At 72.1% G+C, this 40,716-nt stretch carries 36 protein-coding genes; 15 read left to right on the top strand and 21 right to left on the bottom strand.

Annotated elements, in window-relative coordinates:
• The 5 genes from cobJ to TR46_RS17720 form a co-directional block, all read left to right on the top strand.
• Nucleotides 1-922, top strand: a 922-nt coding sequence (gene cobJ, locus TR46_RS17740; RefSeq protein ID WP_063770607.1) for a precorrin-3B C(17)-methyltransferase, incomplete at its 5' end; no start/stop codon positions are given.
• On the top strand, nt 919-1,515 hold the full coding sequence (locus TR46_RS17735; RefSeq protein WP_042401770.1) for a precorrin-8X methylmutase: 597 nt from the start codon (nt 919-921) through the stop codon (nt 1,513-1,515). The genes cobJ and TR46_RS17735, both read left to right, overlap by 4 nt.
• Nucleotides 1,512-2,411, top strand: a complete 900-nt coding sequence (locus TR46_RS17730) for a sirohydrochlorin chelatase (protein ID WP_042401768.1) — start codon at nt 1,512-1,514, stop codon at nt 2,409-2,411. The genes TR46_RS17735 and TR46_RS17730 overlap by 4 nt, the downstream gene beginning before the upstream one ends.
• Nucleotides 2,401-3,486, top strand: coding sequence for an Rv2231c family histidinol phosphate aminotransferase CobC (gene cobC, locus TR46_RS17725; protein ID WP_042401765.1), 1,086 nt, complete (start codon nt 2,401-2,403; stop codon nt 3,484-3,486). Before TR46_RS17730 ends, cobC begins: the two co-directional genes overlap by 11 nt.
• A 114-nt stretch (nt 3,487-3,600) precedes the next feature.
• On the top strand, nt 3,601-6,069 hold the full coding sequence (locus tag TR46_RS17720; RefSeq protein WP_042401763.1) for a polysaccharide lyase 8 family protein: 2,469 nt from the start codon (nt 3,601-3,603) through the stop codon (nt 6,067-6,069).
• Nucleotides 6,070-6,095: 26 nt separating this feature from the next.
• On the opposite strand, the gene TR46_RS17715 is transcribed toward TR46_RS17720, so the two are convergent.
• Both TR46_RS17715 and TR46_RS17710 read right to left on the bottom strand, forming a co-directional pair.
• Entirely contained in the window at nt 6,096-7,076 is a 981-nt protein-coding gene (locus TR46_RS17715) for an SCO1860 family LAETG-anchored protein (RefSeq protein ID WP_052432894.1), read from the bottom strand.
• Between the two features lie 237 nt (nt 7,077-7,313).
• Nucleotides 7,314-7,991: a uracil-DNA glycosylase gene (locus tag TR46_RS17710; RefSeq protein WP_042401760.1), complete on the bottom strand. Its 678-nt coding sequence runs from the start codon at nt 7,989-7,991 to the stop codon at nt 7,314-7,316.
• A 78-nt stretch (nt 7,992-8,069) separates the two neighbouring features.
• Here TR46_RS17710 and TR46_RS17705 point away from each other — a divergent pair, with 78 nt between their 5' ends.
• Nucleotides 8,070-8,783: a rhomboid-like protein gene (locus tag TR46_RS17705; RefSeq protein ID WP_201776413.1), complete on the top strand. Its 714-nt coding sequence runs from the start codon at nt 8,070-8,072 to the stop codon at nt 8,781-8,783.
• On the opposite strand, the gene TR46_RS17700 is transcribed toward TR46_RS17705, so the two are convergent.
• The 3 genes from TR46_RS17700 to TR46_RS17690 form a co-directional block, all read right to left on the bottom strand.
• Nucleotides 8,769-9,935 (bottom strand): amidohydrolase family protein, encoded by a 1,167-nt coding sequence (locus TR46_RS17700; RefSeq protein WP_236655369.1) that lies wholly within the window; start codon nt 9,933-9,935, stop codon nt 8,769-8,771. The two genes, TR46_RS17705 and TR46_RS17700, sit on opposite strands and share 15 nt — an antisense overlap.
• A complete protein-coding gene (gene pepN, locus TR46_RS17695; protein WP_042401755.1) occupies nt 9,932-12,523 on the bottom strand; it encodes an aminopeptidase N in 2,592 nt (863 codons plus the stop codon). The genes TR46_RS17700 and pepN overlap by 4 nt, the downstream gene beginning before the upstream one ends.
• 87 nt (nt 12,524-12,610) lie before the next feature.
• Complete coding sequence (locus TR46_RS17690; protein ID WP_042401754.1) at nt 12,611-14,122, bottom strand: aldehyde dehydrogenase (NADP(+)); 1,512 nt, start codon at nt 14,120-14,122, stop codon at nt 12,611-12,613.
• A 112-nt stretch (nt 14,123-14,234) separates the two neighbouring features.
• On the opposite strand from TR46_RS17690, the gene TR46_RS17685 reads away from it, so the two are divergent.
• Nucleotides 14,235-15,011 (top strand): IclR family transcriptional regulator, encoded by a 777-nt coding sequence (locus tag TR46_RS17685; RefSeq protein WP_042401752.1) that lies wholly within the window; start codon nt 14,235-14,237, stop codon nt 15,009-15,011.
• A 129-nt stretch (nt 15,012-15,140) separates the two neighbouring features.
• Here TR46_RS17685 and TR46_RS17680 read toward each other — a convergent pair whose 3' ends face one another.
• On the bottom strand, nt 15,141-16,286 hold the full coding sequence (locus tag TR46_RS17680; RefSeq protein ID WP_042401749.1) for a hypothetical protein: 1,146 nt from the start codon (nt 16,284-16,286) through the stop codon (nt 15,141-15,143).
• A 23-nt stretch (nt 16,287-16,309) separates the two neighbouring features.
• Entirely contained in the window at nt 16,310-17,251 is a 942-nt protein-coding gene (locus tag TR46_RS17675) for a 5-dehydro-4-deoxyglucarate dehydratase (RefSeq protein ID WP_042401745.1), read from the bottom strand.
• A gap of 115 nt (nt 17,252-17,366) precedes the next feature.
• Here TR46_RS17675 and TR46_RS17670 point away from each other — a divergent pair, with 115 nt between their 5' ends.
• Together TR46_RS17670 and TR46_RS17665 are read left to right on the top strand one after the other, a co-directional pair.
• A complete protein-coding gene (locus TR46_RS17670) occupies nt 17,367-18,203 on the top strand; it encodes an NAD-dependent epimerase/dehydratase family protein (RefSeq protein ID WP_042401742.1) in 837 nt (278 codons plus the stop codon).
• Between the two features lie 74 nt (nt 18,204-18,277).
• Entirely contained in the window at nt 18,278-19,486 is a 1,209-nt protein-coding gene (locus TR46_RS17665; RefSeq protein WP_042401739.1) for a TerD family protein, read from the top strand.
• Between the two features lie 17 nt (nt 19,487-19,503).
• Here the strand turns inward: TR46_RS17665 and TR46_RS17660 are convergent, their stop codons facing one another.
• Nucleotides 19,504-20,433 carry a proline dehydrogenase family protein gene (locus TR46_RS17660; RefSeq protein ID WP_042401736.1) on the bottom strand — a complete coding sequence of 310 codons (930 nt, stop codon included), beginning with the start codon at nt 20,431-20,433 and terminating at the stop codon, nt 19,504-19,506.
• Between the two features lie 50 nt (nt 20,434-20,483).
• A complete protein-coding gene (gene pruA, locus TR46_RS17655) occupies nt 20,484-22,112 on the bottom strand; it encodes an L-glutamate gamma-semialdehyde dehydrogenase (RefSeq protein ID WP_042402022.1) in 1,629 nt (542 codons plus the stop codon).
• 147 nt (nt 22,113-22,259) lie between these two features.
• Here pruA and TR46_RS17650 point away from each other — a divergent pair, with 147 nt between their 5' ends.
• The gene (locus TR46_RS17650) at nt 22,260-23,873 is read left to right on the top strand and encodes a PucR family transcriptional regulator (protein WP_042401734.1); all 1,614 of its coding nucleotides are present in this window, start codon (nt 22,260-22,262) and stop codon (nt 23,871-23,873) included.
• Nucleotides 23,874-23,895: 22 nt separating this feature from the next.
• On the opposite strand, the gene TR46_RS17645 is transcribed toward TR46_RS17650, so the two are convergent.
• Nucleotides 23,896-25,041 carry a hypothetical protein gene (locus TR46_RS17645; RefSeq protein ID WP_152626548.1) on the bottom strand — a complete coding sequence of 382 codons (1,146 nt, stop codon included), beginning with the start codon at nt 25,039-25,041 and terminating at the stop codon, nt 23,896-23,898.
• A gap of 184 nt (nt 25,042-25,225) precedes the next feature.
• Here TR46_RS17645 and TR46_RS17640 point away from each other — a divergent pair, with 184 nt between their 5' ends.
• Complete coding sequence (locus tag TR46_RS17640) at nt 25,226-26,143, top strand: hypothetical protein (protein WP_042401728.1); 918 nt, start codon at nt 25,226-25,228, stop codon at nt 26,141-26,143.
• 15 nt (nt 26,144-26,158) lie between these two features.
• Here the strand turns inward: TR46_RS17640 and TR46_RS17635 are convergent, their stop codons facing one another.
• The 9 genes from TR46_RS17635 to TR46_RS17595 all read right to left on the bottom strand — a co-directional run bounded on the left by TR46_RS17635 (nt 26,159) and on the right by TR46_RS17595 (nt 34,708).
• Nucleotides 26,159-27,811 (bottom strand): hypothetical protein, encoded by a 1,653-nt coding sequence (locus TR46_RS17635; RefSeq protein ID WP_052432893.1) that lies wholly within the window; start codon nt 27,809-27,811, stop codon nt 26,159-26,161.
• A gap of 170 nt (nt 27,812-27,981) precedes the next feature.
• The gene (locus TR46_RS17630; protein WP_042402008.1) at nt 27,982-28,269 is read right to left on the bottom strand and encodes a metal-sulfur cluster assembly factor; all 288 of its coding nucleotides are present in this window, start codon (nt 28,267-28,269) and stop codon (nt 27,982-27,984) included.
• A gap of 89 nt (nt 28,270-28,358) precedes the next feature.
• Nucleotides 28,359-28,814 carry a Fe-S cluster assembly sulfur transfer protein SufU gene (gene sufU / locus TR46_RS17625; protein WP_042401725.1) on the bottom strand — a complete coding sequence of 152 codons (456 nt, stop codon included), beginning with the start codon at nt 28,812-28,814 and terminating at the stop codon, nt 28,359-28,361.
• A gap of 19 nt (nt 28,815-28,833) precedes the next feature.
• On the bottom strand, nt 28,834-30,108 hold the full coding sequence (locus TR46_RS17620) for a cysteine desulfurase (protein WP_042402005.1): 1,275 nt from the start codon (nt 30,106-30,108) through the stop codon (nt 28,834-28,836).
• Nucleotides 30,108-30,872 carry a Fe-S cluster assembly ATPase SufC gene (gene sufC / locus TR46_RS17615; RefSeq protein ID WP_042401721.1) on the bottom strand — a complete coding sequence of 255 codons (765 nt, stop codon included), beginning with the start codon at nt 30,870-30,872 and terminating at the stop codon, nt 30,108-30,110. The genes TR46_RS17620 and sufC overlap by 1 nt, the downstream gene beginning before the upstream one ends.
• Before the next feature lie 5 nt (nt 30,873-30,877).
• Nucleotides 30,878-31,195, bottom strand: coding sequence for a non-heme iron oxygenase ferredoxin subunit (locus TR46_RS17610; RefSeq protein WP_042401718.1), 318 nt, complete (start codon nt 31,193-31,195; stop codon nt 30,878-30,880).
• Nucleotides 31,192-32,433, bottom strand: a complete 1,242-nt coding sequence (gene sufD, locus TR46_RS17605) for a Fe-S cluster assembly protein SufD (RefSeq protein WP_042401715.1) — start codon at nt 32,431-32,433, stop codon at nt 31,192-31,194. The genes TR46_RS17610 and sufD overlap by 4 nt, the downstream gene beginning before the upstream one ends.
• 59 nt (nt 32,434-32,492) lie before the next feature.
• Nucleotides 32,493-33,905, bottom strand: coding sequence for a Fe-S cluster assembly protein SufB (sufB, locus tag TR46_RS17600; protein WP_042401712.1), 1,413 nt, complete (start codon nt 33,903-33,905; stop codon nt 32,493-32,495).
• Nucleotides 33,902-34,708, bottom strand: coding sequence for a helix-turn-helix transcriptional regulator (locus TR46_RS17595; RefSeq protein ID WP_084718643.1), 807 nt, complete (start codon nt 34,706-34,708; stop codon nt 33,902-33,904). Before TR46_RS17595 ends, sufB begins: the two co-directional genes overlap by 4 nt.
• Nucleotides 34,709-34,864: 156 nt before the next feature.
• On the opposite strand from TR46_RS17595, the gene TR46_RS17590 reads away from it, so the two are divergent.
• The 4 genes from TR46_RS17590 to TR46_RS17575 all read left to right on the top strand — a co-directional run bounded on the left by TR46_RS17590 (nt 34,865) and on the right by TR46_RS17575 (nt 38,825).
• Nucleotides 34,865-35,794 carry an ABC transporter ATP-binding protein gene (locus TR46_RS17590; RefSeq protein ID WP_042401709.1) on the top strand — a complete coding sequence of 310 codons (930 nt, stop codon included), beginning with the start codon at nt 34,865-34,867 and terminating at the stop codon, nt 35,792-35,794.
• Nucleotides 35,791-36,561, top strand: coding sequence for an ABC transporter permease (locus tag TR46_RS17585; protein ID WP_042401706.1), 771 nt, complete (start codon nt 35,791-35,793; stop codon nt 36,559-36,561). Before TR46_RS17590 ends, TR46_RS17585 begins: the two co-directional genes overlap by 4 nt.
• 238 nt (nt 36,562-36,799) lie before the next feature.
• On the top strand, nt 36,800-37,708 hold the full coding sequence (locus tag TR46_RS42375; protein WP_042401703.1) for an LAETG motif-containing sortase-dependent surface protein: 909 nt from the start codon (nt 36,800-36,802) through the stop codon (nt 37,706-37,708).
• A 136-nt stretch (nt 37,709-37,844) separates the two neighbouring features.
• Nucleotides 37,845-38,825, top strand: a complete 981-nt coding sequence (locus TR46_RS17575; RefSeq protein ID WP_042401700.1) for a COX15/CtaA family protein — start codon at nt 37,845-37,847, stop codon at nt 38,823-38,825.
• 103 nt (nt 38,826-38,928) lie between these two features.
• Here TR46_RS17575 and TR46_RS17570 read toward each other — a convergent pair whose 3' ends face one another.
• Together TR46_RS17570 and TR46_RS17565 are read right to left on the bottom strand one after the other, a co-directional pair.
• Nucleotides 38,929-39,270 carry a hypothetical protein gene (locus tag TR46_RS17570; protein WP_042401697.1) on the bottom strand — a complete coding sequence of 114 codons (342 nt, stop codon included), beginning with the start codon at nt 39,268-39,270 and terminating at the stop codon, nt 38,929-38,931.
• Nucleotides 39,271-39,400: 130 nt separating this feature from the next.
• A complete protein-coding gene (locus TR46_RS17565) occupies nt 39,401-40,342 on the bottom strand; it encodes a heme o synthase (protein WP_042402000.1) in 942 nt (313 codons plus the stop codon).
• Nucleotides 40,343-40,716: the final 374 nt, after the last annotated feature.

Genomic DNA, 40,716 nt, shown 5'->3' with positions numbered 1-40,716 from the left:
GGCGCTCGCCGCGGTCCCCGTGCCCAACCCCTCCCCCGCCCCGCAGGCTGCTGTGGGCACCCCCAGCGTCGCCGAGGCGGCCGCGCTGCTCAGCGGCGGCCAGGGCGCCGAACTGCTGGTGCCCAAGCGGAAGTCCGCCCCCGAGGGACGGGCCGCCATGGCCACCGTCGCCATCGCCAGGAAGCGCCCGCGCGGACGGCTGGCGCTGGTCGGTCTGGGGCCGGGGGCGCGCGATCTGCTGACCCCGCGGGCGCGCGAGGAACTGCGCCGGGCGTCGATCGTCGTCGGGCTGGACCAGTACCTGGACCAGATCCGCGACCTGCTGCGGCCCGGCACCCGGATCGAGGAGACCGGGCTCGGCGCCGAGGAGGAGCGCGCGCGCAGCGCCGTACGCCTCGCCGAGCAGGGACACGCCGTCGCCCTGATCGGCAGCGGCGACGCCGGCGTCTACGCCATGGCCTCCCCCGCGCTCGCCGAGGCCGGTGCGGACATCGACGTGGTCGGCGTCCCCGGCGTGACCGCCGCGCTGGCCGCCTCCTCGCTGCTGGGCGCACCGCTGGGCCACGACCATGCGTCGATCAGCCTCTCCGACCTGCACACGCCCTGGGAGGTGATCGAGCGCCGGGTGCGCGCGGCGGCCGAGGCGGACCTCGTGGTCACCTTCTACAACCCCCGCAGCCGCGGCCGCGACTGGCAGCTGCCCAAGGCTCTGTCGCTCCTCGCCGAGCATCGAACCCCGGACACCCCGGTCGGGGTCGCCCATGCGATCTCCCGCGCCGACGAGTGGCACACCGTCACCACCCTGGCCGAACTGGATGTCACCACCGTCGACATGACGACCGTCGTGGTGGTCGGCAACACCGCTTCCCGCACGGTAGCGAACCGGATGGTCACCCCGCGCGGATACCGGTGGCAGTCATGACGGCGCGCCAGGTGCACCCCATCGAGCGTGAGTCCTACCGGCGTCTCCGGGCCCGCGCCGACACCAGTCAGCTCCCGCCGCTCACCCGTGCCGTGGCCGAACGGGTGGTGCACTCGAGCGCCGACCTCGACTACCTCGCCGACCTGGTGATCGCCGAGGAGTCGGTGCTGCGGGCCGCCGCCGACGCGCTCGCGGCAGGGGCGCCGCTGGTGGCCGATGTGGAGATGGTCGCCGCAGGCATCACCACCCGCCGGGCGCTGTGCCGGCTCCGCGACGCCAAGGGCGACCCGGCCACCGGGCTGACCCGCTCCGCCGCCGCCGTCAGGCTGGCGCTGGAGGAGGTCGGCCACGGTGCGGTGTGGGTGATCGGCTGCGCCCCGACCGCGCTGGAGGAGCTGCTGCTGCTGGACGCCCGCCCCGCGCTGGTCATCGGCCTGCCGGTGGGGTTCGTCGGCGCGGCCGAGTCCAAGGCGGCGCTGCGCGCCTCCGGACTTCCGGCCGTCAGCAACGTCTCCGAGAAGGGCGGCTCGGCGGTCGCCGCCGCTGCCGCCAACGCGCTGCTCTACCCCGATCTCTACGAGGAGACAAAGTGACACCTCCCGCGCTGCTCATCGTCGGCCACGGCACCCGCGACGAGGCCGGCGCCGAGGCGTTCCGCTCCTTCGTCGAGGGGCTGCGCGACCGGCTGCCGGACACCCCGGTCGGCGGCGGCTTCATCGAACTGTCCCCGCCGCCGCTGGCCGACTCCGTCGCCGACCTGGTCGCCGCCGGCGCCCGCCGCTTCGCCGCCGTCCCGCTGGTGCTGGTCTCCGCCGGCCACGCCAAGGGCGACATCCCGGCCGCCCTGGTCCGCGAGCGCGAGCGTCACCCCGGCACCTCCTTCTCCTACGGGCGGCCGCTCGGCCCGCACCCCGCCCTGCTGACCGTGCTGGAGCGGCGGCTCGACGAGGTGCTGGCGCCCGAGGACCGCGCCGACACCACCGTGCTGCTGGTCGGCCGGGGCTCCACCGACCCCGATGCCAACGCCGAGGTGGTCAAGGTCGCCCGGCTGCTGTGGGAGGGGCGGGGCCTGGCCGGGGTGGAGACCGCGTTCGTCTCGCTCGCGGCGCCCGACGTGCCGACCGGGCTGACCCGCTGCCGGCTGCTCGGCGCCCGTCGGATCGTGGTGCTGCCCTACTTCCTGTTCACCGGCGTCCTCCCCGAACGGGTGGAACGGCAGGCCGCCGACTGGGCCGCCGGCCACCCGGACACCGACCTGCGCCGAGCTGCGGTGATGGGTCCCACCGAGGAGCTGGCCGAGCTGGTCCTGGCCCGCTACCGCGAGGCCCTCGCGGGGGATCTTCGGATGAATTGCGACACCTGCGTCTATCGTGTGGCCATGCCAGGTTTCGAGGACCGCGTCGGCGCGGCCCAGCGCCCGCACCACCACCCTGACGACCCTTCACACGACCACGGTCACGGTCACGGCTCGCACACGCATGTCCACTGATCGGGGCGGCAGTTCCGACCGCCACGACCGGAGCGGCCACGGCCGGGCCGACCGCCACGACCTGCGCCACCACGGCGACACCGAGGTCGGCGGCGGCCTGGTCGACCTGGCGGTGAACGTACGGGCCGGGACGCCGCCGCCGTGGCTGCGGGAGCTGCTGGCGGACACCCTGGGCGGCCTGGCCGCCTACCCCGACGGCGGCTCCGCCCGCGCCGCCGTCGCCCGCCGGCACCGGCGCCCCGACAGCGAGGTGCTGCTGACCTCCGGTGCCGCCGAGGCGTTCGTGCTGCTGGCCCGATGCCTCGAGCCGCGCAAGGCGGTTGTGGTGCACCCCCAGTTCACCGAGCCGGAGGCGGCGCTTCGGGAGGCCGGGCACCCGGTGCAGCGGCTGCTGCTCCGGCCCCGGGACGGCTTCCGGCTCGACCCGGCGGCCGTTCCCGACGACGCCGATCTGGTGGTCGTCGGCAACCCCACCAATCCGACCTCGATCCTGCACCCGGCCGCGGATCTCGCAGCACTGGCCCGTCCCGGCCGGACCCTGGTGGTGGACGAGGCGTTCGCGGACACCGTGCCGGGCGAGGCGGAGAGCCTGGCCGGGCGGCGCGACCTGCCGGGCGTGGTGGTGCTGCGTAGCCTCACCAAGACCTGGGGGCTGGCCGGGCTGCGCATCGGCTACGTCCTCTCCGACCCGGGCACCGTCGCCGCCCTGGAGTCCGCCCAACCGCTGTGGCCGGTGTCCACGCCCGCTCTGGCCGCCGCCGAGGCGTGCAGCACCCCCGCCGCGCTCGCCGAGGCCGAGGCGGCCGCCCGGGCCACCGCCGAGGACCGTGACTACCTGCTCTCCCGACTGGCCGAGCTGCCCAGCATCCGGACCTACGGTCAGCCGGCTGCATCGTTCGTCCTGATCCGGACGCCCGGTGCGGCCGGCATCAGGCAGCGGCTGCGCGGAACCGGCTTCGCCGTCAGACGCGGGGACACCTTCCCAGGTCTGGGGCCCGACTGGCTGCGCATCGCGGTCCGCGACAAGGCCACCCTGGACGCCTTCTGCGAGGCGTTGACGGCGCTCCAGCTGTGATGCGGCTTTGCTTCAGTAGCGTTCATATCCTTGAACTTTGTCCAGCATCTTGACTCGGGTCGGCAGCGGGTCTGTCATGTCTTCACCTGACCCCACGTCACCGAGGACGCACGCATGGACGACAGCACGCCCCTCGCCGCACCACTGCGCCGCCGCCACCTCCTCGGCGCCGGCGCCGCCGTGACCGGAGCCGCACTCATCGGCGTCGGCGGCACGAGCCCCGCGCACGCCGCGACCCCGACCGCCGCTGCCGCGACCCCTACTGCGGCGGCGGCCTCCCCTGCCGGCGCCGCCCCGGACGCCACCGCGGACGCTTTCGACCAACTCCGCGGCGTCTGGTCGGACATCCTCACCGGCGGCAGCGCGGTCGACCCGACCGACCCCGACTATGCGGCGGCCATCGCCACCATCGACGCCATCGCGGCCGCCGCCATCGCGCTCTACGACGACTCCGCCACCCCGACCGCCGTCTACACCGACCTGCCGTTCACCCATGTCGAGAACGCCAGCGGCACCTACTACCGGATCCGCGACACCGCCATCGCCTGGGGGACCCCGGGCTCGGCCCACTACCAGGACGCCGCCGTCGCCGCCCGCCTGGTCGCCGCGCTCCGACTGATCGGCGCGGACTACTACAACCCCTCCTCCGCCGAGGTGGGCAACTGGTACCACTGGGAGATCGGCGCCCCGCAGGCCCTGGTCAACACCTGTGCGGTGCTGGGCAGCCAGGTCCCCGCCGCCGACCTGGCCAGCTACCTGGCCACCGTCGCCCACTTCGTCCCCGACCCCACCCACCAGCAGTCCGGCACCGTGCTCACCACCGGGGCCAACCGCTCCGACATGTGCCAGATCACCATCCTGCGCGGCATCCTGGCCAAGGACGGCACCCTGATCGCGCTCGGCCGCGACAAGCTCTCCGACATCTACCCCTACGTCACCGCCTCGGACGGCTACTACCGCGACGGCGGCTACATCCAGCACGGCACCATCCCCTACAACGGCCACTACTCCTACGTCCTGCTGAACGACCTCAGCCAGCTCTCACTGCTGCTCAACGGCTCCGCCTGGCCCATCGACGACCCCCGGTTCTCGGTCATCCTGGACTCGGTGGACCTCACCTACGCGCCGTTCATGTACGACGGCCTGGTGATGGACGTGGTCCGCGGCCGCTTCCTGTCCCGACAGGGCGAGACCGACCACGACGCCGGGCACGCCATCACCGAAGCGGTGCTCCGGCTGATCCCGGTCGGCTCGCGGGACCAGCAGAGGCGTTGGAAAGCGCTCGCCAAGGGCTGGATCGAACGCGAGACCTTCACCACCATCAGGGCCACGGCCACGCCCGCGCGGATGGCCCTGGTGAAGTCCGTCCTGGACGACACCAAGGTGCACGCGGTGGGCCAGGGGCCGAACCACGTCCAGCAGCCCTCGATCGAACGTGCCGTGCACCGCCGCCCCGGCTGGGCCTGGACGGTGGGCCTCTCCAGCAGCCGGATCGCCCGGCTGGAGGCCATCAACGGCGAGAACCAGCGCGGCTGGCACACCGGCGACGGCGCGACCTACCTCTACAACGACGACAACGGCCACTACACGGACGCCTACTGGCCCACCGTGGACTGCACCAGGCTGCCCGGGGTCACCGCCGACACCCTGCCGCTGGCCCCCAGCGCCGGCAACGGCACCCTGCCGCCCACCACCTGGTCCGGCGGGGCCGTACTGGCCGGCAGTTGGGGCGCGGTCGGCCTGGACCTGGTCCCCTACGGCTCGCCGCTGCGGGCCAAGAAGTCCTGGTTCTGCCTGGACGACTGCGTGGTCGCGCTCGGCGCGGGGATAACCGGGAGCTCCGGCCACCCGGTGGAGACCACCATCGAGAACCGCAACCTGCGTGCGACGGGCCGCAACAGACTGACCGTCAACGGCCGTCCTACACCCACTACTCCGGGCTGGTCCGGCAGCTTCGCCGCCTCGGGCTGGGCCCATCTTGAGGGCGTCGGCGGCTACATCCTCCCGTCCGGGGCCGCCTCCGGGGCAACCCTGCGCGCCCTGCGCGAGCAGCGCACCGGCGCCTGGGCCGACATCGACAACGGCCCCAGCACCGGCGGTACCACCACGCCCTGCACCAACACCTACGCCACCCTGTGGCTCGACCACGGCGTCGACCCCGGCGGCAGCGGGTACGTCTATCTGCTGCTGCCGGGGGCGAGCGCGGCGGAGACCGCCCGCAGGGCGGGGCGACCGGACCTCACCGTCCTGTCCAACACCCGGGCCCTGCAAGCGATCCGCTCCGCGCGTCTCGACCTCACCGCTGCCAACTTCTTCACCGCCGGCGCCCTCCCCTCCGTGGGCGTCGGCGGTCCGGCATCGGTGCTGCTGCAGAGCCACGGCGGCCGGCTGACGCTGGCGGTCAGCGACCCCACCTGCGCGCAGACCTCACTGACCGTCACCCTCGGCGGCCGGGCCCGCTACCGTCGCGGCTTCAGCGACGACCCGGGCGTCACCGTCGACCTCAAGGGCACCGCCCCGGTGGTCACCCTCGACCTCACCCAGGGCCTCCCCGGCACCACCAGGACGGTGCACTTCTCCTGAACCCCTGCTCTCCTGCTCACCGGCTCTCAGTGCCGGCGCCGCCGCCTGCGGGTCGTCCCCATGGCCGCGGCGCCCGCACCGACCAGCACCAGCGCGACCCCGGCGATCACCGGGGTGTTGCTGCCGCCACCGGTCTCCGCGAGGTCGGTGGTGGCAGCGGCAGGCGAGGCCGGCACGGCGGAGTCCGAGGCCGACACCTGCGATGGCGGGGGCAGCGCCGCCCCGCCCGTCGAGGCGGAACCGCTCGGCGCACCCGGACCGGAGGCCGGACCCGACGGCGCGGACGACCCGGTCGCCCCGCCGCCCCCGCCGCCCTTCCCCTTGGCACAGTGCACCGCCGCCAGCTCGATCCTCCCGCTCACCTCGGCGACATTCAGACTCAGCGGATTCACCTGGACGTCGAGCTCCAACGCCGTCGCGGCGGCCGTGGTCGAGGTCACCGTCTTCTTGGACAGCTCCAGGTCCACCACCCCGATTCCGGGCACGCTGACCCTGCTCGGCCCGGCCGCGCTCAGCGAGACCCCGTGGCCCAGCACGTTCAGCGTCCCGAGGATATTGACGTCCGCGCTGGGCCGACCGTCCAACGGGCAGTCCGCCGTGGCGTGCACCTCCTTGAGCCCCACCAGCTGGGTCAGCAGCCCGGGGACATTGATCGCCGCTTGCACCAGGTCGACCTCGGCATGCGCACCGTGCTCGTCCACGGTGGCGGCGCTGTGGCCGAGGGTGGCGTCCAGCAGGGTCAGTCTCCGCCCCTGGTCGACCCCGCCGATGGCGGTGGTCAGCATCGACCCGTCCACGCTCCTGGGCGCGTGCACCGCGTTCAAGGTGAGGTCCACCGGGACGTCCACGGCGCCGTTGATCAGTTTCACGTCCAGCGACAGCCCGGCGGTGGTGGCTGACGCCGTCCCCCACGCGGAGCCGTCGGCATGGGCGGGCTGGGCCGCCGCGAGCAGGGAGACGGCGAGTAAGGCACCGAGGGCGGAGCCGGTGCGGCGGATAGTCATCATTACGAGCCCCCACAAATGTTCGTCGATCACAGACGGCAACGGGACAGCACCGGGCGCTCACCCCCAGTTACGGAGCGCCCGGACGCAATCTTGGATGCGGCCTATCCTTACGAACCATGCGTCACTCTGGAGACACACAGAGTGCATTCACCCGAATGAGTGACAGAACCTCAGGTGTCGCCCCCGTCCCACCAGTTCAGGCCCGGAGCCCGTCAATCGGCACCGTCGCCCGATGCGCTACGGCAGGCGCCAGTCCACCGGCTCGCTGCCCTGCCTGACCAGCAGCTCGTTGGCGCGGCTGAAGGGGCGGGAGCCGAAGAAGCCGCGGTCCGCCGACCGGGGGCTGGGGTGCGGGGCCTCCAGGCAGGGCGCGGGCCCCAGCAGGGGGCGGAGGTTGCGGGCGTCACGCCCCCAGAGAATGGCCACCAGCGCCGGCCCGCGCTCCACCAGCGCACGGATCGCCTGCTCGGTGACCGCCTCCCACCCCTTGTCCCGATGGGCATTGGGATTGCGCGGCGCGGTGGTGAGCGACCTGTTGAGCAGCAACACCCCCTGCTCGGTCCACGGCGTCAGATCGCCGCTGCCCGGCGCGGGCAGTCCGAGGTCCTGCTGGTACTCCTGGAAGATGTTCACCAGGCTCCCCGGCAGCGGCCGCACCTCCGGCGCCACGGAGAACGACAGCCCCACCGCGTGCCCCGGCGTGGGATACGGGTCCTGACCCACGATCAGCACCCGGACCTGCTCGAACGGCTGCTGGAACGCCCGCAGCACCTGCGGCCCCGGCGGCAGGTAGCTCCTCCCGGCGGCGATCTCGGCCCGGAGGAAGTCGCCCATGGCGGCCACCTGTCCGGCGACCGGCTCCAACGCCTTGGCCCAACCGGGCTCGACAACTTCATGCAACGGACGTGCGGCCATGGTCCGTCACTCTAATGCCACACTGGCCCTGTGCTCCACGTCCGCGACAAACTCCGCAAACCAGGACACAATCGTCGTATGAATGCGCAGTCGGCCCCAGCAGAGGCCGCCCCGGAGCCGCCGCAGCCCGCGGCCCGGGCGTTGGCCGCTGCCTGGGCCTATGCGCGGCGTGCGCCGGGGACGTACCTGTGGCTGCTGGCGCTGCTGGGGACCACCGTGGTGATCCGGCGGATGGATCCGGCGTTCCACGACCAGTTCCTCCGGCAGCGCTCGACCAATCTGCACCAGCTGTCGACCGACCCGGTGCGGGTGCTGATCGCCAGTGCGTTCTGGCTGGACGGCGGCGGGTGGATCGTCTACTTCGTGGTCTACAACATCTTCCATGTGCCCGCCGAGCGCTGGCTGGGGACCTGGCGCTGGCTGACCGCCCTGACCATCGCCCACGTCGGCGCCACCTACATCAGCGAGGGCGTCCTCTACTGGGCCATCCACCAGGGCCGTGCACCTGAGTCGGCGGTCAACACCCTGGACGTGGGCGTCAGTTACGCGCTGGCCGGGATCCAGGGGATCCTCTTCTACCGGATCGGCGGCCCCTGGCGCTGGGTCTACCTGACGGGGGTGCTGCTCTGGTACGGCTCCGCGCTGGTGCACGGCCGCACCTTCACCGACGTCGGCCACTTCACCGCCACCCTGCTCGGCCTGGCCTGCTACCCGCTGACCCGCGGCCGGGGCGAGCGCTGGGACCCGATCGCCTGGTTGCGCAGTCGGCGCCGCCGCTCAGCCCACCGCTGAACCGCCTGCCGCCGAACCGCCTGCCACTGAACCGCCGAGCACCGCGCCCCGCAGCACCACAGCCCGCGGATCCGCCAGCACCCGTACGTCCGCGCGCGGATCCTCGCGGTAGACGACCAGGTCGGCCGGGGCGCCCTCGGTCAGCCCGGGACGGCCCAGCCACTCGCGGGCGGACCAGCTCGCCGCCGCCAGCGCGGCCAGCGGCGGCAGCCCCGCGACGACCAGTTCGGCGACCTCGTCGGCCACCAGACCGTGCGCCAGCGAGCCGCCGGCGTCCGTGCCCGTGAAGACCTGGATGCCCGCCTCGTGGGCCGCCGCCACGGTGGCGTACCGGCGGCGGTGAAGCTCCCTCATATGCCGGGCGTAGTCGGGGAACTTGCCCTCGGCGCCGAGCGCGATGTCGGGGAAGGTCGCGATGTTGACCAGGGTCGGCACGATCGCCACGCCCCGCTCGGCGAACAGCGGCAGCGTCTCCTCGGTGAGGCCGGTGGCGTGCTCCACGCAGTCGATCCCCGCCTCCACCAGGTCGACCAGCGACTCCTCGGCGAAGCAGTGCGCGGTGACCCGTGCGCCCTCGGCGTGGGCGGCGGCCATCGCCTCGTCCAGGGCCCAGCGCGGCCAGCACGCCGACAGGTCGCCGGTCTCCCGGTCGATCCAGTCGCCGACCAGCTTCACCCAGCCGTCGCCGCGCCGCGCCTCCTGCCGGACGTAGGCGGCGAGGTCGCCGGGCTCGATCTCGTAGGCGTAGTTGCGGATGTAGCGGCGGGTACGGGCGATGTGCCGGCCGGCCCTGATGATCCGGGGCAGGTCGTCCCGGTCGTCGATCCAGCGGGTGTCGGACGGCGAGCCGGCGTCACGCAGCAGCAGCGCGCCGGCCTCACGGTCCGTCAGCGCCTGCTTCTCGGCGGTCGCCGCGTCCACCGCGCCATGGCCGTCCAGGCCGACGTGGCAGTGCGCGTCGACCAGCCCCGGCAGCACCCAGCCGTCCACCGCGACGGCCTCGGCCGCGCCCGGCGGCCGGGAGTAGGTCACCCGGCCGCCGACCACCCAGAGCTCGTCCCGCACGTCCTCGGGCCCGACCAGCACCCGTCCCCTGACGTGCAGGGGCTGCGCCGCCCGCGCGCCCGCCTCCCCCACGGCCGCCGCGCTCACTTCGCCACGGCCTGCCGGGCCCGCACCGCGCGGCGCAGGTCGTCCACCTGGTCCACCAGTCCGCGCCGCAGCGCCGCCGTGAGATCCGTCCTGGCCAGGCAGGCCTCCGCGGCTCCGACCGTCTGCTCGGTGGCGTGGTAGGCCGGGAAGGCGTAGCGGGCCAGCAGCCGGCCCACCGCGGGCCCGCGCCGCTGCGCGGTGCCGACCACGGCCTCGAAGTAGCGCTGCGGACGGTCGCCCAGCAGCTCGGCCTGCTCCGGCTGCCAGAAGCCCTGGGAGGTCGCGGCGATCAGGTAGTTGGACAGGTCGCTGTCGAACAGCGCCTCCCAGGCGGCGTCCTTGGCCTGCTGGTCGGGCAGTGCCGCCCGGCAGCGGGCCGCGCCCTCCTGGCCGGTGGCGCTGGTGTCCCGGACCAGCTCGGCCGCGATCTCGTCCTCGCCGGCCGCGCCGAGCACGCACAGCCGCAGGAGCAGCTGCCAGCTCAGCTCGGGGTCGAGTTCCGGCCCGCCGGGCACTCCGCCCTCCTCCCGCCAGGACTGCAGCACGGCCAGCTCGGCCGGGGTGGAGGAGGCCGCGATCAGGCTGCGGACCGCGAGCAGCCGAAGCCCGGTCACGTCGTCGGGACCGCCCTCGGTCCGGCGCAGCAGGTCCCGGCCGACCCCGGCCAGCAGCCCCAGCCCGGCCGGGCGCTGCTCGGGCGTCAGGTACTGCTCGGCGAGGGTGGACCGGGCGAAGCCGAGCACCGACTGGATCAGGTGCGCCGAAGTCTCCCCCGGCAGATGGGCGGCGACCAGCTCCAGGTAGCTCTGCGGGTCCAGGTCGCCGTCGCGCACCATGTCCCTGGCGGCGCCCCACAGCACCGCCCGCGCCAGCTCCTCCGGGATCCCGCCCAGCGAGTCACTGACGGTCCGCCAGGAGCGGTCGTCCAGGCGGATCTTGACGAAGCCGAGGTCGGTGTCGTTGAGCAGCAGCAGATCGGGGTCGCCGGCGCCCACGCTGTCCAGCTCGTGGTCGGGCTCGGCCGGGAGGTCCAGCGGTCGGCGGGCCCGCAGCACCAGGTGGCCGTCGGCGGCGCGGTCGTAGGTGGCCGCGGTGATCAGCAGCGGACGCAGTTGGCCGTCGACCGAGCTGTGCACGATCCGCGCCCCGCCCCGGCCGACGCCCTCCTGGCCCCCGTCGGCCCCGCCCGCCCAGGTCCCGTCCGCCTGTGCCTCGTCCGCGCGTGCCTCGTCCGACCGGGCCGGCTCGACCCGCAGGGTGTCCACCCCGGTGGTGCGCAGCCAGCGTTCGGCCCAGCCGTGCACGTCCCGGCCGCTGCTCGCGGCCAGCGCCTGGAGCAGGTCGGCGAGCGCGGCGTTGCCGAAGGCGTGCTGCTGGAAGTAGGAGTTGACACCCTTGTAGAAGGCTTCCTCGCCGAGCCAGGCGACCAGCTGGCGCAGGGCGGAGGCGCCCTTGGAGTAGGAGATGCCGTCGAAGTTCTGCAGCGCCTCCGCGGTGTCGTCCACGCTCTCCGGGGCGACCGGGTGGGTGGACGGACGCTGGTCGGCGTCGTAGCCCCAGGACTTGCGGGCGGCGGCGAACCCGGTCCAGGCGCCGGAGAAGCGGGTGGACTCGGCGACCACGGTGTAGGCGAGGTACTCGGCGAAGGACTCGTTCAGCCACAGGTCGTCCCACCAGCGCATGGTGACCAGGTCGCCGAACCACATGTGGGCCATCTCATGGGCGATGACGATGGCGCGTTCCTCGCGCTCGGTGTCGGTGACCGCCGAGCGGAACACGAACTCGTCGCGGAAGGTCACACAGCCGGGGTTCTCCATCGCCCCGGCGTTGAACTCGGGTACGAAGCACTGGTCGTAGGAGTCGAAGGGATAGCGCTGGTCGAAGACCCGGTGGTAGTGGTCGAAGCTGCGCCGGGTGGTGTCCAGCATCTCCTCGGCGTCCGCCTCCAGGTACGGGCCGAGCGAGCGCCGGCAGTGCAGGCCGAGCGGGATGCCGTCGTGCTCGGAGCGCACCGTGAACAGCGGCCCGGCGACGATGGCGACCAGGTAGTTGCTGATCGGCGGCGTGGGCGCGAACTCCCAGCGGCCGCCCTCCTGCCGGGTGACCAGGCCGTTGCCGACGACGGTCCAGCCCTCGGGCGCGGTGACGCTCACCTCGTAGGCGGCCTTGAGGTCGGGCTGGTCGAAGCTGGCGAAGAAGCGCGGTCCGTCGTCCAGGAACGCCTGGGTGTAGACGTAGGCCTCGCCGTCGGCCGGGTCGACGAAGCGGTGCATGCCCTCGCCGGTGCGGGAGTAGGCCATGGTCGCCTCGACCAGCAGCTCGTTCTCCGCCGCGAGGCCGTCCAGCGGGAGCCGCCCGTCCACCAGCGCGGCCGGGTCCAGCTCCCGCCCGTTGAGGACGGCCCGCAGCAGGGTCTGCGGCTTCACGTCGACGAAGCTGCTCGCGCCCGGACTGGAGCAGGCGAAACGGATCACCGCGACCGACCCGAAGACCTCGTCCCCCTGGGTCAGGTCGAGGTCCACAGTGCTACTGCGGACCTCCAACAGTCGACGGCGTTCAACGGCTTCAGCACGAGTAAGAGCAGGCATGCAGATCATGCTGCCACCGACCCGCCCACCTCAGCCAGGCAAACGAAAGGGGCGCGGGGAACTGCGCGACCAGCCCACCCCTCGTCGTCACCGTTCCAACACCCCGTCCACCCGCCTCGGCACGCCCACCCCACCGTCCCGCAGCTCGACCGGAAGCAACCCCTCCGGCACCCCCTGATACGCCACCGGCCGCAGCCACCGCTCGATCGCCGTCCCCCCGACCGACGTCCCGGTCGAGGTGGTGGCCGGGTACGGCCCCCCGTGCTGCATGGCCGGCGCCACCGCGACCCCGGTAGGCCACCCGCCGAACAGCACCCGCCCGGCCAGCGGCGTCAGCCGCGCCAGCAGTTCGGCGGCGTCGGCCTCCCCCGGCTCCGCGTGCAGCGTGGCCGTCAGGTTGCCGCCCAAGCGGGCCAGCACCGCCTCCACCTCCGCCGCGTCCCGGTACCGGGCCACCACCGTCACCGGTCCGAAGCACTCCTCCAGCAGCAGCTCGTAAGCGTCCTCGGCGAGCCGGGCCGCGGCCACGCTCAGGTACCCGGCGCGCACCGCGTACCCGTCCTCCCCGGCCGCCACCGGCACGGTCACCCCCGGCAGCGCCGCCCGCTCGGCGAACCCGGCCAGGAACCCGGCCCGCATCCGCGCGTCCAGCAGCGCCCCGGACGGGCTGTCGGCCGCGCCCGCGGCCAGCGACTTCTCCAGCCGCTCGCCGCTCGCCCCCTCGGGCACCAGCACCAGCCCGGGCTTGGTGCAGAACTGACCCATGCCCAGGGTGAACGAGCCGGCCAGCCCGGCCCCGATCTCCTCGGCGCGTCCGGCCGCGGCCTGCTCGGTCACCACCACCGGGTTGAGACTGCCCAGCTCGCCGTGGAAGGGGATCGGCACCGGGCGTGCCGCGGCCAGGTCGAACAGGGCCCGGCCGCCCGGGATGGAGCCGGTGAAGCCGGCCGCGCTCAGCAGCGGGTGCTGGACCAGGTCGACCCCGGCCTGGCGCCCGTGCACCAGCGCCAGCACGTCCGCGGGAAGCCCGACCGCCTTGGCCGCCTCCCGCAGCGCCGCTGCGGCGAGCTCACTGGTGCCGGGGTGGTCGGGGTGGGCCTTGACCACCACCGCGCAGCCGGCCGCGAGAGCGCTGGCGGTGTCCCCGCCGGGCACGCTGAAGGCGAAGGGGAAGTTGCTGGCGGCGAAGACGCCGACCACCCCCAGCGGCACCTTCCAGCGCCGCAGGTCCGGCCGCGGCGCGGGCGCGGCCTGCGGGTCGGCGTGGTCGATCACCACGTCCAGGAAGGCGCCCTCGTCCACGATGTCCGCGAAGGAGCGCAGCTGGTAGGTGGTCCTGGCCAGCTCCCCGGTCAGCCGCCCGGTGCCCAGCGCGGTCTCCCGGTCGGCGGTCGCGATCAACTCCGCGCCGTGCGCCTCCAGCCGGTCCGCGGCGGCTCGCAGAAAGGCGGCGCGCACCGTGCGGTCGCCGAGCGCGGGCTGCGCGGCGTGGGCCGCCCGTACGGCCGAGGCGACCGCTGCGGTGTCCGCCTCCACCGCGACCTGCCCCGTACGGTCACCGGTACGGGCATCGACACTCCACACTGGGGTGGTGTTCATTGGGGCCGCCTCCAGACGCAAGCTTTGAGCGCAAGCATTCCATATGCTGAACGCCGTCCAGTATGCTGAACACTCTGACGATACGTCTCTTACAGAAAAGGGGTCAACCCAGATGGCCCAGCCTCAATCCGACGCGGGCGGAGCCCAGGTCAAGTCGGCTGTCCGCACCGTCGAACTGCTCGAGTACTTCGCGGGCCGGCCCGGCATGCACAGCCTCGCCGAGGTGCAGGAGGCCGTGGGCTACCCCAAGAGCAGCCTCTACATGCTGCTGCGCACCCTGGTCGAGCTGGGCTGGGTCGAGACCGAGTCCACCGGCACCCGCTACGGCATCGGCGTGCGCGCGCTGCTGGTCGGCACCTCCTACATCGACGGCGACGAGGTCGTGGCCGCCGCCAGGACCACCCTGGACCGGCTGGCCGACGACACCACCGAGACCATCCACCTGGCCCGCCTCGACGGCTCGGACGTCATCTACCTGGCCACCCGCCAGTCCCAGCACTACCTGCGGCCCTTCACCCGGGTCGGCCGCCGGCTGCCGGCCCACTCCACCTCCCTGGGCAAGGCGCTGCTCGCGAGCTACTCCGACGAGGAGGTCCGCAAGCTGCTGCCGGCCCGGCTGGAGCCGCTCACCGAGCACACTCACACCGACATCGACGCCCTGATCGAGGACCTGCACGCGATCCGCGAACGCGGCTACTCCGTCGACGCCGAGGAGAACACCCTCGGCCTGCGGTGCTTCGGCATCGCCATCCCCTACCGCACCCCGGCCCGCGACGCCGTCAGCTGCTCGGTCCCGGTGGCCCGGCTGACTCCGGGGCGCGAGCAGATGATCCGCGACGCCCTCTTCGACGCGCGGGACCGGCTGACGCTGGCTACGCGGCACCTCTGAGGGTTCTCGGGGTACGTCGGCGAGTGCGGCTGAGCGGTGGGCTTGTCGCGCGGTTCCCCGCGCCCCTGAGGTTCTGCAACTGGCTCAGTTGCACATGCAAGGGGCGCGGGGAACCGCGCGACAAGCCACCTACTGTCGCAAGCTCCTCCGCACCGCCGCAAGGTCCTCTTCGGAGGCCAGCCCGGCATGGTAAAGCCGCAACTCCGTTGCCCCGGGAGGCGGCGTGACCGCAGGGTCGCCCCCCATCCCCCGCACCACGGTGAAGTTCGCCGCGTACGTCCGCCCCGGGATCGACGGGAACGCCGCAGGCGTCCCCGTGCACGGCAGCACCAGCCCGTCCGCGCCGCCCTCCCCCAGCAGCCACTCCGGCTCCACCCCCACGTTCGCACCGACCCGGTGCGCGGCCGTGTCCGCATGCAGCAGCACCGAGAACGCCGCCGCGCCCGCGGCCCCGGCCGCCCCCCGGACCGCGTCCACACAGGCCCGCTGCACCGCTCGGGCCCGCTCCTTCCGCCGGCGCAGCGTCACCGCCGCGAGGTCCGCGCCCAGCAGCTTCTCCACCCCTGACCACTCGTCAGCGAAGCGTTCGGCCCGCCCCGCCCACACCGGCTCCAACGCGGCCCGCACCGCCCCCGCCAGATCCGGGACCCCTGCCTCCGCATACCCCGCGGAGCACACCTCGCAGAAGCAGAGCGACATCAGGTACTGCGCCGCAGCGTCCAGCCCTACGCCGCCGATCTTGTCGTGCGCGTGCAGATGGGCCAGCCCGTACCACCCGCAGGACTCCAGCTCCGTGCCCACCGCGCCCGGCCGCGCCCCCGCCTCCCCGGCCAGTGCGGCGCAGTACTCGACCACCTCCGGACGTGCCACGCACAGCGCCCAGGGATACCGGTCGCCGTAGGCGTTCAGCACCGTACTGTCCGGATTCTCCCCGCCCAGGCGGGAGTTGTGCGCCAGCACCACCCAGGTGGCCACCTCCAGGCCGACCGCGGCCAACCGCTCCGCCGCCTCGCCCCAGGCGTCCTCGGCATCGATCCACCGCTGCCGCCGCGGCCGCAGCGCCCGTCCCGCCCAGAGCTCCTCGGACGGCGGGTAGTAGACCGCGGCGTAGGGCGCCGTGACGATCCGGGTCCGCGGATGACGCGGGGTCAGCGCCCGGGTGCTGTGGTACGCCGAGGCCAGGGTGACCGCGTCCACGCCCAGGTCGGCGATACGGGCCGGGGCGTCCGGGTCGCCGAGGACGTCCCAGGGATACAGGAAGGCAGAAGTACGCATCAGCAGCCCCTTCTCAGTCGCGTTCAGTTGCCTGCGAGCAGCGCGCGCCCGCGGGCGATCAGTTCGGCCAACTCCTTGACGTGCTGCGGAGCCGGGTCCGACAGTGGCGGCCGCACCCCGCCGGCGTCCAGCCCCTCCAGCCGCACGCCCGCCTTGACCAGCGCCACCGCGTACCCCCGTCCCTGGTTCCGCAGCTCCACCAGCGGCCGGTAGAAGCCGTCCAGCAGGGCGTTGACCAGCGTGTCGTCGCCACCCAGCAGCGCCCGGTGGAAGGCGAGGGCGATGTCCGGGGCGAAGCAGTAGACCGCGGAGGAGTAGAGGGTGATGCCGATGCCGCGGTAGGCGAGGCCGGTGAGCTCGGCCGTGGGCAGGCCGTTGAAGTAGAGGAAGCGCCGGTCCGGGGCCTCGGTCCGCATCGCGCTGATGATCCGCTGCATCAGGTCGAGGTCGCCGCAGCCGTCCTTGATGCCGATCACCTGCGGCAGCCGGGACAGCGCGACCACCGACGCCGGGGTGAGCACGGCGTTGTCGCGCTGATAGACGATCAGATCGAGGTCGGTCGCCGCGGCGATGGCGGCGAAGTGCCGCAGCAGCCCGTCCTGGTCGGCGCTGACCAGGTAGGGGGGCAGCACCAGCAGTCCGTCCGCGCCGGCCCGGCGGGCCCGGGCGGCGAACTGCTTGGCGAGCGCGGTACCGTGGCCGACCCCGGCCACCACCGGGACCCGGCCGCCGGTCGCCGAGACGGCCGCGGCGACCACCGCCTCGTACTCGTCCAGGTCGAGGGCATGGTACTCGCCGGTGCCGCAGGCGGCGAAGACCGCGCCCGCGCCGCCGGCGACCCCGGCGGCGACATGGGTGCGGAGCACGTCGAGGTCCAGCGAACCGTCGAGGGCGAACGGCGTCACCGGGAAGAAGAGGAGTCCGTGCAGCCGGTCGGCGAGGGGCGGTACGGCGTGGTCCGGCATGGGGGATCTCCTGATGGCTCTGCTGGGCTTATTGACTGCATCATGCAGCCGCTCCTAGGCTAGCTATATATGTGAATGCGATCCACATTCTTGTTCAATCTTCTTCGGAGGCCTGATGCCCACCCCGCACCATGTACTCCTGACCGGTGCCGCCGGCGGCGTCGGCACCTTCCTCCGCGAGAGCCTCCCCGGTTACGGCTACGCGCTGCGCCTCAGCGACATCGCCCCGGTGCCGGGCGCGCCGGAGGCCCTCGCCGTGGACCTGCACGACCGGGACGCGGTACAGGAGGCCGTCCGCGGCGTGGACGCGGTGATCCACCTCGGCGGGCTCTCCCTGGAGAACACCTTCGACCGCATTCTCGCCGCCAACATCGAGGGCGCCTACAACCTCTACGAGGCGGTCCGTGCCGAGGGCGTCCGCCGGGTGGTGCTGGCCAGCAGCAACCACGCGGTCGGCTTCACCCCCCGCCCCGAGCACCCCGAGGACCGCAAGCAGGACCTGCCGATCGGGACGCCGTTCCGGCCGGACACCTTCTACGGCCTGTCCAAGTGCTTCGGCGAGTCGCTGGCCTCCCTCTACGCCGACAAGTACGGCGTGGAGACGGTCTCGATCCGCATCGGCTCCTGCTTCGCCGTCCCGGCCGACACCCGGATGCTGGAGACCTGGCTCAGCCCCGCCGACTGCGCCCGGCTGATGCACGCGGCCCTCACCGCGGACGTCGACGGCCACACCGTCGTCTACGGCGTCAGCGCCAACACCCGCGGCTGGTGGGACCTGGCCCCGGCCCGCGCCCTCGGCTACGAACCCCTGGACGACTCCGAGGCCTTCGCCGAATCCGTGGTCGCCGAGCACGGCCCGCTGGTGCCGGGTACACCCGAGTACCGGTACCTCGGCGGGGCGTTCACCACGGTCCAGCCCGAGGGATTCCGACCGGTCGGCTCCGGAATGTGAGGTTCTGCGGTTACGGTGGGTCCCGTAGGCGTCCGGATCCGGATCCGGCCATCGTGCGAGCCCTGGAGACCCCTGTGACCGCAGTCCTCACGCCCGGCGGCAACACGCCGCTGACCAGCACGCGCGTCAGCGTGGAGGTCGCCGCCGCCAAGCTGCTGGACGTCTCCGCGCTGCTGCTCACCACGGCCGGGAAGGTCCGCTCGGACAACGACCTGATCTTCTTCAACGCTCCCAGCGGACCCGGGGTCAGCTACAGCCAGGCCGGGATCTCCGTGGACACCGGCGGCGTTCCGGCCGACATCGACAAGATCGTGATCACCGCCAGCCTGGACGACCAGCACGCCACCTTCGCGGGCACCGAGCCGACCGCCACGGTCAAGGACAGCGCCAGCGGCACCGTCCTGGCGACTTTCACCCCGCCGCGGCTCACCACCGAGACGGCGCTGATCGTGGTCGAGCTCTACCGGCGCGGCGCGGAATGGAAGCTGCGCGCCGTGGGCCAGGGCTACGCCAGCGGGCTGGCGGGCATCGCGACGGACTTCGGCATCTCGGTCGAGGAGGAGCCCGCGGCGGCGCCCGCCGCGCAGCCCGCCTCCGTCCGTCCGCCGCAGCCCGAGCCCGACGACTGGCACCTGGCCTCCCCCACGCCGACCCCGGCGCCGGCCGCCGACCCCGCGCCGGCCGCCGCCGCTCCCGTCGGCCCGGCCAAGATCACCCTCGACAAGGGCCGCGTCTCCCTCACCAAGGGCGGCTCGGTCTCGCTGGTCAAGGACGGCAAGCCGTTCCTCTCCTCGGTCAAGATGGGCCTCGGCTGGGAGCCGGCCCACCGCGGCCGCGCCGTCGACCTGGACGCCAGCGTCATCGCCTTCGACAGCCACCGCAAGGAGCTGGAGAAGATCTACTTCATGCACCTGCAGGGCTTCAACGGCGCCATCCAGCACATGGGCGACAACCTCACCGGTGCCGGCTCCGGCGACGACGAGGTCATCACGGTCCACCTGCAGAGCCTCCCGCCGCAGGTCACCGGCCTGGTCTTCACGGTCAACTCCTTCTCAGGACAGAAGTTCACCGACGTCGCCAAGGCTTACTGCCGCCTCATCGACGCCAACACCAACGCCGAACTCGTCCGCTTCGACCTCACCCACGCCGAACCCCGCACCGGCGTCATGATCTGCAAGCTCATCCGCATGAACACCGGCGAATGGGTCATGACCGCCCTTGAGGAGTACGAGGACGCCAAGAGCGCCCGAGGCATGGTCAAGCCCGCCTCCAAACTGCTCTGACCGCGGCTTGAGCGGGGTCAGTTGCGGGTGGCCAGGGCCCGGAGGAAGAAGGCCAGGTTGGCCGGGCGTTCGGCCAGGCGGCGCATGAAGTAGCCGTACCATTCGCCGCCGTAGGGGAGGTAGATGCGCATGGTGGCGCCGGTGTCGACCAGGCGCTGCTGCTCGTCGGGGCGGATGCCGTAGAGCATCTGGTACTCGAAGGTGTCGGCCTTGCGGTTGTTCCACTGGGCCAGCTGCCCGGCGATGCGGATCATCCGCGGGTCGTGCGAGGCGACCATGGGGTAGCCCTCGCCGCGCATCAGCTGCTTGAGGCAGCGGACGTAGGAGAGGTCGACCTCGTGCTTGGACTGGTGGGCCACCGACGCGGGCTCCTGGTAGGCGCCCTTGCAGAGGCGCACCCGGGAGCCGGGGCCGGAGAAGTCGGCGCAGTCGGCCTCGGTGCGGTGCAGGTAGGCCTGCAGCACCACGCCCAACCAGGGGAAATCGGCCCGCAGTTCGCGTGCGATGCCCAGGGTGGAGTCCGTGGTGGTGTGGTCCTCCATGTCCAGGGTGACCGTGGTGCCCGCGTCCGCCGCGGCCTCGCAGATGCGGCGGGCGTTGTCGAGCGCCACCCGCTCGCCGTCGGCTCCCAGGAACTGGCCGACCGCCGAGAGCTTGACCGAGACCTCGGCGCGGTCGGCCAGCCCGGTCTCCTTGAGCGCGCTCAGCAGCCGCTCGTACGCGGCGGCGGTCCCCGCGGCCTGGGCCGCGTCGCGGGTGTCCTCGCCGAGGTGGTCCAGGGTGATCCGCCGCCCCGCGCCGACCAGCTCGTCGGTGACGGCCACGGCGTCGTCCAGTTCCTCGCCGGCGACGAAGCGCTCGACCAGGGCCCGGGTGGGCGGAAGCTGCTGCACCACCGCGCGGGTGCGCGGCGAACGGGAGGCAGCGAGCAGGGAGGTGCGGAGCATGACGACTCCAAGCAATGAAAAGGTGGTGGCAGGGGGTCGGTGAGGGAGCGTCAGCCCATGTGCGGGTAGCGGAAGTCCGTCGGCGGGGCGAAGGTCTCCTTGATGGACCGGGTCGAGGTCCAGCGCAGCAGGTTCTGCGCCGCGCCCGCCTTGTCGTTGGTGCCGGAGGCCCGCCCGCCGCCGAAGGGCTGCTGGCCGACCACCGCACCGGTCGGCTTGTCGTTGATGTAGAAGTTGCCGGCCGCGAAGCGCAGCTTCTCCATGGTGGCGGCGATGGCCGCCCGGTCGCGGGCGACGACCGCGCCGGTCAGGGCGTAGGAGGAGACCCGGTCGAGTTGCTCCAGCACCTCCTCGTAGCGCTCGTCCGCGAACACGTGCACGGCCAGCACCGGGCCGAAGTACTCCTCACGGAAGTACTCGGCCTCCGGGTCCTCGCAGACCAGCACCGTCGGACGGACGAACCAGCCGACCGAGTCGTCGTAGCTGCCGCCCGCGAGCACCTCGACCCGCGGGTCGGCGGCGGCGCGGTCGATCGCGCCCTTGTTCTTGGCGAAGGAGCGGGCGTCGATGACGGCGCCCATGAAGTTGCCCAGGTCGGTGACGTCGCCCATGGTGAGCCACTCCACCTCGTCCCTGAAGCCGTCCTTGATCTGCTCCCAGAGCGAGGCCGGGACGTACGCGCGGGACAGCGCCGAGCACTTCTGGCCCTGGTACTCGAAGGCGCCGCGGGTCATCGCCGTCTTGAGCACAGCCGGGTCGGCACTGGGGTGGGCGACCAGGAAGTCCTTGCCGCCGGTCTCACCGACCAGGCGGGGGTAGCTGCGGTAGCCGCCGATGTTGGCGCCGACCGCGGCCCACAGCTTCTGGAAGGTCGCGGTGGAGCCGGTGAAGTGAATGCCCGCCAGGTCGCGGTGGGTCAGCGCGACCTCGGAGACGGCCAGGCCGTCGCCGGTGACCATGTTGATGACGCCGGCCGGCAGCCCGGCCTCCTCCAGCAGGTCCATCAGCAGGTGCGCGGCGAACTGCTGGGTCGGCGAGGGCTTCCACACCACGGTGTTGCCCATCAGCGCCGGCGCGGTCGGCAGATTGCCCGCGATGGCGGTGAAGTTGAAGGGGGTGATCGCGTAGACGAAGCCCTCCAGCGGCCGGTGGTCGCTGCGGTTCCAGACGCCCGGCGAGGACTGCGGCTGCTCGGCCAGGATCTCCCGGGCGAAGTGGACGTTGAAGCGCCAGAAGTCGACCAGCTCGCAGGGGCTGTCGATCTCGGCCTGCTGGGCGGTCTTGGACTGGCCCAGCATGGTGGCCGCGGCGATGGTCTCCCGCCAGGGCCCGGCCAGCAGGTCCGCGGCCTTGAGGAAGATCGCGGCGCGGTCGTCGAAGGAGAGCGCCCGCCAGCCGGGGGCGGCGGCCAGAGCGGCGTCGACGGCTTCCTGCGCGTCCTCGCGGGTCGCGTTGCGCAGGGTGCCGAGCACGGCGGCGTGGCGGTGCGGCTGGACCACGTCCATCGGCTCGCCTCGGCCGAGCCGGCGGACCCCGCCGACGGCCATGGTCAGCTCGACCGGGCCCTGCTCGCCGAGCCGCTTCAGCTCGGCCTCCAGCCGGGCCCGCTCGGGGCTGCCCGGCGCATAGCTGTGCACCGGCTCATTGACCGGCGCGGGAATCCGGGTCACAGCGTCCAACACGCGCGCTCTCCTCCTGTGGCAACGACGGGGGCAGGGTCTCTGCCGTTGTGCAGCACGCTAAGGCTCGGCGGTGGGCCCCGGATTTGGCCGAGCGGATAACATCTGGGCAGGTGGACTGGTCGATCGGACAACGAGGTGGGACGAATGGGGCAGGGAGCTTTGCCGGACGCCGACGGCGTCTCGCTGCGCCAGCTGCTGATGTCCTTCGGCGAGCCGCTGGCCGAGCTGCAGTACGCCCCTGACCTGGACGCCCTGGTCACCGGGGTCGCTCTGCTCGACCCGGAGGACCCGCCGTCGGCCCGCCCCGGCGACCTGGTGCTGGCCCTGGGCGTGCGCGGCCGCTCCGCCCTGCCGGTGCTGCGCGCCGCCGCCCGGGACGGCGCGACGGCCGTCGCGGTGAAACCGGCCCCCGGCACCCCGCCGGAGGCGCTGCGCGCCGCTGCCGAAGACGCAGGGGTTGCTTTGCTGTCGGTCCACCCGGAGGCCCGCTGGGGACGGCTGGACGCGCTGGTCCGGGCCGCCCTCGCGGCCGGTCGGCCGCAGCTGAGCAGCGCCGACGCCCAGGAGGGCGACCTGTTCGGGCTGGCCCAGACCACAGCGGTGCTCACCGGCGGCATCGTCAGCATCGAGGACACCGCCAACCGGATCCTGGCCTACTCGCGCTCCGCCGACTCCGACGAGGCGGACGACCTGCGCCGGCTGACCATCCTGGGCTGGCAGGGACCCGAGCCGTACCTCTCCAAGCTGCGCGAATGGGGGGTGTTCCAGCAACTGCGCACCCTGGACACGGTGGTGTCCATCGACCCGCACCCCGAGCTGGGGCTGCGCCGCCGCCTGGTGGTGGCGATCCGGTCCGGCGAACGGCAGTTGGGGACGATCTGGGTGCAGGAGGGATCAGCCCCGCTGGCCGAGCGGGCCGACCAGGCGCTGCTCGGCGCGGCCCGGGTCGCCGCGCTGCACCTGGTCCGCCGCCGCAGCGAGGTCAGCGCCGACCTGCGGCTCACCCGCACCCTGCTGGCCGGGCTGCTGGACGGGGCGACCGGGCCGCAGACCCTCGCCGGGCACCTGGCCCTGGACGTCCGCCGCCCGGCCGCCGTACTCGGCTTCGCCCTGCCCGGCGGTCCGGAGCCGAGCCGCAGCGAGACCCTCAACGTCATCTCGGTGCACGCCGCCGCCCGGCACCGGAGCGCCCTGGTCGCCCCGGTCGGCGACCGGGTCTATGTGCTGCTGCCGGAACTTCCGCGCGGCGTCTCCCCGGAGACCCTGCGGGGCTGGGCCCAGGACATCGCCGACGCGGCCCGCCGGCACACGGCCGGGCCGCTTCGCGGGGCGGTCGGCCGGGTGGTCCCCGACCTCGGCGCGGTGGCCGCGTCCCGGGCCGAGGCGGACCGGGTGATGGACGCGATGGCGGCCGGACGGATCACCGCCGACATCGCGGCGCTGCCCGACGTCAGGGCCCAGGTGCTGCTCGGCGAACTGCTGGAGCTGCTGGCCGCCAACCCCGAGGTCCGCGACCCCCGACTGACCGCGCTGGTGGCGCACGACGACCGGCACGGCGGCCGGCTGGCGGCCTCGGTGCTGGCCTGGCTGGACGGCCTCGGCGACGTCCGCGAGGCCGCCGCCGGGCTGCACATCCACCCCAACACCCTGCGCTACCGGGTCCGCCGCGCCCAGCAGCTCACCGGGCTGGACCTGAGCAGCCCCGAGCAGCGACTGCTGGCCATGCTCCAACTGCGGCTTCCCCCTGTCGAGAAGTGACGTTTCACCAACTGAGGACCGATCAGTTCCCGGACTCGGAACGCTCCATGAGCCAGGTCTGCCACTGCTCCAACCAGGCCGCGTCGGCAGCGAGGTGCTCCTCCAGCCTGCGCCTGCGCTCGCCGTTCGTCGCCGCGCTCAGGGAGGAGTTCCAGCCCCACTCGGCCTGCCAGGCCCGCTGGGCACCGATGCTGGGGACGTCGCTGTCGAAGACGGTGTAGCGGATGCTCTCCTCCACCGCGGCCCGTGCGTCCTCCGTGCCGGGGAACCAGTCGGCCCGCTGGGCCAGCTTCGCCATCTGGTTGACCAGGGCCGTCACCGCCTCGTTGGCCTCCATCCGGTCCTCCCCCGCCAGCCGCATCTGCTGGCGAACCGCGCTCTCCCACAGCTCGGCCCGGTCGTCCGGCGTCCTCGACAACCGGGGCTTGTGCCCCGACTCCAGCGACGCCTCGATCCGCAGCGACTCCTGCACCGAGTGGTCGATCAGTCGGCGGTGCGCCTCCAGCCCCTGGACCTGGGGCAGTTCGCGCTCACTGACATGGGGCTTGGGTGTGCCTCGCCGCTCGCGAAGGGACTGCAGCAGCAGTTGCCGCCCCGCCGCGTAAGGCTGCAACTCCTCGACCGTACGCAGGGCGACCCGCTCGGGGGCCACGCCGCGCGCCGTCACCGTCAGCACCACCGGATCGCCGCCGCGCCCCCGCAGCGGGCTGTCGGGGCCGCCGACGGCGAACCTGGCCGCCCACAGCTTCCCCTCGACCCGCAGCCGGGCCCGTACCGGGATGCCGTCCACGGTGAACCAGGGCTCGGACTCCTCTGCGGGATCCGTCCCCGCAGCCTCGTCGATCCCGGCGTGCTCGTACAGCCGTTCCCGCTCGTCCTCGACCAGTTCCTCCAGCGGGTACTGCCACGGCCCAGGACCCTCCACCTGGGTCCGGACCTCGACATAAGGACCGTCCGGTTCGAACAGCGAGCCGTGGCAGAGTACGACGACGGCGAGCTTGCCGTTGTGCTGCTCCCAGGACGTCAGCGCGGGCGAGCCGAGCAGCGGCGCGATCGGGCCGTAGACCCGGAAGGTACGGTGCCCGAGGGACTGCAGATCCGCCTCGGCCAACTCACGGACGATGTCACGAGGCCCCTCGGAGCCGGAGCCGCCACCCCTGTACTGCACGCAGAATCCCCCTTCGGCACAGCCGCGGTCGCCGACCACCAGCCTACGGAGCGGTGCGCCTCCGGGGCAGCGGGTTGACCGGCTCCGGTACTCCGTCCGGCGTAGCCGACTGGCGCGGGGCCGGGTCCGTGCGGATGGTGACCGCGTACCGCGATTCCCCGGCGGTCACACAAGGAGAAGCGAAGTGACATTTCCACCGCGGCGGGTCTCCGCCGTCCTGCTGACCGCTCTGACCTCGCTGGCCGCGGCCGTGCTGCCGCTGACCGTCCCCGCCTCGGCGCTGACCCGTGCGAATCCGCGCCCGGACCTGTGCGCTCCCCCGGCGGCGCCGAGCGCGACCGGGCCGGTGCGGATCGCCCTGGACTGGTCCACCGACCCGATGCCGCCCGGCAGCCGGCCGACCATGACGGTCCATGTCACCAACACCGGCGACCGGCCGACCGCCGACCCGACCCTGGTCGTGGTGCACCTGCCCTCGCCCAATGAGGTGAGCGGGCCGCCCGGGATCGGCTTCACCTTCTTCGGGACCGGCGGCTCGTACACCGTCCCGGCCGGGCTCGCCCCCGGCGCCGAGGCCACCACGGTGCTCACCCTGAGCGTGCACGGCGAGGACGCGCCGAACAGTGTGATGCACTGCGATGTCACCTCGTTCACCGGGAACGACCACGACACGGTGCTCTACGACGTGGTGACCGGGGACCCGGTGGTGAAACTGAGCGTGCTGATGCCGCAGACCGTCGAGGCGTCACCCGGACAGACCGTCAGTTTCCTGGTCTCCGAGCACAATGCCGGGCCCTCTATCGCCTACGACGACAACCCGACGGTGATGACCCTGACCGCCCCCGGACACACCCGCTGGACCGGCGACGCCCCGTACCGGTGCACCGTCGACGGCGCCGGCCGGATGATGACCTGCTCGGAGCCGGGCTCACCGCTGACCTGGAGGGACAACTTCCGCTACCCCACCCTGACGGTCGACTCCTCGGTGCGGCCCGGCACCGTGCTCGCCGGCGGGATGAGCACCATCAGCAACCACTGGGACTGCGGCGGCGACCACCCGACCCCCTTCACCGTCACGGTCGTGGCGCCGGCCACGCCGTGACGCACTCGGCCCGGGTCACTGCTGCCGCTCGGAGCCCATCCGCGACCGGGCCTTGTAGGCGGCCTTGCGGGCCTCCTTGGCGGTGGCCTTGTCCGGGTGCCGCTCACCGACCGCCTCCAGCACGGCCATGGTGTAGGGGTGCTCGATCCGCCACAGCTCCGCGAAGAGCTCGGCCGGCCGCTCCTCGGCCGAGAGCTTCGCCACGAACTCGGTGAAGCCGCTCTCCCCCGGACCCGCCTCGATCAGCTGGGCGGCCAGGGTGTCCACCATCGTCCACAGCATCACCGGCCGGCCGGGGAGCTCGAAGTCCCCGACGCCCCTCTCCGCCAACCAGGTGGTGGCCAGCCCGGCCAGCTCGGGGTCGTCCAGCACCCCGCGCAACGACGGCTCGGCCGTGTCGTCCAGTCGGCTCAGCGCCGACGCGCAGAGCAGCCGGCGCATCGGGCCGGTCAGGTCGTTGCCGCGGGCGGCCGTGAGCAGCTCGGCCGCGGCCGGCGCCGGATCGCGGTCGGTCAGCCACTCGGTGATCTCCTCCTCCGGCAGCACGTTCACCGCCGCGCAGATCCCCTCCAGCAGTTCGGCCGCGGTGCCCCGGGCCAGGTCGCCGATGAGCGGCGCCTCGTAGCCCTCCTCCAGCAGCCACTGCCGGACCTGGTGCACGCCCAGCGCGGTGAGCCTTGCCAGGCCGAACCGGGCCGCCTCGGCGTCGTCCACCTCGCCGTCCGGATCGAAGGCGGGCAGCGAGGGGGCGTCCTCCTGATCCTCCCCCTCGGACTCCTCGAAGAGGGTCGGGTCGATCGGCCGGTAGTCGAGCACGCCGATGTCGGCGAGGTCCTGCAGCATCGGGTCCAGCGCGACCATCACCGCGGTGATGTCGCCGAGCATCTCCTCGGTGGGCTCCTCACCGTCCGGCACCACCAGCAGCGCGGCCAGCACGCCCAGCGGGACGGTCTGCTCCGTCTCGGTGTCGGCGAAGGCGCGGGCTTCGTAGAGCACCTGCAGGGCGTCGTCAAGCAGCCCGGATGCCTGTTCGCGCGCCGCTTCCAGGCGCTCGTACATGGCCTCGGACTCCTCCTCGTCCTTGCCCTCGGCCGCCTCCTCCAGCGCCGCCAGCTCATTGGGGTCCAGGTCCGCCTCGACGACCACGTCGGCGATGGTGGTGGCAGCCAGCTGCCAGGCCTCCAGCACGGCCTCGGGGTCGTCGCCGGTGAGCGCCGTCAGCGCGGCGGTGGGACGGGCGGTGTCGCCGCCGTCGGTGTCCGGCTCGCCCAGCTCGACCAGGGAGAGGTCCATCGCCAGGGTCCAGGCCCGGGCCACCGCGAGCGCGCCCTCGTCCCCCTCGCCGAGCGCCAGGTCGGCCGCGGCCAGCTCCTCCTGCTCCCGGCCCAGCTCGCCGAACTCGTCCACCGGACGTCCGGAGCCGACCCAGCCGGCCAGCCGGATGGCCTGCTCGAACAGCGGCACCCGGAGCGCCTCGGCGGCCAGCTCCTCGCGCGGCAGCAGCCGCACCGGGGGGACGATGATCAGCTCCTCGTCCGCCTCGTCGTAGTCCTCCGACTCGACTCCGTCCCCGTTCCCGGACGCGCCGTAGAGCGTGTTCAGATCCAGGTCGGCCGGGAGCGGGAACTCCGCCGGCCCACCCTTCTTCTTACGGCTCGGACCTGCCATGATCGGACGCTCGCTCTCGCCTGGTTGAGGGTGCGGCGGACCTGGTCCGCCTGCATTGCTGACCCTATCCGCAGCGGCGGGCTCCGGCCGGACAAAAGGCCGCCGCCCGGTTCCTTCCCCCAAAGAGGTGAACCGGGCGGCGGTCGTACGTCACCATGCCTGACAATGCCTCAGACGTTGAAGCCCAGCGCGCGCAGCTGGTCGCGGCCGTCGTCGGTGATCTTGTCCGGGCCCCACGGCGGCATCCAGACCCAGTTGATCCGCAGATCCTGGACCAGGCCGTCGGTGGCGGTGCGGGCCTGGTCCTCGATGACGTCGGTCAGCGGGCAGGCCGCCGAGGTCAGCGTCATGTCGATGGTGGCGACGTCGCCCTCGTCGATGTGGACGCCGTAGATCAGGCCCAGGTTGACCACGTCGATGCCCAGTTCGGGGTCGACGACGTCCAGCAGCGCCTCCATCAGGTCGTCCACGGCGACGGTGCCCGCCGTGGTGCCGACGAAGGTGCTCTCTGCCTCGGCCGCCTCGGCCTGCGGTGCTTCGGTCTCGCTCATGCGCTCTCCTTGACAGGTGCCTCGGCCAGCGCCTGCGCGGTGGCGTCCTTCCAGGCCATCCAACTGAGCAGGGCGCACTTCACCCGCGCCGGGTACTTGGAGACACCGGCGAACGCGATGGCGTCCTCCAGCAGCTCCTCGTCGCCCTCGGACTGGCCCTTGCTCTGCATCAGTTCCAGGAACGCCTCCTGGACCTGCTGCGCCTCCCCGACCTGCTTGCCGACCAGCAGGTCGTTCAGCACGGACGCGCTCGCCTGGCTGATCGAGCAGCCCTGCGAGTCGTACGAGATGTCGGCCACGGTGCTGCCGTCCAGCCGCACTCGCAGGGTGATCTCGTCACCGCAGGTGGGGTTGACGTGGTGCACCTCGGCGTCGCCGTCCCGCAGGCCCTTGCCGTGGGGGTGCTTGTAGTGGTCCAGGATGATCTCCTGGTACATCGAGTCCATCTTCATCGCGTCGTCATCTCCTCTCTCAGCCGAAGAAGGCGCGGACCGTGTGCAGCCCTTCGATCAGGGCGTCCACCTCCGCCTCGGTGGAGTACAGATAGAACGACGCCCGCGTGGTCGCAGGAATTCCGTAGCGCAGGCAGACCGGCCGGGCGCAGTGGTGGCCGACCCGGACCGCGATGCCCTGCTCGTCCAGTACCTGGCCGACGTCGTGCGGGTGGATGTCACCCAGGGTGAAGGAGATCGCCGCGCCCCGGTCCTCGGCCGTGACCGGGCCGATGATCTTCAGGTCGGGGACCTCCTGCAGCCGGCGCACCGCGTACTCGACGATCTCCTTCTCGTGCGCGGCGATGTTCTCCATGCCGATCGCGGTGAGGTAGTCGATCGCCGCGCCCAGGCCGATGGCCTGGGAGATCGGCGGGGTGCCGGCCTCGAACTTGTGCGGCGCCGGGGCGTAGGTGGACGAGCTCATCGACACGGTCTCGATCATCTCGCCGCCGCCCAGGAACGGCGGCAGGTCCTCCAGCAGCTCCTGGCGGCCCCAGAGCACGCCGATGCCGGTCGGCGCCAGCATCTTGTGCCCGGTGAAGGCGACGAAGTCGGCCTCCAGCGCCTGCACGTCCAGCGGCATGTGCGGGGCGGCCTGCGAGGCGTCCACCACGACCAGCGCGCCGACGTCCTGCGCGCGCCGGACGATGGCCTCGGCCGGGTTGACCGTGCCCAGGATGTTGGAGACCAGCACGAACGAGACGACCTTGGTCTTCTCGGTGATGATCTCGTCGATGTTGGAGAGGTCCAGCCGGCCGTCGTCGGTCAGCCCGAACCACTTCAGCTTGGCGCCGGTGCGCTGCGACAGCAGCTGCCACGGCACGATGTTGGAGTGGTGCTCCATCTCCGTGATGACGATCTCGGCGTCGGCGTCCACCCGGTACGGCTCGTCGGCCCAGCCCAGCATGTTGGCGACCAGGTTGAGCGACTCCGAGGCGTTCTTGGTGAAGATCACCTCGTCCCGGCTCGGCGCGTTGATGAAGGACGCGACCTTGTCACGGGCGCCCTCGTACAGCGCCGTGGCCTCCTCCGCCAGCGTGTGCACGCCGCGGTGCACATTGGCGTTGTGCTGCTCGTAGTAGGCGTTCATCGCGTCGAGCACCTGGCGGGGCTTCTGCGAGGTCGCCGCGCTGTCCAGGTAGACCAGGGGCTTGCCGTCGTGCAGCACCCGCTGCAGGATCGGGAAGTCCTTGCGGATCGCGTCGGTGTCGAGCGCGGACGCCGTGCCGGCGCCGGGACGAGGGGTGTGGATCACGCTGCAGCGCCGCCCTTCACGTACTTCTCGTAGCCCTCGTTCTCGAGCTCGTCGGCGAGCTCCGGGCCGCCCGACTTGACGATCTTGCCCGCCGCGAAGACGTGCACGTAGTCGGGCTTGATGTAGCGCAGGATGCGCGTGTAGTGGGTGATCAGCAGGGTGCCGACCTCGCCGGTGCCGCGGACCCGGTTGACGCCCTCGGAGACCACCCGCAGCGCGTCGACGTCCAGGCCCGAGTCGGTCTCGTCGAGGATCGCGATCTTGGGCTTGAGCAGCTCCATCTGCAGGATCTCGTGGCGCTTCTTCTCGCCGCCGGAGAAGCCCTCGTTGACGTTGCGCTCGGCGAAGGAGGGGTCCATCTGCAGGCCGGACATGGCCTCCTTGACCTCCTTGACCCAGGTGCGGAGCTTGGGGGCCTCGCCGCGGACCGCGGTGGCGGAGGTGCGCAGGAAGTTGGAGATCGAGACGCCGGGGATCTCCACCGGGTACTGCATGGCCAGGAAGAGGCCGGCGCGGGCGCGCTCGTCCACGGACATGGCCAGCACGTCCTCGCCGTCCAGGGTGACCGTGCCACCGGTGACGGTGTACTTGGGGTGGCCGGCGATGGAGTAGGCGAGGGTGGTCTTGCCGGAGCCGTTGGGGCCCATGATGGCGTGGGTCTCGCCCTGCTTCACCGTCAGGTCCACGCCGCTGAGGATCTCGCGGGGGCCGTTCTCGGTCTCGACGGTGACGTGCAGGTCGGTGATTTCAAGGGTTGCCATGAGGCTCAGGACTCCTGGGTGACGGAGACGAGCACATCGTCCCCTTCGATCTTTACGGGGTACACGGGAACGGGCCGGGTCGCGGGCAGTCCGTTGGGCTTGCCGGTGCGCAGGTCGAAGCTGGACCCGTGCAGCCAGCACTCGATGGAGCAGTCCTCCACCTCGCCCTCGGACAGCGAGACGTTCGCGTGCGAGCAGATGTCGTTGATCGCGAACACCTCGCCCTCGGCGCGCACCAGCGACACCGGGGTCTCGCCGACGGTGACCCGCTTGGGGGTGTCGGCCTCCAGCTCGCTGAGTGCGGCGACTCGAACGAAGCTCATGCGACCGTCGCCTCCAGCTCGGCGTCGATCCGCTCGATCAGCCGCTCCTGCAGCTCGGGCAGGCCGATCTGCTGGACCAGCTCGGCGAAGAAGCCGCGGACCACCAGGCGGCGCGCCTCGTCGGCCGGGATGCCGCGGGACTGCAGGTAGAACAGCTGCTCGTCGTCGAAGCGGCCGGTGGCGGAGGCGTGTCCGGCGCCGACGATCTCGCCGGTCTCGATCTCCAGGTTGGGGACCGAGTCGACCCGCGCGCCGTCGGTGAGCACCAGGTTGCGGTTGAGCTCGTAGGTGTCGGTGCCCTCGGCGGCGGCACGGATCAGCACGTCGCCGATCCAGACCGCCCGCGCGTCCTTGCCCTGCAGCGCGCCCTTGTAGGCGACGTTGCTGCGGCAGTGCGGGGTGTCGTGGTCGATGAAGAGCCGGTGCTCCAGGTGCTGGCCGGCGTCGGCGAAGTACAGCCCGTACAGGTCGGCCTCGCCGCCGGTCGCGCCGTAGACCACCCGGGGGTGCAGCCGGACCAGGTCGCCGCCGAAGGTGACCACCACGGACTTGAACGAGGCGTCCCGGCCGACCAGCGCGGTGTGCTGGGCGACGTGGACGGCGGTGTCGTCCCAGTCCTGCACCGAGACCACGGTGAGCTTGGCGCCGTCGCCGATCAGGTACTCGACATTGGCGGCCAGCACCGCGTCGCCGGTGTGCTCGATGACGACCAGCGCCTCGGCGAAGGCGCCGACCTCGATCACCTGGTGCCCGTACCCGGTACCGCCCTGGCCCTGCACGGTGATCCGGATCGGCTCGGTCAGCACGGTGTCGCGCGGGACCGAGACCAGACCGGCCTTCTCGAAGCTGCTGAACGCCTGGGCGGCGATCCGGTCGACCGGCTTGCCGGCCTTCCCGACCCGGGGGTCGCTCCGGTCCAGCGCCCCGACGACGACCCCGGCGGGGGCGCTGACGTCGACCTTGACCGCGCCGTCGGTCGCCTCGGCGCTGCCGTCGTGCAGCCCGCGCAGCCGGTTCAGCGGGGTGAACCGCCAGTTCTCCTCGCGCCCGGTGGGCACCGGGAAGTCGGCGACGTCGTAGGAGTCGACGGCGTCCAGCCTGGCGTCGACGGGCTGGACGGCGGCGACGGTGTCACGCCCGGTGCCGGGTCCGGCCAGTTGCGCGCCGGAGCCGGCGGTGCCGACCTCGATGGAGCCCGACGTGGTCGACCCACCGGCCGTGTTGGTGGCCTCAGCCATTACTAGAACTGCTCTCTCTCGTACGGAAGCGTCGGTGTGCAGGGAGCGGGGGCGGCCGGTCAGCCGACCGAGCCCTCCATCTGCAGCTCGATCAGCCGGTTGAGCTCCAGCGCGTACTCCATCGGGAGCTCCTTGGCGATCGGCTCGACGAAGCCGCGCACGATCATCGCCATCGCCTCGAACTCGGTCAGACCGCGGCTCATCAGGTAGAACAGCTGGTCCTCGCTGACCTTGGAGACGGTCGCCTCGTGGCCCATGGACACGTCGTCCTCGCGGACGTCCACATAGGGGTAGGTGTCCGAGCGGGAGATGGTGTCCACCAGCAGCGCGTCGCAGAGCACGTTGGACTTGGCGCCCTTGGAGCCCTCGCCGATCTCGATCAGACCGCGGTAGGAGGTCCGGCCGCCGCCTCGCGCCACCGACTTGGAGACGATGTTGGAGGAGGTGTTGGGCGCCATGTGGACCATCTTGGCCCCGGCGTCCTGGTGCTGGCCCTCGCCCGCGAAGGCGATCGACAGGGTCTCGCCCTTGGCGTGCTCGCCCATCAGGTAGACGGCCGGGTACTTCATGGTGACCTTGGAGCCGATGTTGCCGTCGACCCACTCCATGGTCGCGCCCTCGTAGGCCACGGCCCGCTTGGTCACCAGGTTGTAGACGTTGTTCGACCAGTTCTGGATGGTCGTGTAGCGGCAGCGGCCGCCCTTCTTCACGATGATCTCCACCACGGCGCTGTGCAGCGAGTCCGAGGAGTAGATCGGCGCGGTGCAGCCCTCGACGTAGTGGACGTAGGCGTCCTCGTCGACGATGATCAGCGTCCGCTCGAACTGGCCCATGTTCTCGGTGTTGATCCGGAAGTAGGCCTGCAGCGGGATGTCCACGCGCACGCCCTTCGGCACGTAGATGAACGAGCCGCCGGACCACACCGCGCTGTTCAGCGAGGCGAACTTGTTGTCGCCGACCGGGATGACGGTGCCGAAGTACTCCTGGAACAGCTCCGGGTGCTGCTTCAGCGCGGTGTCCGTGTCGAGGAAGATCACGCCCTGCTCCTCCAGGTCCTCGCGGATCTGGTGGTAGACGACCTCGGACTCGTACTGCGCCGCGACACCGGCGACCAGGCGCTGCTTCTCCGCCTCCGGGATGCCGAGCTTGTCGTAGGTGTTCTTGATGTCGGCGGGCAGGTCCTCCCAGGACTCCGCCTGCTTCTCGGTGGAACGCACGAAGTACTTGATGTTGTCGAAGTCGATGCCGGTGAGGTCGGAGCCCCAGGTCGGCATGGGCTTCTTGCCGAACAGCTTCAGGCCCTTGAGGCGAAGGTTCAGCATCCACTCCGGCTCGGACTTCTTGGCCGAGATGTCGCGGACGACGGCCTCGGACAGACCGCGCTTGGCGGCCGCGCCTGCGGCGTCGGAGTCGGACCAGCCGAACTCGTAGGTGCCCAGGCCCTCAAGCTCCGGGTGAGCGGTGGTGGTCATTCGGGGTTCCTCCCGGAGACTGGTGAACTTGAGACTGGTGAACTGGTGTCGGTAACGGAAAGCGTGTGGGCCGGTACGGCCGGGGTGGGCACGAAGGTGGTGCAGACCCCGTCGCCGTGGGCGATGGTGGCCAGCCGCTGCACATGGGTGCCCAGCAGCTGCGAGAAGACCTCGGTCTCGGCCTCGCAGAACTGCGGGAACTGCTCGGCGATGTGCGCGACCGGGCAGTGGTGCTGGCAGAGCTGCTCTCCGAGAGGCGCACGCCGCACCGTGGCAGCGTACCCGTCGGTGGACAGCGCCCCGGCGAGCTTCTCGGTGGGGGTGAGCTCACGATCGCTCCCACCCTCGCCGAGCCCGTCGCCGAGCGCTTCGCGGTAGCGGTCCGCGTCGCGGGCCAGCCGGGCCCGGGCGAAGGCGGCCAGCGCCTCGCGGCCCGCCTCGCCGCCGCCGGCGGCCTCGGCCAGGAAGCGCAGCGCGTCGGCGGCCAACTGGTCGTAGGCCTGGTAGAAGGCGTCCCGCCCTGAGTCGGTGAGCAGGAAGACCTTGGCGGGGCGGCCGCGGCCGCGGTGCCCGTAGACCTTCTGCTCGCGGGCGGCGACCAGGCCAGCGGCGAGCAGCGAATCCAGATGACGGCGGACGGCCGCCTGGGTGACGCCCAGCCGCTCGGCGAGGTCGGCGGCGCTGCTCGGCCCGTGGTCCAGAATGGAGCGGGCGACCCGCTCCCGCGAGGAGACGGCGGAGGGCATGACGGCCGCGGCGGTCGCATCAGCGACTGCCTCGGGTCCCTCCTCGCGCTCCCGCATGTATTTCACAACGCCATTGTTGCGTAATTCATTCCGTCGGGACAACTCTCTTCAAGAGCGTCCGCTGTCTGATCTATCACTAAGGATTGCCTAACTTGACCTGCGCTTTCGATCCCGCGCGCGGTCCCGATCCGTCCGCTTCGTAGACTCTTCGCCATGCAATCCGAAGCGGTCGCGGTCACCGGCCTGGTCAAGCGGTACGGCGACAAGACGGCGGTGAACGGCCTGGACCTCACCGTGCGCCGGGGCGGCGTCACCGCCGTGCTCGGCCCCAACGGTGCGGGCAAGACCACCACCATCGAGACCTGCGAGGGCTACCGCCGCGCCGACGCCGGCACCGTACGGGTGCTGGGCCTGGACCCGGGCGACCCGGCGCAGGCCGCTCAGATGCGCCCGCGGATCGGGGTGATGCTCCAGTCCGGCGGCATCTACCCCGGCGCGCGCGCCCTGGAGATGCTCCGGCACACGGCAAGACTGCACGCCCACCCGCTGGACGTGGACGAGCTGGCCGCCCGCCTCGGCCTGGACTCCTGCGGTCGCACCTCCTACCGCCGGCTCTCCGGCGGCCAGCAGCAGCGGCTCGCCCTGGCCATGGCCGTGGTCGGCCGTCCCGAGCTGGTCTTCCTGGACGAGCCCACGGCGGGCCTGGACCCGCACGCCCGCCGCGCCACCTGGGACCTGGTCCGGGACCTGCGCCGGGACGGCGTGACGCTGGTGCTGACCACCCATCACATGGACGAGGCCGAGCAGCTCGCCGACCGGGTGGCCATCGTGGACGGCGGCCGGGTGATCGCCGAGGGCAGCCCCGAGGAACTGTGCCGCAGCGAGGCCGCCGACACGGTGCGCTTCCGCGCCCGTCCGGGCCTGGACCTGGGCGGCCTGCTCAAGGCGCTGCCGGACGGCACCGCCGTGGCCGAGGCCACCCCCGGCGCCTACCTGGTCGAGGGCTCGGTCGACCCCCAGTTGCTGGCCACCCTCACCAGCTGGTGCGCCCAGTCCGGGGTGATGCCGGAGCAGCTGGCGGTGGGCCGCCGCACCCTCGAAGACGTCTTCATCGAACTCACCGGACGGGACCTCCGCGCATGAGCAGCACCAGTTACGCCCCGCAGCCGGGCGCCGCGCCCATCGGCGTGATGCTCAGGGCGCAGACCGGCCTGGAGACGAAGATGCTGCTGCGCAACGGCGAGCAGCTGCTGCTCACCGTGGTCATCCCCAGCGTGCTGCTGGTGCTGTTCAGCGCGGTCGACATCGTCAGCACCACCGGCCCCGGGGCGCGGGTCGACTTCCTCGCGCCGGGGCTGCTCGCCCTCGCCGTGCTGTCCACCGCCTTCACCGGGCAGGCCATCGCCACCGGCTTCGAGCGCCGCTACGGCGTGCTCAAGCGGCTGGGCGCCAGTCCGCTGCCGCGCTGGGCGCTGATGACCGCCAAGACCGGCAGCGTGCTGGTCACCGAGGTGCTGCAGGTCGCCCTGCTGTCGGTGATCGCGCTGCTGCTGGGCTGGCACCCGCAGGGCGACCCCGCCGCCGTGCTGCTGCTCCTGCTGCTGGGCACCGCAGCCTTCTCCGGGCTGGGCCTTCTGATGGCCGGGACCCTGCGGGCCGAGGCCACCCTGGCCGCCGCCAACCTGGTCTTCATCCTGCTGCTGCTGGCCGGCGGGGTGATCGTGCCGCTGTCCAGGTTCCCCGGGGCGGTGCGCCCGGTGCTGGAAGCGCTGCCGATCAGCGCACTGTCGGACGGGCTGCGCGCGGTACTGCAGCAGGGCGCCGGAATGCCCTGGGGCGACGTGGGCGTCCTCGCCGCCTGGGCGGTCGTGGCGCTGGCCGCGGCGGCCCGGTTCTTCCGCTGGGAGTGAAGGGCCGCAACGGCGGGTCGTAACAGCCGTGGAACAATTTCCGCGGTCTGCCCGCCGTTCGCTCCGCATTCCCCGGCAATTGTCTGTTTTTTTGTGAATTGACAACACTGCAGGGAAAATTGAGCATGTGTGATGCTCCTGAGGGGGAAGAGGGGGAACGTGCATCCACTCCGGTCCTCGCCGGCCGCCCTCGGGCGTGCCACCTGATCCAGGCTCGACCGGAAAGTAAAGGGAAGACGTGTCCCACACTCGTCGTACCGCAACACTGCTGCGCATAGCCGGTACCGGCTCCGCGGCCCTTGCCCTCGGCCTCGGTGCCGCGGGCACCTCGTTCGCAGCCGGCCAGGGCTGGAGCGGCCACCAGACCGGCTTCAGCTCCAGCCACTCGCAGTCGGTCACCACCGGCTCCCACGGCGACTGCTCGATCTCCACCTCGGACTCGCTGGTCCCGACCGCCGCCGGCACCGTGCAGATCACCGTCAAGACCGACGGCCACGGCAGCTGCGACGTCTCGCTGGCCTCCTACGCCACCGAGGGCGCCACCTGGGCCACCTCGGGTACCCAGACGCTGGTCGACGTCGCCCACGCCACCGTGCAGGCCGGCCACTCGGCGCAGCTCTCGGTGAAGGTCCCGGACGTCGGCTGCTTCGGCCAGATCGACCTCTACAAGGGGTCCAAGGTCTACTCCGGGGACAACGCCCCGCACTACCCCAACGGCGTGTTCTCCGGTGACAGCGGTCTGATCAAGTCCTGGAACGGCGGCAGCAAGACCTGCTCGGCCGCCCCCAGCACCTCGGTCAGCGCCTCCGCCAGCACCTCGGCCTCGGCCAGCACCTCGGCCTCTGCCTCTGCCTCTGCCGGCACCTCGGTGAGCCCGTCGGCGAGCGACTCGGCCACCACGACCCCGTCCGACAGCGCTTCGGCGTCGTCCTCGGTCGAGGCCGCCTCCGGCTCGGCGTCCGCCTCGGCGTCCACCACTGAGGTCGCGGCGGTCAGCGCCGGTGCTACCTCCGGCGGCGGCACCGGCCTGGCCGAGACCGGCAGCGACGGCACCGGCACCATCGCCGGCATCGCCGGCGCGCTGGTCGTCGCGGGCGGTGCGGCGGTCTTCGTGCTGCGTCGCCGCGCTGCGGGCAACCACAGCTGATCACCGCTCCACTGTTCGACCCGCGGCCCGCACCGGCACCTCCGCCGTTGCGGGCCGCGGTCGTGGCCGCGGTCGTGTCAGCGCCGGGCGTGTCACCGGAGACCCGCCCGGAAGATCCTCAATCGTGCAATCTACGATGACTGGCGTGCGTACACCCTTCTCCCTCCTCGCCGAGCGCGTCACCGTCCCCGACCGGGTCATCCGCTGGGCGGCCTTCGCGACGCTGGTGATGAGCGTGCTGGTCGTGGTGACCGGCGGCGCGGTGCGGCTGACCAGCTCCGGCCTCGGCTGTCCGACCTGGCCGACCTGTACCGGCGGCAGCATCGCCACCACCCCCGCGATGGGCATCCACGGCATCATCGAGTTCGGCAACCGGATGCTCACCGACGTGCTCTGCGGCGTGATCGGACTGGCCATCATCGCCGCGCGCTGCGGCCGTCCCTGGCGGCGCAGCCTGACCCGGCTCGGCTGGGCGCAGTTCTGGGTGACGGTGGCTCAGGCGGTCCTGGGCGGGATCACGGTGCTGACGCACCTCAACCCCTTCATCGTGGCCTGCCACTTCCTGGCTTCGACGGTGCTGATCCTGACCGCGCTGGCGATGTGGCAGCGCAGCCGGGAGGGCGACGGCGAACCGGTGCGCACCGTGGGCAGGCCGGTGGTCCAGCTGTCGCGGCTGACCATCGCGGTGACCTCGGCGCTGATCGTGGCCGGCACCCTGGCCACCGGGACCGGCAAGCACTCCGGCGACGGCGCCGCGGTCAAGCGGATGCCCTTCGACGCCGAGAAGATCACCCAGTTCCACGCCGACTTCGCCATGGTCACCATCGGCCTGGCGCTGGCGATGGTCTTCGTACTGATGGCGGTGGACGCCCCGGCCGAACCGCGCCGCCGGGCCCGCGAGTTCTTCCTCGTACTGATGTCGCAGGCCGTGATCGGCTTCGTGCAGTACTTCACGCACACCCCTGAACTGCTGGTCGCGGTGCACCTGCTGGGCGCGGCCCTGGTCTGGGTGGCGGTGCTGCGGCTGCACCTGTCGCTGCGCACCCGCCCGGAGGTCGGCGCGCTGCCGCGGCCGGCCAACATCGAGGCGGTGGCCGAGCGCCTGGCGCAGGTCTAGCGGTCGAAGCAAGCAGGTACGGCGCAGGCAGGTACGACGCAAGCAGGTATGCAGAAGGGGGACGGTCCGTAATCACGGACCGTCCCCCTTCTGCATACCTGCCTCAGGTCTGGCTCCCGCCGAGCTGCAGTCCGGCCATCCGCTTCCACTCGTAGGCGCCGGTGCGGACCTTCAGGCCCAGCTCGCCCTCGAAGGACTCGTGCACGGTGATCCCGGAGAGCTCGACCGCCCGCTCGGCCACCGCGACGCTGGGCGCCACCTGGTCGCCCCAGGCGCCGTCCGCGCCGACCAGGGCGATCCGGGTGGAGATCACGCCGACGTACTCGACGACCCCGTCGGCGCTGCCGCCGTGGGCCGCCGCGAAGGCCTTGATGTGCTTGGCGATGCGGGCCGCACGGCGCTCGTCACGAGCCGAGGGGGCGGCGGGAGTGGTCGTTTCGCTCATACGGCTGATGCTACCCACGGGTAGGCCGCAGCACGACAGCGCCCCGGTGTGCCGCGTGGCACACCGGGGCGCTGATCCCTGGCCGACTGCTCGAAGCGGCCGACCACTTGAGACGACCGCTCGAGGCCGACTACTTGAGGAAGGGGTCGACCGCGATCTCGACGAACAGCAGCGTCAGATAGGTGATGGACCAGTGGAACAGCCGCATCTCCTTCAGCTTGGCGCCGACCACCCCGGCCTTGGCGCGGGACAGCAGCCCGTGCGCCTCCTTCAGCCAGAAGGCCCCCAGCAGCACCGCCGACACCGGGTAGAGCCAGCTGGTGTGGCCCAGCGGCCACAGCGCCAGCGACACCGCGACCATCACCCAGCTGTACGCCACGATCTGCTTGGCGACGGCCTCGTTGGTGGCGATCACCGGGAGCATCGGGACGCCGGCGTTGGCGTAGTCGTCCTTCACCTTCATCGACAGCGGCCAGTAGTGCGGCGGCGTCCAGAAGAAGATGACCAGGAACAGCACCACCGGCGCCCAGCCGAGCGAGTCCCTGACCGCGGCCCAGCCGATGAAGACCGGCATGCAGCCGGCGATGCCGCCCCAGACGATGTTCTGCGAGGTGCGGCGCTTCAGGCCCAGGGTGTAGACGAAGACGTAGAAGAGCAGCGCCGCCAGCGACAGCGCCGCCGACAGCGGGTTCACCAGCGCGGCCAGCCAAGCCGTGGAGGCGACCGCCAGCGCGATCCCGAACACCAGGCACTCGCGCGGCGACACCATCCCGGTGACCAGCGGACGGCGCTCGGTACGGTGCATCAGCGCGTCGATGTCGCGGTCGATGTACATGTTGAGGGCGTTGGCGCCACCGGCCGACAGGTAACCGCCGACCACGACGTACAGCACCAGCAGCAGATCGGGGACCCCGCGCTGCGCCAGGAACATCACCGGGACGGTGGTGATCAGCAGCAGCTCGATGATCCGCGGCTTGGTCAGTGCGACGAATGCCCCGAGACGGGCCGGCAGCGGCCGTTGCCCGGGGTTCGCCTTGACCAGCCCCGCTGGGCGGGTTTCGACGGCGGTCACGAACACCCCTGGTTGATGGAGAGCCGCAGGACCGGGACGAGCCTCCCGGCGGTCCTGCGCGTACCACGCCACCTTAGACGTTGCATATGTCGGCTTCTGCGCCGGGTCCCGGTTCGGGTAACCGTGTTGCACCGTTCAGCGGGCGGTTCCCCGGACGATCCCTCAGGCTGCCATAGAGGAGTAGTGCCGGGAGTGGGCTGCCGGTTGCCGGGAATGCGCCCCCGGTCCGCACCGTTGGGGCGGGGTGGCTGACCACGGTCCGGAACGGAGAGAACGAGTGAACGCATGAGCGGTAGGCTCGCCTCGTACAGCGGGTCAACGCTCTGTGACCAGGGTCCGCCACCGTCGACGGTCCACGGCACCGGGTCGAATGA

Source organism: Streptacidiphilus carbonis, from assembly GCF_000787775.1.
GTDB classification, from domain to species: domain Bacteria; phylum Actinomycetota; class Actinomycetes; order Streptomycetales; family Streptomycetaceae; genus Streptacidiphilus; species Streptacidiphilus carbonis.
This window is presented reverse-complemented; position numbering and strand designations above follow the sequence as displayed.

What these genes read in the sequence shown, in the direction of transcription:
- TR46_RS17675 (WP_042401745.1), bottom strand. Translation starts at nt 17,251, where the DNA reads ATGCCGGACCACGCCGTACCGCCCCTCGCCGACCGGCTGCACGGACTC.
- TR46_RS17575 (WP_042401700.1), top strand. Translation starts at nt 37,845, where the DNA reads ATGACTGGCGTGCGTACACCCTTCTCCCTCCTCGCCGAGCGCGTCACC.
- TR46_RS17595 (WP_084718643.1), bottom strand. Translation starts at nt 34,708, where the DNA reads ATGCGGGAGCGCGAGGAGGGACCCGAGGCAGTCGCTGATGCGACCGCC.
- TR46_RS17585 (WP_042401706.1), top strand. Translation starts at nt 35,791, where the DNA reads ATGAGCAGCACCAGTTACGCCCCGCAGCCGGGCGCCGCGCCCATCGGC.
- TR46_RS17670 (WP_042401742.1), top strand. Translation starts at nt 17,367, where the DNA reads ATGCCCACCCCGCACCATGTACTCCTGACCGGTGCCGCCGGCGGCGTC.
- TR46_RS17680 (WP_042401749.1), bottom strand. Translation starts at nt 16,286, where the DNA reads ATGCGTACTTCTGCCTTCCTGTATCCCTGGGACGTCCTCGGCGACCCG.
- TR46_RS17685 (WP_042401752.1), top strand. Translation starts at nt 14,235, where the DNA reads ATGGCCCAGCCTCAATCCGACGCGGGCGGAGCCCAGGTCAAGTCGGCT.
- cobC (WP_042401765.1), top strand. Translation starts at nt 2,401, where the DNA reads ATGTCCACTGATCGGGGCGGCAGTTCCGACCGCCACGACCGGAGCGGC.
- TR46_RS17720 (WP_042401763.1), top strand. Translation starts at nt 3,601, where the DNA reads ATGGACGACAGCACGCCCCTCGCCGCACCACTGCGCCGCCGCCACCTC.
- TR46_RS17690 (WP_042401754.1), bottom strand. Translation starts at nt 14,122, where the DNA reads ATGAACACCACCCCAGTGTGGAGTGTCGATGCCCGTACCGGTGACCGT.
- TR46_RS17610 (WP_042401718.1), bottom strand. Translation starts at nt 31,195, where the DNA reads ATGAGCTTCGTTCGAGTCGCCGCACTCAGCGAGCTGGAGGCCGACACC.
- TR46_RS17570 (WP_042401697.1), bottom strand. Translation starts at nt 39,270, where the DNA reads ATGAGCGAAACGACCACTCCCGCCGCCCCCTCGGCTCGTGACGAGCGC.
- TR46_RS17710 (WP_042401760.1), bottom strand. Translation starts at nt 7,991, where the DNA reads ATGGCCGCACGTCCGTTGCATGAAGTTGTCGAGCCCGGTTGGGCCAAG.
- TR46_RS17635 (WP_052432893.1), bottom strand. Translation starts at nt 27,811, where the DNA reads ATGGCAGGTCCGAGCCGTAAGAAGAAGGGTGGGCCGGCGGAGTTCCCG.
- TR46_RS17660 (WP_042401736.1), bottom strand. Translation starts at nt 20,433, where the DNA reads ATGCTCCGCACCTCCCTGCTCGCTGCCTCCCGTTCGCCGCGCACCCGC.
- pepN (WP_042401755.1), bottom strand. Translation starts at nt 12,523, where the DNA reads ATGCCTGCTCTTACTCGTGCTGAAGCCGTTGAACGCCGTCGACTGTTG.
- TR46_RS17630 (WP_042402008.1), bottom strand. Translation starts at nt 28,269, where the DNA reads ATGGAGGCGCTGCTGGACGTCGTCGACCCCGAACTGGGCATCGACGTG.
- TR46_RS17735 (WP_042401770.1), top strand. Translation starts at nt 919, where the DNA reads ATGACGGCGCGCCAGGTGCACCCCATCGAGCGTGAGTCCTACCGGCGT.
- TR46_RS17650 (WP_042401734.1), top strand. Translation starts at nt 22,260, where the DNA reads ATGGGGCAGGGAGCTTTGCCGGACGCCGACGGCGTCTCGCTGCGCCAG.
- sufC (WP_042401721.1), bottom strand. Translation starts at nt 30,872, where the DNA reads ATGGCAACCCTTGAAATCACCGACCTGCACGTCACCGTCGAGACCGAG.
- sufU (WP_042401725.1), bottom strand. Translation starts at nt 28,814, where the DNA reads ATGAAGATGGACTCGATGTACCAGGAGATCATCCTGGACCACTACAAG.
- TR46_RS17590 (WP_042401709.1), top strand. Translation starts at nt 34,865, where the DNA reads ATGCAATCCGAAGCGGTCGCGGTCACCGGCCTGGTCAAGCGGTACGGC.
- TR46_RS17715 (WP_052432894.1), bottom strand. Translation starts at nt 7,076, where the DNA reads ATGATGACTATCCGCCGCACCGGCTCCGCCCTCGGTGCCTTACTCGCC.
- sufB (WP_042401712.1), bottom strand. Translation starts at nt 33,905, where the DNA reads ATGACCACCACCGCTCACCCGGAGCTTGAGGGCCTGGGCACCTACGAG.
- TR46_RS17705 (WP_201776413.1), top strand. Translation starts at nt 8,070, where the DNA reads ATGAATGCGCAGTCGGCCCCAGCAGAGGCCGCCCCGGAGCCGCCGCAG.
- sufD (WP_042401715.1), bottom strand. Translation starts at nt 32,433, where the DNA reads ATGGCTGAGGCCACCAACACGGCCGGTGGGTCGACCACGTCGGGCTCC.